Source organism: Priestia sp. YIM B13551 (assembly GCF_042787905.1).
In the GTDB taxonomy this organism is placed as follows: domain Bacteria; phylum Bacillota; class Bacilli; order Bacillales; family Bacillaceae_H; genus Priestia.
In genome coordinates, this window is sequence record NZ_JBHZOX010000001.1 from 344574 (window position 1) to 401859 (window position 57286).

Sequence of the window (57286 nt, forward strand, 5' to 3'; positions counted from 1 at the left end):
CTGGTCAGTGCTGAATCAATGAGTGCTTACATGTGCTATGAACCTAGCAAAGGCAAAAAAGAGTCTGATCGTATGGTTATTTCTAATATTCATAAAAGAGGGACGCCTCCTATTGAGGCAGCCGCACATATCGGTACCATGATTGACAAAATGATTAAGCAGCAAACAAGCGGTGTACATCTTATTGTTTAAACATCAAAAGGAGGAGAACGTATGGCGTTACAAAAACAATTAAAACCTATTCATTTATGGGCTATTTCAGTGGGCATGGTTATTTCAGGACAATACTTTGGGTGGAATTACGGGTTTGAACAAGGCGGGATTATTGGGCTTGCAATCGCAACCTTAATTGTAACCGTGTTTTACACAACGTTTATGTTCAGTTATGCAGAGCTTTCAACATCTATCCCACAAGCCGGCGGACCTTCAGCTTATGCAAGAAGAGCACTTGGACCTTTTGGGGGATATATTGCAGGAATTGCCTGCTTGCTTGAATTTATTTTTGCTCCCCCTGCTATTGCAGTGTCAACAGGAGCATACCTACACTTCCTTATTCCAGCCGTTAACCCTGTATACGCAACGGTAGGTGCCTTTATTTTCTTTGTTTTATTAAATTTAATCGGGGTAAAAGAAGTAGCGGTGATTGAGCTTACAGCTACCATTGTTGCACTAATTGGTTTATCTATTTTTTATGTAGCTGGTTTGCCTCATGTACAAACATCGAATATTTTTAATGATCATTCATTTATTAACGGGCCAACAGGGGTACTAGCAGCTATTCCATTCGCTGTTTGGTTTTATCTGGCAATAGAAGGAGGAGCAATGGCAGCGGAAGAAGTGGAAAATCCTAAGAAAAACATTCCTAAAGGATTTATTGGAGCGATTATTACTCTAGCAACCGCAACGTTGTTTACACTATTTGTAACAGCAGGACTTGGCGAAGGAAGCGGGAAGCTAGCCGATTATCCACTTCCACAGGCACTGTCTTCTGTATACGGAAACGGCATTTCAACCGTTGTTGCTATTATCGGCCTATTCGGTTTGATTGCTAGCTTAAACGGAATCATCATGGGATTTTCAAGACAAACCTATGCGCTTGCACGAGATGGGTACTTCCCTAAATTTCTTGCTAAAACGAATAAAAAAGGAGTTCCTGTCGGCGGTTTGTTGATTCCGGGAGCAATCGGCGTGATTTGTGCAGGATCTGCAACATTTGCCAATGCACTTATTATCTTATCCGTGTTCGGAGCAATGATGATGTACTGCATCAGTTTAGTTTCTCTTTTTATTTTACGCAAAAAAGAACCTAACTTGTCTCGTCCTTTTAAAGTAAACTACCCGGTCGTGCCAAGCATTGCCTTAGTATTAGGGATTCTGTGCTTGTACAGCATCATAAAATACAGTGTTCTTACAACAAATTTAATGCTGTTTGGCGTTTCTCTACCTTTAATTTATGTGATTCTTGGAATTTTCCTTCTTTCAATTATTTACTATGTCTTTTATGGCTCTAGACAGCTCAAAAAAGAAGCAGCCAATTCATATCGAGAAGCATCCATTAAATAGGAGAAAAAACGGCTCGCTGTAAAGGCAAGCCGTTTTTCTTGTGAAATTAAAGGGTTGAGCGTTTTTTTGTAGAATGATATACTAGGTCTGTTTGTTGGAAGAATATACATACATTTATATTAGATAAAGAAGGGGCAATTATGATGAACAAACGTAATACAATCATTATCACGGTTGTTTCATCTATTCTGTTATCAGCCTGTCAGCAAGAAGAAACATTAAAAGACGGAAATACAATGATAGTAGAAAAAGATGCAAAAAAAGTACTAAACGAACCAAAAACACAGGTAGAAAGCATTCAATCAATTGATTTAAATAAAGAAGCAATGAGCGGGAAATTTATTACAGCCTGGATGACTGATTACTTTTCAGCGTTTGGAAAAGCAGTGGATCAAAACTCCTTTGATGATTTAAAAGCTTTTTTGAAAGCGGACAGTTCTTTTTATAAAGAGCAGAACCTTCTTGTTGAAAATTTCACACGCCAAGGCATCGAGCAGAAGAAGCAAACGTTTCATATTGTCAATTGGTATGAAGAACCTAACCATGTGTTCAAAATACAAACCCACGAGGAAAGCTTATTAAAGCAGCCGGGTAAAGATCCTTACACTAAAATTTGTGACCGCCTTTATACAGCCGTTTATCAAAACGATACGTTAAAGTTATCGAGTGTAGAACCATTTGACTTTTCATCTAAACCAAATGCAAGCACTGAAACTCCCACTACACAAACAACAGATTTACACGACTACGATGGAAAATGGACCACTGGCAATGATAACGGATCTCCTATCATTCAATTTCTTGCTACATCCAACTCGGAAGCAACGATTAAAATAAATTCGTACCAGCCACCTAGCAAAATCCGCGTGTCAACCGTTGAACAAAAAAATATTCGCTTTGAAAATAACCAAGCAGCCATTAAATATGAAAATGATGGACAAGGAAATAAAGGAACAATTGTCATTACGCTCAAAGAAAATTCCATCTCATTACTTGCTAAAACAGATCAAAATAAAAAGGCAAAGTGGGGAATTCCAAGCGGTGATTACGTGCTCGATACGTTTGAGAATTAAAGATCATTTTAAAAACAGACTAAATTCGGCATTGAGGAGGACACCTTATGCGTAAAAAATGGACGATTGCATTCGTTCTACTGCTGCTAATGGTTTTGACAGCCTGTGAAGAAAAAGAAACAGTTAAGTTATCCAAACCAACCGAACCTTCCTCAGATGAAGTGATCCCAAAAGATCAAGCTAAGTCATCTCTTCCGCCTGATCTTGTATCAGAAAAAAAAGCAGAAAAAACTGCGGTTAAGACGATGAACAAAATTTCAAGTACCTATAAAGAATTAGGCGAAGAGTACGAATGGGAAAATGAATCTAACCCTGCTGATTATGAAACGCTAAAAAAAGCGTTAACGCCATACGCAACTTCATCTTTAATTGCAACAAAGCTAAAAAGTATTTCTACTAATTATTACTGCAAAGAATGCAATATGAGCTTTTTTCCTGATGTAACTCATCTTATTCGATTTGAACTTATTAACAATCACGCTGGGCAATTTTCGGTCTCGGCTATTGAGCCAATTAGTAAAGAAGGAAGCGGTGGACTGACCATCTACATGAATTTTAAATACGTCAATAAGCACTGGAAGTTAAATGAATGGGATGAAGTTACCTATCATCAAAAATACCTCAACATTACGGCCGATGAATATATCGAATACGTGAAGTCAATTAATCCTTCTAGTGATATTTCATACCAAGGTGAAACAACGCGTACAAACGAAAAAGGGGAAAAGGAAGAAATCTTGGTTTTCAAAGAGAACAATACAAAGTATGCCATCAGCAAAAACAGCTCTCAGCGAATCGACGATTTTAAAGAAGATAAAAAAGAAAAAGAAGAGAAGGAAGAAAAAGATTTTAATTTAAAAAGCATCCAAAAAGTTGATCAAGAAACAGCGGATATTTTTATTGAACATTATTTGCGAGATTTAACAAAGTCCATTAACACGAATAAATTTGAACACGTACAGCCTTATATCCAGCGGGATAGTGTTTTGTGGAATGATCAAAAGCAGCTTGTGAAAATGCTGTATGAAAGAGACATTCGAGAAGAACTCGTTGATTATTCGGTATTAGACGTGGAATCTGTGAGTGAAGAAGAGGGCGAAGCGGTCTATACAATCCAAACGAAAGAAGTCATTTCAATTACAACGAACGGTCAAAGTCAGGAAAAAGAGTATTATCGAACCTATACCGTTTCCTACAGCAATAAACAGCTGCACCTGACTAAAATTGAATCACTTTAAAAAACATCACGCTCTGCGTGATGTTTTTTATTTACAAATAAGTTCGCAGGATATTAAGATAATTCTTTCCGATCATCTGCTCTTGGCAGTTTTTCGATCCATCCTTTTTTGATCATTATTCGCCCAAAAGAAGAGATGGTTTTTAAATCCCTTAAAATAGAAGCATCACAATGTCCGGCTACGTCTATTCTCATACTAGTTATCATAGCCGCAGCATAATATGTAGTAGCTAAATGAAACAAAAATCCCGCATGAAATACCATTAGTTTATCAGAAAAAGGGGCTACGTCAGAATTTGTAATTTCAGCATCCATCAAGCGTGGAGACTGCAGGTTTTCTTGTTGAAGTAAGGAAGAAAAAATGTTTATATTCTTACTGGCTGTGTGCGAACATTCCTCCATAAAGCTATGGATATCTTTATCTTTCGTTACCTGTTTGAAGCCATTCACAAGCGCTTTAGCTGCGATACTCTTTTTTAAGTTAAAATAAATATTTCCAGCTTCCATTGAGTTCAGCTGTCTTTTGTCTCCAAATAGGTCCATGACATATCCCCATTCTGTAATCGAGTGACCTCTTTCTGTTTTAGAAAAGTAGGGAGATCGTTGATAAATCCCTTTTGATATAAGAATTTCAATAGATTTATTATAAAGGTCCATCGCATCAATATTGCATTGATAATAATGGTCACGTATATCTTTGCGTGCTGAAACACTAAAAGATATACTATATCCAGCTAATCCATGCATAGTCATTTCGTGTATATATACTAACCAAAAGGTGTCCGTAAACAAAGGAGGAGCATCTAGATTTACATCTTTATCAGTAAAGCCAATCGGCAAATCTAATTTTTCAGCTTTAAAAATATCTCTAAGCACGTGCAAATGTTTTTCAGCCAGTTCTAAAGTAAATTCAAAAAGAGAATAAACCTCAAGGTCTTTGACCTTTGCTAACACATATTTACTAATACAAACAGACATGGTGTCTTGGATGTATTGTGTCCATAAACTTGTAATTTCTGATGACGTCAATCTACTTTTCTGATTTTCCAAAGTCGGTACCTCCAATTATTACCTAAACTCCTACTAGTGTTCCCAAAACATCACTGTTTAACACAGGGTAAAATACTTTAGTTAACTAACGCAAGATAACTCTTCCTTATCAAGCGTTCATATGATAAAGTAGAGAAATAAGCAGAAAACAGAATTTATTTTACATATAATGGATTTTTTGTATTAAAATCTTTAAAAACTGACTTTCTAAATTGAGTTTTGAGAGGTTTTTAAAAACTTTTAATGGTATTTGTTGCAAATTTATAAAAAATCGTTATATCGAATCCTAGATCATTTAAAAGGGATATCGTTGTTTTTAATCATTAGGAGGGGTAAAATGGAAGAATTTGAATTGTCGCCTGCGAAAAATTCGTTTCGCCAACTAAAAGAGCAGTGGGAAGAGGCAGAGCTGTTAGATGAAGATAACAACTTGAATTTAAAGCACGTTTCAGATGAAGAATTTATTCAGCTCTTTTTTTCAATGCGTATTATCAAAAAATCACTTTCTCCTCATACAATCAGATCTTACAATCAAGACATGAAAACGATTCTGTCTTTTTTCTATGAACGAGAGATTACATTAAAATCGATTGGATTTATGGAAGTCAAATTATTTAATGAAGAAATGATGAATCAATATGCCAATCGCACCGCTGCAAGAAAACTAGAATTTTTTAGAAGAATGCTAGAGTTTGGACACGCTACTCATTTTTATCCTTCGCTGTATACGACGTGGATTGAAAAACCATCTATTTCTAAAGGACATTACAGCGACAAGGAAAAACAAAATCGCACCGAGTACCGAGAGCTAACCGACCGCGAAGCCCAGGTGATTGTAAATGCGTTAGAATCAGTCGTGCGCATTCGTCAGCATGAAAAGGAATTCAAAGCGCGCAATCGCTTAATGGGAATGCTTTTGTATATGAGTGGAATGCGTTCAAGTGAACTGCTGAGTTTAAATTGGGGAAGCTTCCGCGAAGACCGTCGCGGAAATTTGGTTGTAGATGTGATTGGTAAAGGAAAAAAAGAACGAACGATTCCTGTGTTTGATGATGTGAAAGAAACGCTTTTCACTTACCGTCAAGCGTTAAATGAAAGCACTGAACTAAGTCCTTTTGACACCGACCCGCTTTTTTACTCCATTAAAGAGTACTATCGTACCGGCGAAAAGAAGCGATTATCCTATACAACGTTGTATCGAACGATTAAATCAGCTGTTTATAAAGTAAAAGGAAACGCGTCTATTTCTCCTCATTGGTTTCGTCACACCTTTATTACAAACAGTTTAGCTAATGACGTTCCGCTTGCTGTTGTGAAGCAAGTAGTAGGGCATTCTTCTATTGCTACAACGAACGTTTATCTTGAAAAACTTCAAGAAGATACGGTATACGACGCGTTTCGAAAATCGGGTTATCGCTAATTACTTATAATATTTTTATGTAAACTAAAAAACATATATTTTCATTTTTACTGCTTATGCGTATGAAATAAGTTGTATAAATGAATAAGTTACTTTTCCTACAATATAATGGTAGAAAGTCGATAAAGGAGGGAGCTACCTATGACGGCTAAACATCCGCTTCACTACCATTTCGGAGAAGTAACGGAGCTTTTTCATTACATATACGAAGTTTGTGAAACAGCAGGTATTTATATTGACTGGAGCGGAACAGCCCAAACCGTTCAGCTATATCGAAGCGAAGAATCTTTTTTATCCGGAGAACGCTACATCGGAGCGATTCAGTATGAGGGAAGCAATCAGTTTCAAAAAAGATGGCCTTCTACCGTCAGTTTGAGATTTCGACGTGCGAACTTGTCGTTTATTTTAAAATATTGTTTAGAACAAATTGAAGACTACCGCAAAGACACGAACAAAGAACCCTTCATTAATCCAAATGCAGAATCCATCGCGTTTAAATTCACCTCTTTAACAGATGAAACCAAACAAGTGATTTCAAAAATCAAAGAAGTACTATGCATCGCCAACTACGTGTAAAACCCCGCAGAATGTTAGCTGTGGGGTTTTGGGGATTTAACTAAGGTCTTCTGTTTCTTGAAGCAATTGTTCCGCGCGGCATTCAAGTTTTTGTAAAGTTTCGGTATAAATTTTCACCTGCTGCTCGTTTAGCTGGGATGTTAATTCGGAAAATACCTGTTCTACAGCAGGCGTTACTTCTGCTTTTAAACGCAGGCCATCTTCTGTTATTTGAATAAAAAACGAGCGGCGATCTTCTGGATTTCTGATACGCTGAATCCAATTTTGTTTTTCTAGTAAATCTAAAATTTTAGTCAGCGTCGCTTGATCTTTATCCGCTCGTTCAGCTAATTGTTTCTGCGTACTATATTCAGCTTCTGATACGCGTTTTAAAACGGTCCACTGTTCTGGCGTAATCCCAAAAGGGCGCAAGCGTGCGGCAACTACTCTGCTTAAGCGCTTACTTGTACGAACTGTGGGAATGCCGAACATTTCTTCTAACGATTCCATATAAAACCTCCTGCATACATACATGCTGTGATTATATCAGCTGTTTTTATTTCTGTAAATTTGTTTGTAAAGAGGAAGCTTTATAAAAATAAATTTACAGAATAAATTGCAAATACACTAGACTTATTGTGTGTATCCTTGTAATCTAGTGTAAGAATAGTTAAACTTTTTCAAAAACAGTAGGGGGTACACACATCCATGATTAAAGCGGTATTTTTCGACTTAGATGACACGCTACTTTGGGACCAAAAAAGCGTAAAAGAAGCATTCGTTGCAACATGTACATATGCAAGTGAGAAATATAATTTAAAACCTGAAGAACTAGAAGAAGCGGTGCGTAAGGAAGCAAGAGAATTATATGCTTCGTATGAAACCTATGAGTTTACGCAAATGATTGGCATTAATCCATTTGAAGGATTATGGGGAAAATTTTTAGACGATCATGATGAATTCCGCAAAATGAAAGATATTGTTCCTACTTATCGCAAAGAAGCTTGGACTCGAGGTCTTCGTGCCCTAGGAATTCACGATGATGCTTTTGGAGCAGAGCTAGCTGAGCGTTTTCCATTAGAGCGCCGCAAAACACCGTTTGTATACGAAGAAACGTTTGAAGTACTTGATCAATTAAAAGGAAAGTACAAGCTGCTGCTGCTAACAAACGGTTCACCTGACTTACAAAATACCAAATTAGATATTACATCAGAACTAGTTCCATATTTTGATGAGATTGTGATTTCAGGTGCATTTGGCCGCGGTAAGCCTGATCCATCTATTTTCGACCATGCTTTATCACTTATGGATTTAAAGAAAGATGAAGCGATTATGGTTGGAGATAATTTAATGACAGATATACTGGGTTCTTCTCGCGTTGGAATGAAATCTGTATGGATTAATCGTCACGATAAAGAGCGAAATGAAGTCATTCCTACTTATGAAATTACCCATTTAAGTGAACTGCATTCAATTTTAGATGAACTAAATTCATAATACGAACAAACAAAAAAGAGGCGGAAATCGTCTCTTTTTTGTTATAAAAATAAGCACAGCAGTCTTTGCAGGTCCTATATCCGTTCCAAATCTCACTGACTTCATTCACATTGTACTAATCTTATCCTTGATTACCAGATGAATACCATATAGCATAGTATATAGACTAGTCATTGGAGGAATAACATGAAGAAAATAGTTACCAGAAGCCTTGTAGCTGCTGCTTTGTTCACAAGTCTCGCCGCTTGTGAAGACAAACAAGGCGATACGCACGTCACTTACAAAACCCCTCAACCTAAACATGCCCCGGGAACAGACACCATTTCAGCAACAGATGAAACGATGGCCCCTGTAAGTCGGGTAGCTCAAGAAGATGAAACCGATGATCGATTAGCATTTGGAGAACGATCAAAACACGGTCAATATTATGTGTCCACAACGGATGCGCAATTTTATCCTGTTAAAGGATCTAAACAAGTAAACACCCAGTACATTGTCGTATCCGTTCAGTTTCAGCGAACACCTAATGAACATTCGACTGTAGTATTAAACGACACAACGTTTACATTACAAGATACAGTAACTCATCAAACTTACGGACCGTCTGATGGAGGGAATTTGGAAATGGAAACCCCTTATATTCTATGGACAGCATTTTCATCACCATCACTATCTGACGATGAACCAATCAACCTCGATGTCGCATTTAGAATTCCCAAAAAGGCCAACCATACGTATAATCTGTTAATCACACAGCAATCCGAACGAGCGGATGTGTTTAAGCTTGAAGAAGCCAAACAAGATTATTAATTACATACAGAAAAAACGCCCGTCTTTTGTTTTATCGAAAAAGAGGGGGTTTTTTGTAACATCATCTTGTTTCTCATAGAAAGCGTTAACGATACTACAACCCCTGAATAAAAAGAAGGAATATACAAGGGAAGCGGAGTAAACGATAGACACAAAAAGAAAAAGAGAATAGACATAAAGCGCGTTAGTGTAGTCAAGTTCAAAAAGAACGTGTATCATTGTAACTGCTGGTAATAAAAGATAGACATAAAATATAAATAAAAAAGTTATGAGAAAGGAAAAGGTGCGTACATCACGTTAAAGACATATGAATCATAAACATACAAAAACAACTACTGAATTTAGTAATAAAAAAATAAACATGCATTTAAATAGAAAGCTATCAGCCGCTATTATAGCTGCGTTTCTTTTTACTTTACTTTTTTGTTTTATGCCAGGTATAAAAGAGTCAATTCCCAATTTTTCTATTAAAAAAACCAGTCCGCATTTCATTGATTTATTTCCTTTATGCCTTTTATTTTTTACACCCTTCTTTTTAATAATGGGGACGTTAGGCACGGTTATCGTTGATTTATTAGTCAGTGCTTTTGTAAAAGACCGTAGTAAAAAAATTGATTTTATCATGTCATTCATATTTCACGCCATTTTTGGGTTATTAATGTTTGAATTCGGAATGATGGGCGTCATTCTTATTTTTATTGTTGATCGCATTCTTTCAATCCGTAAAGAAAACTATTCTTATTTATCCCCACTGGGTTGCTTAGTACTGTCGGCCATTATTGGAACTCTCGTCTACTTCATTTTTACTATCGTTTAATAAAAAATAATAAAAAAGAGACCCAATTGTTAGACTATATCTAACTTTTCAGGGTCTCTTTTTTGTTTTTTCTTGAAAGTTTGATTTACTATGCTATCGTTTGATAAATCAAAAAGATATTTAAACAAATGACTAATGCAGCTATCACCCAAGCTACAGTGGTTGTTGCTTTATGATTAACCAATCCGCCCATGATTTTTTTATTACTCGTAAACATAATAAGAGGAACGAGCGCAAAGGCAATTCCGAACGATAAAATAACTTGACTGACAACTAGTGCACTTGTTGGATTTACGCCCAATCCGATAATCAAAAGCGGCGGAATAATTGTAATGAACCGGCGAAGATATAAAGGAATTCTGCGTTTAATAAATCCTTGCATGATGACATCTCCAGACATTGTTCCGACCGAAGAACTTGAAAGTCCTGAAGATAATAATCCAACTCCGAACGCAATAGCTGCAAAGGGACCAATTAAATGTTCAAATTGTGTAAAAGCCACGTCCAAATCTTGCACGTTTAGTCCGTTTTTAAAGAATAGAGCGGCTGCGACAATCAGCATGCTTGCATTAATTGCACCAGCGATAATCATGGCAATCACAATATCAATAAATTCAAAGCGGAAAATCGCTTTTTTCTCCGATTCTGTAGTTCCTACCACGCGGCGCTGCGTAAGAGCTGAGTGCAAATAAATCGCGTGTGGCATAACTGTAGCACCCAAAATCCCAGAAGCTAACAGCACGCTGTCTGTTCCGTGAAACTGAGGGACAAATAAGCCGTGGACAACACTTGCGCCGTCTGGATGCGCAAGAAACATTTGAGTCCCAAAAGCTAATACCACAATAAAAACCATCGCCGCAATAGCTGCTTCTAGCAGTCGAACACCTCGTCTTTGTAACTCTAAAATAGCAAAAGAGCCTACCGCTGCGATAAGTGCAGCTGGGAACAGAGGAATATGAAATAATAAATAAATTCCAAGAGCAGCCCCAATAAATTCTGCTAAATCCGTCGCCATAATGACCAATTCTCCTTGGATCCAAAGCCCAAAAGAAACGAAGGACGGGAAGTGTTCCTGTGCTATCTCGGGTAAATTCAAGCCCGTTGCAATCCCTAATTTAGCTGATAACGATTGAATTAAGACAGCCATTAAGTTAGAAATTAATACAACCCAAAGCAGCATGTATCCGTATTGAGAGCCTGCTGCAATATTAGTAGCAAAATTACCTGGGTCAATATAAGCAACCGCTGCGATAAAAGCAGGCCCTAAGAAAGGTAATAATCGCTTAATTCCTTTTGTTTTACCCGACAATACGTCTTGAGCACTTAGCTGCATAGCTGATAATGCTTTACTGCCGTTTTGATCTTTCATGTCTAGTGCTCCTTTCTTTGATGAACAATAAATAGCCCAAGCTAATTTTTTTATATGAAGTATAAAATGTTTCCTTAATGCAAATTATATGCTAGCAAAGGTTCTTTTGACAATAAAAAAGTTTAGCAAAAAATATAGATCATCTTCAGCTGTTTTTTTATCCCGTTTGGCACAATTCTTTAAATGCACAGCCGTGACAGGAGGCAGGCGTATCTGTTTGAGGGAAATGCTCAAACGGAAGAGGCTGATTTACCTCTGAGTCTTCCAAAAAAGTTTTCATATAATCAATGCTTGTATCAACTTGCTGAAGAACAGCTTCAATTTCGTGAAGAGTAAGCTGATACGTACGCGCACTGCCTGAAAGCAAGTATTCGTTTCGGACTTTTATCTGATCAACGGAAATATTATATTCAGCTAGCACGTAGAGGGCGTATATCGCCAGTTGAAACAAATCATCTTTTGTTTGTTTACTTATTTTCCAATCAACAATCGTAAATTCGTCTGTGACTGGATTTTTAAAAAGAGAATGAAAAGGCGCATATACTTTATGATCATACACATTTATAGAACGAAACGACTGATGAGGCTCCACTTCTAAAAAAGGTGAAGATACGATGTCGCAAAAAGATTTACTTTGTAAAAAGTGATGTACACAAATGTGTACCCGTTTTTGCATGTCTTTAAGGTCTTTTTTAGAAATATAGCCGTTTTCGTAGAATTCTAAAAGCATCTTATACTGAGCAGGCTTATGATACCAAAGCTCTCCATAGTCAGTAGAATCACGCAGTGCGTTATTTAGTAGCTGCTGCACTTTCTCCGCTAAGTTCCGTTCATTTGGGACAAGCTTTGTAGATGTATAGTCAGAAATGGCCTCTGTAATCACTTGACGCACGGCTTGTCCGGCGTACATAGATAAAGTGGAAACCTTTTTTAAACGATAAGCGCTCTGAGACTGCGCAGAAGCGCTGTCAAGCCATCCGTTATGTGAGACATAATAATGATATGCATACTTTCGGTTGCACTGTGTGACCATTTTATGTCTGGAGTACGACCATGAAAATTCAGGGAAATCAGTGATTTGAAACAAGCTATTCACATCCTTTTTCAAAAACTGCGTATAGGTTGGTCTATTAGTATATTCGTACATGAGTTAAAATAGACTGAAAATGTAGAGAGTGAATAGCTACGCATGCATATTATTTTGTGGATTCTCGCGAAATATGTATAAATAGAAAAACTATTTAAAAATTGATTGCTTTTTTCTGTGGCGGATGTTATATTAATAAAGCGATGAGCTAATTTGTGTAAGTCGAAGGACATGCTTTCGAGCTAAACGTGTGAATGTGGTCACACGGTCCCCGCCACAAACGCATCAAAGACGTCCTACGTGGACGTCTTTTTCATTTTATAAAAAAGAGAGCTTATGCTCTCTTTTTTTGTGTGAGATTATTTACTGAAGAAGTTAGGGTTTTTATTTGAATGCTTCACTATATTTTTAATACTTCTTTTTCACCGTTTTTTATTCCATACATCGTTTCCTACTTGCAACAAGAGTTTTCTTATCCGATTTTCTCGACCAAACGTAAATATATAAAAACTTACTGTATTTGCACATTTGCCGCATATTGCATTGTTCCTCTTGTAGAGTTAATCGCAATATCAACAACGTACAAACCTTGATTTTTAGGAACCTTAAATTCATTATTTTTGACAAACAGCTTGGTTTTTTCACCGTTATCTCTCCATATATGCACACTCACACTACGAATATAAGCACCGTCTAAGTTCGAAAAATGGAGCTTAACCAATTGTTGCTGCTGCAATGGGATACTTTTTTGCTGCGATATGTATGTATATAAATCATATACATTTATTTCTTTTTTTGTTGTTGAACGGCCGTTTGACCAGTTAATAGAACCTTTGTGAAGGTGATAGGTATGTTCGTTGACCGCAAGCGCAGCTTCAGGTTTGTTTTGATCGTATTCTTCCTCTAGAAAGAAAGCACTGTTCTTAAGTAAAAGTAAGAAGAACACTATAACAGCTCCTAGACCGCTTAAGACATATACACCACATTTTGCGGATTGTACTTTCATAATAATTTCCTTTCATAGACCAATAATTAAGGAGGATATGTACATAAAATTTCCACTTTTTCTATTTTAAACGATTACAAGTAAAATTACATTTATTGCTTTCTTTCTTCATGAAAAACAGGATAATAGTCATATGTTTTCTATAAAAGGTCTCCTTAGATCAAAATCAAACCCATAGAAAAGGAAGATAAATGGAAATTAAAAGAGGGAATCTAAAAAATTTACAGAAGTTGATAAGTGATTTAAAATTATACAGAGGAAAAAAGTATTTCAAAAAAGGGAGATTAGTAGGTTTTTTGTTCTACTTCCGCTTCTTAAAAAGTCGTATTTTTCGTAAGAAACTGTAAAGCTATATTTTATAAAGGTGAACCAATACATATACAAACAAAAGGGACACACAAAAAGGGGGATCAGCATGCAAATTAGAGAACTAGAATTACATGATGCTGCAAACTTTGTAGATTTGCTTAAACAGATTGAAGAAGAAAGTAAGTTTATGCTGTTTGAAAGCGGAGAGCGAAAGCTGAGCACAGATCAGCAGGAGAAAAACATCGAAATCTTTAAGCAGCAGCCAAACTCTACGATTATTGTAGCAGAAGAAAACGAGATGCTTGTGGGATATATAGCTGCAACAGGGGGGGAAGCTAACCGAAACGCTCACATCGCTTCTCTAACATTAGGTATTCGAAAGACGTTTCAAAATCAAGGGATTGGGACAGCTTTAATCGGTGCACTTGAAGAATGGGCGAGAGAACACCGTATTCATCGTCTTGAACTGACAGTCGCTATACAGCATGAAAAGGCTCTTTCTTTATATGACAAAGTAGGATTTGAAATTGAAGGAACAAAAAAACATTCACTCCGAATTGGCGGTTTGTTTATTGATGAGTACTATATGTCTAAATTGCTCAACTAAAAAAGAAACGACGTTTAAAGACGCCGTTTCTTTTTTTAGCTTCCTCTATAAATTTGGTATCCCCACGGTGACACAAGCAAAGGGACGTGATAATGTTCTTGTTCAGAAGACAATCCGACTCGAACAGAAACCTGATTTAAAAAGGGGGGATTTGTTGTTTGGACCTCTTGTTTTTTATAATATTCCCCAATATGAAACAGAAGTTCATAATCTCCTGATTCAAACGCTTCAGAAGAGAAGAGCGGAGTTACTAACCTCCCGTCTTCATTTGTAGTACCGTGTGAAATTTTTATTCGTTTACTTTCCGACTGAATATGATAAAAATCAACTTTGACAAAAGCAGCCGGACATCCGTGGGTAAGATCTAAAATATGCGTTGTGATTTTAGTCATGCTCGTTTCTTTGTCTCCTTATCTTCAGTAATTTTATCAGTTAAGCGAAAGAAAGCAATTTTATATACTTCTTCTAACGCTGTATCAAACTCTGTTTGCTCGGTATTTAGTAAACGACTTTGCATTGCCTCGTAGATATCTTCTTTTTGTTTGCCTCGTACTGCCAAAATAAAAGGAAAAGGAAACTTCTCCATATACGTTCCATTGAGAGAAGAAAACTGTTCATACTCATCTTGCGTTAAGTTTTGTAAGCCTGCTTTGGTTTGTTCTTCAGTAGAAGCAGATGTCATGGCAATATTTTCACCTAGATTTGGATGAGCTTGCAGCAGCTGCAGCTGTTTTTCTACAGATGCTTGCGCTACAATTTCTTTCATCATGGCATGAAGTTGTTCAACGGAAGAGAAAGGGCCTTTAGAATAAGCCTCTTCTGCAACCCAAGGTGAATGTTCAAATAGATCACCAACTAGTGAAACAAAATGCTGCTTGCTAAGCTGATTTACATACTGTACGGATACGTTATTCATACTACACCACCTTTATTTTATTTCTGAATAATCTGTCTTCTCCAAAGAGACAGAAGGTACTTTTCGTTCAATTGATGCGTTAAAAAAGAGATTTAATAAAATGGCAGCCAAACTTCCCGTAATAACTCCATCACTTACAATTACGCGCAAAGCATTTGGGAGCTGAGCGAATAAATCAGGTACCACCGTTACACCAAGGCCGAGTGAAAGAGAGCACGCAATAATCAGCAAATTTTCTTGTTTGGACAAATCAACAGCACTTAGCATTTTGATGCCTGATGAAATAACTAAACCAAACAACACGACCATTGCTCCTCCTAAAACAGGGGTGGGAATAATGGTTGTAAAAGCAGCTATTTTCGGAACAAGCCCCAGTAATATGAGAATGAAGCCGGCTACTACCACTACATTTTTTGTTTTCACTTTCGATAATTGAACCAGTCCTACATTCTGAGCGAATGTATTGTAAGGGAAAGCATTAAATAGCCCTCCAAGAACAATGGCGATTCCTTCGGCACGGTAGCCTTTTGTAAAATCCTTTTCCGTTAATTCCCGATCACACAGCTTTCCTAACGCTAAAAATACGCCTGTAGACTCAATAATAATGACCAAGCATACGAGAATCATTGTTAAAATAGGGCCGATTTCAAAAGTAGGCATCCCAAAATAAAAAGGAGTGGGAACGTGCAGCCAAGAAGCTTCATTAAAATTAGTGAAATCAACTTTTCCCATTAATACAGCGGCTATTGTTCCGGCTACAATTCCAATCAACACAGAAAGAGAACGAAGAAAACCGCTGAAAAATCGATTTAAAATTAAAATAAGCGCTAGAACACCAAAAGAAAGAAGAAGATTAGAAAGAGAACCAAAATCTTTGCTTCCCACTCCTCCTGCCATATTTCGGACAGCGGATGGTACAAGCGATAAACCAATCATCGTCACAACCGTTCCGGTGACAACGGGAGGGAAAAATTTAATAATTTTGCCTAAAAAACTTGCTGCCAGTACGATGAAAATACCACCGGCAATAATCGCTCCGTAAACAGCGCTAATTCCATATTGAGTTCCAATTGCAATCATAGGAGTCACCGCTACAAATGAGCTTCCGAGTACAACAGGAAGACCAATACCAAACCACCTGTTCGTCCATGCCTGCAGCAGCGTAGCTAGTCCGCATGTTAGTAAATCAATAGCCACAAGATAGGATAAGTCATGGGCATTTAAATTCAATGCGCGCCCCACCATCAGCGGAACGAGAATGGCACCCGCATACATAGCAAGTACGTGCTGTAATCCCAATGAAGCTAGTCGAAACGGTCGATTTTGGTTATTCACCTAAAAACCTCCTTTAATTATATCACATGTAATGTAAATAAATATTACATTTATAATGATACATTAATAGTAAAATGTTTTTTAAGGGATGTCATTAGTTAAGTTGACTAAAAACAGAGGATTCGATATCTACTTTTTTACAATATATAGAGAAGTAGGTAAGCTATCGTGTAAAAAGATGTTACATTAATTTTTAGTATCAACTCTTAATAGTAAGTGATATAATTTTTGTATATATTTTCAAATAATAGAGGGAAGAAGAAATGTTTATGTATAATCTTGCGGCTCACACGTATGTAAATTTTTATTAAAAAGAAGAGGTAAGCTTTACATAAGGAATAAAGAGTCTTTACCAACAAACACAGGTTTTGTGATCGCTTGTTCGCATAAGGGATGGGTAGACGTTGTAGCGCTTGGTGCGGCTATTTTGCCTCACCAAATTCATTTTATGGCAAAAAAGGAGCTTTTTAATCATATACTCACTAGTAATGTGTTAAAAAAACTCAACGCATTCCCAGTAGATCGTAACAACCCGGGACCCAGCAGCATTAAAACACCTATTAAATTAGCAAAAGAAGGACATATCGTCGGGATTTTTCCTAGAGGCACGCGAACAGAGGAAGACGTTCCCTTAAAAAGAGGAGCAGTCACTATAGGGAGTATAGCAAAGGTTCCTATTGTACCCGCGGTTTACAAAGGACCCGCAAATGTAAAAGAACTATTTTCGAAGGTTCCTATTGTTATCTCCTTTGGAAAACCTATCTACCTTGGAGAAGATAAACTGACAAAAGATCGCCTTGCCGACGTGTCAAACCATTTAACAGCTTCAATTCGTGCGTTAGAGGAAACAGCAAGATAACTTCATAGCGGAGGTGCATCATGAAGGATTGGGTACAGAGAAAGTTAAACAATGTAATTAGTGATGATGTGCAGGCAAAAATGAAAGAAAAGATGGCTGAAAGTGGCGTAACCGTTCCTATATCCGCTTCTATGCTCATGCGAATTTTTCAAAAGCAAATGACAAAGCAAGATCAAATTCAGCAATTCTCTATTTCATTTCAAGACTCCTATATTCACGTGAATGGAATTATTAAAAAATTTCTGGTGAGAATTCCATTTTCCATTGTGCTAGAACCTCTTGAGGCAAAAGAACGTACGCTTCTATTCAAAATCCATGAAATGAAACCTCTTAATCAAAATTGGATCAACTATCGAATTTTTCACAAGCCGCCTGTTACTACGTATGAAGAAAAACAAATTCATATCAATCTCAATGAAATTGATAAAGTGAAGGTCATTCCAGTAGGGAAAATCAAACAATTTTCAATACAAGATGAAAAGCTTCGAGTGAAAATTGGTTTATAAATAGTTATAAATAAAATGTAGAAATAGTTTTTTTAGAAAGAAAACCTTTTCAATTCAGCACTTAATTCGATTAGGTGCTATTTCTTTATAATTTTTATAAAATTTTTAGAATTTTTCGTCTCTAACTATTGTGACACTCTTCCCTAAAGTTGTACAATGTAACTTATATAGAGGTTTAAGCGAAAAACCCGTAAATATAAAGAGCAAGGAGAAACAACTATGACAACTTATTCAATCGATGTAACACTAAGTCAAACAAAAAAAGAAAAGCCGCAATCTGATCAATTGCAATTCGGGAAAGTCTTTACGGACCATATGTTCATTATGGATTATACAGAAGGCCAAGGATGGCACGATGCTCGTATTGTCCCTTATCAACCTATCACATTAGATCCGGCATCCATGATCTTTCATTACGGGCAGTCTGTTTTTGAAGGACTAAAAGCATATGTAACAAAAAAAGAGCAAGTATTATTATTTAGACCAGATGAGAACTTCAAACGTTTAAATAAATCAAACGATCGTCTTTGTATTCCTCATGTTGATGAAAACTTAGCGCTAGAAGCGTTAAAGCAGCTGATTAAAATTGACCGCGAATGGATTCCTACTGCTGAAGGTACATCACTATACATTCGCCCGTTTGTCATCGCAACAGAGCCTTACTTAGGAGTAGCGCCATCTGACCGCTATCAATTTATCATTATTCTTTCTCCAGTTGGTTCATATTACAAAGAAGGGATTGCTCCTGTAAAAATTGCGGTTGAAAGCGAATTTGTTCGTGCTGTAGCCGGAGGGACAGGGACAGCTAAAACAGGCGGAAACTATGCTTCAAGCTTAAAAGCTCAGCAGCTTTCTGACTCAAAAGGCTATTCACAAGTACTGTGGTTAGACGGAGTTGAACGCAAGTACATTGAAGAAGTAGGAAGCATGAATATTTTCTTCAAAATCGATGGAGAAGTAGTAACGCCATCTGTGAACGGAAGCATTTTGGAAGGAATTACGCGTAAATCTATCATTGAGCTGCTAAAACACTGGGATATGCCTGTAACTGAGCGCCGTATTTCTATGGAAGAAATTAAGCAAGCTTATTCCGAAGGCAAACTAGAAGAGGCATTTGGAACAGGTACAGCTGCAGTTATTTCTCCAATTGGCGAACTATTTTGGAATAACGAGAAAATGGTCATCAACGATGGAAACACAGGAGAAGTATCACAAAAACTGTATGACACTCTAACAGGTATTCAAAGTGGTACAGTGGAAGACCCATTCGGCTGGGCAGTGGAAGTAGAATAAATTTCGGTAGTCGAATATCTTTTTACGTAAAAGAAGCGGACAGCTCCCGCTTCTTTTTTTATTGCCGAATAGTCCAAAAGAAACAAGTTATTTTTTGAATATTTAGAACTAATTATATACTTTTGTTGTAAAATAAAATATAATTTTCCTTATAAAAGCAATACTTTGTCTTTATTGAAATTCACAGCATTACTTATTCGTTATAAGGGGGAACAAAATGCTTTTTTTATCACATGATGAAAAAATTAAACAGCTGGCTTCACACTTAGCTGAACGACTCGAAAGAGAATTAAGCCAAGAAACCTCAGATGAACAAATGCACGTGCTCATCGGCTATTTGTTTGCTTCTCATTTAATCGAGCACCGTCCTACGGGTTATTACGTAAGGTCTCAATACCCTGAGCAGCTAAAAGATTTATATGAAACTTTACACGTCCATCAATAAATTATCTCTTCCTCTTTTGTCCTATATCGTGTAGAATTTTAGAAAATATATGATTTTCTAGTTGATGGCAGAGCTAGGATATAGCGAGGTGTGGCATTTACCTTTAAATGATTAAGTAATGGCTTTAGAGGTGAATAATGTTAGCGCAGATCAAAGAAATGAGTTTAGATAAAAATCGTCGTAATCCACATTACCGCGTATTGTTGCAGTGTCCAGACGGGAGTGAACTATTCATTCACTTTAATTATACATACCGATCAAAAACATATTGGTCAAGAGATGTATATTACAACAATGTTCATAAAAAATCTCAGCTTGCTTGGTATACCCAAAGCGTAGAAGGAATGACGGCTCAGCAGTTTCTTGAAGAGCTAGGAGCCAAAGTAAATGAACATTTCGATTTTACACTGCGACGATAACTAAAAAAAGCACCCCTTATGAAGGGGTGCTTTTTTTGGTTGTTTTACACAAATAAGGACAGAATAATGTATATTCTCTTTTTTTGAAATGAAAGGCGGAATGTTCATGGCGCAAATTGTAATGTGGGTGTTTTTTATCGGTCCTTGGCTATTGCTTTTTGCAGTGGATAAAGAGCGAGTGAAGCGGTATATGGCTGTATCACTATTTGGAGTGGTATTGTTAACGATGGTTTTTCAAATTGCAGATGGCTTTAACTGGTGGGAAGTGAATAAAACTCTTTTTTTTCTTCGTTAATATGACGCCTTTTCCTTTTGGCATATTTATAATAGGCACGCTTTTTATTTTACCTATCCTGACTTTTGGATGTTTATGATTATCAATGCAGCATTTGATTTGTTTCAAGCATTTGTTATGAATCCTATTTTTGAAAAGCTAAATATTTATACACTGAAGGAAATGAATCATTTTTTATTATTTGTACTAATGATGGTTGTTGCTGTTCTACTTTTTCTTTATCAAAAGTGGCAAGATACTGCGTTTAAGTTATCTATCAAGTAATAGAGAGACGGGTTGTGTTTTATCGCTAACTTTTATATAATGAACGTATAAAACCCTCTATTTATATCGGAAATAGAGGTGTTTTTACTATGAAAAAGATACAAAATCGCAAAATATCTGCGGATGAATATCATTTTTCGCAAAAAAATTAAAATAATGTAAAAGTTTATGTTAAAATGGCAATGTTGCGTGAACGAATTAACTAAATTTACGCAAGAATGCTATTTACATACGTAAGAAGGAGAGAGATTTAAGATGGCAAAGACGTTAATTTTTGGACATAAAAATCCTGACACAGATACAATCTGTTCTGCAATTGCATACGCTGATTTAAAGAATAAATTAGGTGTAGACGCTGAACCAGTTCGATTAGGCGATATTAACGGTGAAACGCAATTTGCTCTTGAAAAGTTCAACGCTGAACTACCACGTTTCGTTGATGAAGTATCTAAAGAAACAAATGAAGTTATTTTAGTGGACCACAACGAACGCCAACAAAGTGCAAACGATATTGATCAAGTTCGTGTGCTTGAAGTAATTGATCATCACCGTATTGCTAACTTTGAAACAGCAGATCCTTTATACTATCGTGCAGAGCCAGTTGGATGTACGGCAACGATCTTAAACAAGATGTATAAAGAAAACGGCGTAGAAATCGAACCTAACATCGCAGGTCTTATGCTATCAGCTATCATTTCTGATTCTTTATTATTCAAATCACCAACTTGCACAGACCAGGACGTTGCAGCTGCTAAAGAATTAGCGGAAATTGCAGGCGTAGATGCAGAAGAGTACGGATTAGCAATGCTGAAAGCTGGAGCTGACTTAGGCGATAAAACAGCTTCACAATTAATTTCATTAGATGCTAAAGAATTCAGCATGGGTACAAGCAAAGTAGAAATTGCACAAGTGAATGCAATTGACGTAAACGACGTTTTAGTGCGCAAAGTTGAATTGGAAGAAGCTATTACTAAAACAATCGAAGAAAAAGGATTACAATTATTCCTTTTAGTTGTTACAGATATTTTAAACAGCAACTCTACTGCATTAGCATTAGGTTCTGCTGCTTCAAAAGTAGAAGAAGCATACAACGTAACGCTTGAAAACAATACAGCTGTCTTAGAAGGCGTTGTATCACGTAAAAAACAAGTAGTGCCTGTATTAACATCTGTATTTGCTTAATAAAAAAAACGGTTCGTGTCTAGACACGAACCGTTTTTTTGTCCATTTGCACGTCAAGCCAATTTAGTATATCTTCTATCACTTCATCTTTATTTAATTCATTAAGCAACTCATGACGGCACTGTGTAAAAAAGCGGTAGCTTACGTCCTGCAATCCGGCTTTTTTAAAGTCGTTATATACTTTGAGTACCCCTTTTGTATAGCTGCCTACTGGATCATGTTCTCCAGATATTAAATAAACAGGCAGGTTTGATGGTACTAGCTTTATATTAGCTAAGTTAGAGATTTGTTTGATTCCTGTTAATAAGTCATAGAAAAATCCCGCTGTGAAAACTCCTCCGCAGTAAGGGTCATTTACATATAAATCTACAGCCTCATTATCTTGACTTAACCAGTCAAAAGGTGTTCGAGCAGGATGAAAGGATTTGTTATACTGTCCAAAAGAAAGTTTATCAAGCAATGGACTAGCAGATCGTAATCCTTTTCTTTTTTTCTCTATTGTCGCAGCTAATATGCCGCCCTTCAGTGAAAGGGAAGGAATGCTGCCAGTACCTGAGAGCATCACACCATGAATGTGCTCTGTATTCAATTGAATATATCTTCTCGTTAGAAAAGAACCCATGCTGTGACCGAAAAGAAAGATTGGTAGACCGGAGTGTTCCGTTGAAATGTGCTTAGTCAGAGCAATCATGTCGTAAACTACGGTGTCAAAACCATTTTCTTCAGCAAAAAAACGCTTTTCTTCATCTTTTAAAGCTGTTTGACCGTGACCGCGGTGATCATTTCCATATACGATGTAGCCATGTTGAGTTAATACATTAGCAAAGTATTCGTAGCGTCCAATATGTTCGGCCATCCCATGGGCTATTTGAACAACGCCTTTTGCAGAATTGTTTTCAACATCCCATTTTTGTGCAAATATTTCTTTTTCCTGATGACCTCTGTAATAAAAGGATTGTTTCATGCTCAGCATCCACCTTCCGCTCCCTTGTAAAATAAGGGATATATGTATATATTATACTAATTTATGCAGGTGATTTTACTATTTTGAAATAAAAAATGATTATTTTGTCATAAACCTTTACAAACCTTTATGTGATTTGTTAAATTAGTATTTATATTAAAAATTATTAAACAATTTAAAAAGATTCAGTTTTTAATAGGTTAGATGAATACGGAGGGAATTATTGTGGCAGAATTAAGAAGTAACATGATCAAAAAAGGATTCGACAGAGCACCGCACCGCAGCCTACTGCGTGCAGCTGGTGTAAAAGAAGAGGATTTCGGCAAACCGTTTATTGCGGTTGTCAATTCATATATTGATATTGTACCAGGTCATGTTCACTTGCAAGAGTTTGGTAAAATCGTAAAAGATGCGATTCGCGAAGCTGGTGGCGTACCTTTTGAAATGAACACTATCGGTGTAGATGACGGTATTGCGATGGGACATATCGGTATGCGCTATTCATTACCAAGTCGTGAAATCATTGCTGACTCAGTTGAAACGGTAGTATCTGCTCACTGGTTTGATGGAATGGTATGTATTCCAAACTGTGATAAAATCACGCCTGGGATGTTAATGGCTTCATTACGTCTGAATATTCCGACAGTTTTTGTTAGCGGCGGACCAATGAAGGCTGGCGTAACGAGCGACGGTCGTAAGATTTCTCTTTCTTCAGTATTTGAAGGCGTAGGAGCTCATCAAGCTGGTAAACTTGATGATAAGGGATTACTTGAATTAGAACAATTCGGCTGTCCGACATGCGGATCTTGTTCAGGAATGTTTACAGCGAACTCAATGAACTGCTTAGCTGAAGCGTTAGGACTTGCTTTACCTGGAAACGGTACAATCTTAGCAGTTGCTCCTGAACGTAGAGAATTCGTTAAGAAATCAGCTAAACAGCTTATGGAATTAATTAAATTAGATTTAAAACCACGTGATATCGTAACAGAAAAAGCAATCGACAACGCGTTTGCTTTGGACATGGCGTTAGGTGGTTCTACAAATACAGTTCTTCATACGCTAGCTCTTGCGAATGAAGCTGAAATTGAGTATCCATTAGAGCGTATTAATGAAGTGGCAGAACGCGTGCCTCACTTGGCAAAACTGGCTCCGGCTTCTGATGTATTTATTGAAGACTTACATGAAGCAGGAGGCGTATCAGCTGCTTTAAACGAGCTATCTAAAAAAGAAGGGGCTCTTCATTTAGATACTATGACAGTTACTGGAAAAACGCTAGGTGAAAACATTGCCGGATGCGATGTAAAAGACTATAACGTTATCCATCCAATCGATAAGCCGTTCACCGAAAAAGGCGGACTTGCTGTATTATTTGGTAACTTAGCTCCAGACGGCGCGATTATTAAAACAGGCGGTGTTCAAGACGGCATTACTCGCCACGAAGGACCAGCAATTGTATTTGAGTCTCAAGACGAGGCGCTGCACGGTATTGCTAACGGCAAAGTAAAAGAAGGACATGTCGTAGTCATTCGTTATGAAGGACCAAAAGGCGGCCCGGGAATGCCTGAAATGCTAGCTCCAACTTCTCAAATCATGGGAATGGGACTAGGTGCAAAAGTAGCTCTATTAACGGACGGACGCTTCTCTGGCGCTTCTCGTGGATTATCAATTGGCCACGCATCTCCAGAAGCTGCTGAAGGCGGCCCGCTAGCATTTGTAGAAGATGGCGACCACATCGTGATTGACATTGAAGATCGTTCGATGAATGTTCAAGTTTCTCCAGATGTTTGGGAAGAACGAAAAGCAAACTGGAAAGGCTTTGAGCCAAAAGTGAAAAAAGGCTATCTTGCAAGATATTCTAAACTTGTAACTTCTGCAAGCACAGGCGGAATTATGAAAATCTAATAGTACAAAAAAGGCTCTCAGTAGAGAGCCTTTTTCTTTACTGAAGTAACTGTGTACAAGAAGATTTTTAAAACGTAAATTCTTTTTTCATTATAACGTGTGGAATACCGTCTTCCATAAATACATCAGAAACAGTCTTATACCCTAATTTATGATAAAATGATTCAGCTTGAACTTGACCGTGAAGCTTAGCTTGAGTTAATCCTTCTTTTTTCGCTGCTTCTTCCAAGCTGGCCACCACTTCTTTTCCGAGCCCGTATTTTCTAAATTCCTTTAATACGCATATCCGCTCTATTTTGGCGTAATCGTCTACTATGCGGAATCTACCAGAAGCTGCCGGTTCATTGTTATAGTAAATCAATATATGTTTTGCCGTTTCCTCATGTTCATCAAATTCATCTTTTAATGGCACGCCTTGTTCTTCAACAAACACTGTTTTACGTATATGAAATACTTCTTCAAGCTGCTCTTTTGTTGTAACTTGCTTAATTTTCATTAAAATCCTTCCTTTGCTGCGAATTTATGATTCTTTTTTGTATAATAAAGATATCTGATATGAAAGAGTATAAAGGAAAAACAAAATGTTGTAAATGCAACAAAAAACAAACAAGTGAAATATTACATACATGATGTTTTAATTTCTCGCTGTTTGAACTGTATCAGTAGCATTAAATTTAAATGCTGAGCGAAATATAATCAAAAAATAGCGCTTCAGCTTTTAACAAACTTTAGAAAGAATTAAAATCAACTGGAACATGTTACAAAAGGAAAGAAAATGTATTATGAAGCGCCATGGCTCTACATAACTTGTAAAAAGAGAAATATTCACAATAGTAGTAGGATGAAAAAGGGGAATGTATCATGCAAATAACCTTAGTGTATAAAGATGAGCAATCGAATAAATTTTGGAAAGTTGAAAGAAGAGACAGCAAGTTAGTCATTCACTTTGGAAAAGTTGATACAGCCGGTCGCATGCAAGTAAAAGAGTTTGCTTCCGCAGAAGCTTGTGAAGCGGAAGCTGAAAAGCTGATTCGTGCAAAATTGAAGAAAGGGTATAAGCCTTTAACTTGTTCAATGCAAGTAATGAAAGGCAGCACGATGTCAGAGGATCTCTTTTGGGAACTGATAAAAAAGGCGAAGACAAAAATAGATGTCGACGAGCAAATGGAATGGCTCCGCTCAACGCTAGCAAAGCGTTCTGAAAAAGACATTTTCCGCTTTGATCAGCTGTTAAATCAGCATTTTGATCAATCCTATACTTCTTCATTGTGGGCAGCAGCTTATATTGTAATGGGCGGTTGTTCAGATGATTATTTTGATTATTTTAGAGCGTGGCTTTTATATCAAGGAAAAGACATTTATTATAAAGCAATTGAATCTCCTGAGACGATGATTTCTGTTCTTCAACCACTAGAAGCAGAAGGATATGCTCCTCAATTAGAAGAATTACTTGCTGTAGCGTGTGAAGCTTATGAAGAAAAGACAGGTTTAGATAACGACTACTATTATGATAAATATGACCAGTTTGATCCAATGTGGTACGATGAGCAAGATTTGGATCTTGATTGGGATGAAGATGATGAGGATGGTTTACAGATGCGATTCCCTGTGCTTTGGAATCGCTATTGGAACAATCATCTCGAATATTAAAAAGAGGAGATGAAAACCTTTAAACAGATTTTCATCTCCTCTTTTCTTATTTTGATAGAGTACGTGAAGGACCGGCCGAAGACAGTTTTGTTTTTTTGTTTAGCATACTGTTCATAATCATTCCGATTACGATTACCATCATACCAGCTAAAGCTATCCCTGTTGGCACACGCCCATTTAATAAAAACACTTCTCCAAACACTGTAAAAATCATGCTGCCCGATTGAGTTGCTTCGACAGCTCCCAGCAAAGCTAAATTTTCTTTTGCCAAGTCTGTTGCGTGAAAGAACGTCATTGTCGCAATTACACCTGAACTCATCGCTAATATAAAAGCTTGCGAAAACTGAGGAGCTGTTGGCATACCAGTTGTATAAAATCCATATATCGCATAGATGATACTTAGCGGTATACTGCCGATAGCCATACCTAAAACACGTTGAAATGTATCTAATTTCCCTTTGCAAACTTCCATCATTTTTCGATTTCCAAGCGGATATAAAAAAGCAGCCATGACGACAGGGAGAAAACCCAACACAAACTGTGAAAGCGTGATGTTTTCAGCTTCTTTAACTTGCATGAGAATCACACCCGCTAAAATAAACGTTGAAATACCAAGCGTTTTGAGTGGAATGTTTCCTCTTACTTTTTTGTTTCCGTCTGCAGTTTGAATCGTTACATAGAAAAGTGGAGAAATGAGCGCACCTGCCAAGATCGTTACTTGCCACGTTCCAGCTATGAGCCATGACGGTCCAAAAAGTGAAGAAAAACTTAATAATGAATAAAATCCAATTCCTGCAAGAGTTCCCCAGCCTAACCAAGCGAAAGGATGCTTTTTCATTTCCATCCATAATGGTGTAAACTTCTTTTGTACAAGTACTAAAATGAGTAAAATAGGTAGTGCTAATAAAAAACGAAGAGATGCTGTCCAAGCCCAGCTTGTTCCAGATACATTCATGGCGCGATTCACAATAAATGTAGCAGAAAAGAACATGGACGAGAGAAGCCCCCATAAAATTGCTTTCATACTTTTTCCTCCTAATTAATAAAAATACCTAAATATATATTATAGTATACTTAGATACAAAAAAAGTGTACCATAATATACAAAAGAAAGGAAGGTAAAAATGCATTCAGAAGAAATGATGAAAAAGGTAGGCAACGAGCTTAGAAAAATAAGAACACAGCGAGAATTCACACTCGATGAATTAGCAGATAGGACGGGAGTGAGCAAACTTACGTTAGGGAAAATTGAAAGAGGGGAGACTAATCCAACCCTAGGAGTAATGTGGAAAATAACAACAGGTTTAAATATCCCTTTAACTAAATTAGTGTCAGTAGAACCTTCAGTAGCTGTATCTAAGTGCGGAGAAGGTTTTTCTCTCAAAGGACCGGACGAAGCATGGAAAGTAGAATTTATTTTTCAAAATCAAATAGATTCAACTATTGAAATGTACCGAGCCTTTCTTTCTCCTCTCGCTACATACTGTCCCGAACCTCATCATAAAGGATTAATTGAAGTAGCAACGGTAATGGAAGGAAGAATCGAAATGAAAATAGAAGAAGAGCTATACGAGCTAAAACAATTTGACTCTATAAAATTTGAAGGAAGTCATGTACACTCATACAAAAATCTTGAAGAACGTCCCGCTGTTCTGCATTTACTGCTAAAATATGAGGAGTAAAACGGCAGAGCCGCAGTAAAACGAACCATAAAAAATGATTCGTTTTACTGCGGCTCTAAGAGCTGTTTATTCATCAGCTTGTTTTGATAGCTAATATATTTTTTCACTCTAATGATAATTAATGAATATTCTTCAATCAAACGGTGGATAGATTGAACCATACACTCTGGGTAATGATGTTTTTTCTGTAAATATACTTTATACTTTCGAATTTGTCTTTCGAAATATAAAATAACTTGTTCAGGTGTTTTTACCAGTAAAGATTGCATGTATTCATCTACTTGCTTTTCGAGAAACGAATAGCGATTCGTGATAAAAAATGTCTTCATCTTATTTTCCTCCCTATATGTTAGTGGTACAAAAAAGAAACCCTTGTGCTAGGATTTCTTTTTTGCTTTTTATTTGAATCAGCTGTGCGCAACTTTTAGGCACTGATACTTGAAATCGAAGACTGTCTATATTTTTTTATTTTGCATTTTATATATGTAGGCGTTTCGCCGAAAAGATTTGCTACATGTGCAATAGCTCCATAATACGTTTTAGCATCCATCATTTCTTTATTCACAATATAGTCATACAGGGATGATTCAATATCATCAACAAAAGCTAAAATGTGACGCTTTTCGAATAGGAGTTGATAAAGTTCATTAATTAAGTATGGGCTTTGATCAAATTTGTCTTGAAGCTGCTCTACTCGGTACTTTGTCATAGGCACTTCACACAAGATAATGTATCGTAACTCTTCTAAAAATAATTTATTCATCTTTCTCACATCCCTATTCTGTTAATAATTATATAATAGCACTATGCCTTCATATTTGGAAGCGTTTTCAATGTATTAATTTTAATATTTTTTTCTTCTCATTTCCTTTCGTTTTTTCTTTTCTTACGTGAATTATCTGTAGTATAGTTCGTTTTACATAAAGACTCTAGCTAATTGTTAAACTACCTGACATACTTTTTGAAATTTTTATTATTGATGTCAAAAACTCTTACATACCTAAGCGCAAACACCTTAAAAATAACGTCCTATGAGCCGGAATCGTCTTTAATTGTGATAAAATAAAAAATGGAAAATACATCATATAGGAGAGAGGCTATGGAAAAAGATCATATTTCAGAGCTTAAGATTTTAAAAGACATTGCCGAGATTTTAAATGAAGGCACTAATTTACATACAATGCTTCACGATGCTCTTTTAAAACTGCTGCAAATAACAGATTTACAAACAGGATGGATCTTTTTTATTGACGAAAATGGAAAACATGAGATGATTGCCGCTCAGCATTTGCCGCCGGCTTTATTAAATAAAACCGCTCAGCCTATGTGTAACGGAAGCTGCTGGTGTGTTGATCGGTATATGGATGGCCGGCTTCAAAAAGCGTCTAATATTATGGAGTGCAAGAGACTTGAAGATTCCGTCATTCATGAGTGGGGGGATACACACGACATTACCCATCACGCAACGGTTCCTTTACAAGCAGGGGATGAGCGCTTTGGATTATTAAATGTAGCTGCCCCTCATAAAATTCATTTTGAACAGCGAGAGCTTGATTTATTAGGATCCGTCGCTCTTCAAATTGGCACGGCTATCAAGCGGATTAAGCTGACTCAATCTCAGCAGGAGGTAAAGCTTATTGAAGAAAGAAACAGACTGGCAAAAGATCTTCACGATTCTGTTAATCAACTGTTATTTTCAATTAATGTCACAGCCAAAGCCGGAAGCAGCTTAGCGAAAGATGTGCAGTTAAAAGAGACTTTTTCCTTAATCCAAGAAACCGCTCAGCATGCTCAAGTGGAAATGAAAGCATTAATTTGGCAGCTTCGTCCTCAAGGGTTAGAAAACGGCATCGTCAGTGCGTTAAAAAGCTATGGTCAAATGCTAGGTCTTAACGTAACAGAACAAATTAAAGGTGTGTCGGTTTTGCCTGCTGTGATTGAAGAGACACTGTGGAGAGTCGGCCAAGAAGCTTTTAATAATTGCCGAAAGCATGCGGGTACAGCAGATGTACATTTAAACGTAAATATAAGCAGAGAACAAGTGATCATGAAAGTCCAAGATAGCGGCAATGGGTTTATGTATAGTGCTTCAGCAGAATTGCCGACGCTTGGATTAAAAACCATGCAAGAGCGAATAAAAAGATTAAATGGAAAACTATCTGTTACAAGCAGCATAGGAAACGGAACGGTTGTGGAAGTATCTATTCCTCTTTCATAACAGAAAGGAGCGCATATGAAAATAAAGATTCTAATCGCAGATGATCACCACGTTGTCCGAAAAGGGCTTGTCTTTTTCTTACAGACGCAGCCAGACTTAGAAATTGTAGGAGAAGCTTCCAACGGAGAGGAAGCTTTAAAGTTAGCGACATCCCTAGAACCACACATTGTTTTAATGGATTTATCGATGCCGGTTCTCGATGGAATCGAAGCAACAAAAGAATTAAAAAAACAAGCACCGCATATACAAGTCATGATTTTAACAAGCTTTTCGGATCAAGACCATGTGATACCGGCACTAGAAGCTGGAGCTTCAGGCTATCAGCTAAAAGAAAGTGACCCAGATGAACTTGTAGCAGCTATTCGAAAGCTAATGAACGGAGAAAATCAGCTTCATCCAAAAGTCACCACACACTTGCTAACACGCTTAACTAAAAGCAGCGAAAAGAAAGTCAATTTTATTGACCACTTAACAAAACGAGAAAAAGACGTATTAAAAGAAATTGCAAAAGGAAAAAGCAACAAAGAAATCGGTGTTGCCTTACATATTACGGAAAAAACAGTAAAAACACATGTATCTAATATTTTATCGAAGCTTGGGGTTCAAGACCGCACGCAAGCTGCTCTATATGCTGTGCAGCACGGAATTTCCTAACCTACGACTTTAGTTGTAGGTTTTTCTCTGTGCTTCTCCGTCTATATTGGTAGCTTTCTTTCTATCAATAGCATGACGAAAAAAAGTTCAATCATCCCTATACTATACGTATAACCAAACGACAGAGGAGTAGATAAACATGAACATACTTATTATGAATGGAAGTCCTAGAGAAACAGGTCGAACAACACAAGTGACGAGAGAGCTTCACAAAAGCTATCAAAGTTCTTTTCTAGATTTAAGCCAATTATCGCTTCCTATATTCACAGGTGAACCTCATCAGTACGAAACAGAAGAAGTACAAGAGTTAATTGAAAAAATAGAAAAAGCAGATGGTATTTTACTTGCGACGCCCGAGTACCACGGAGCTATGAGCGGAGCGTTGAAAAACGCGTTTGACTTCTTAAACAGTGCGTATTTTGCGCATAAGCCCGTAGCACTTTTAGCAGTATCAGGAGGAGGAAAAGGAGGCATTAATGCTTTAAATAACCTTAGAACCGTTACACGCGCTTTGTATGCGAATGTTCTATCTAAGCAGTTGGTATTAGACCCTGCAGACATCTTGGAAAAAGGGACTTTACGAAAAAACGCAGCTAACGGAATTCATGAATTAGTTAATGAGCTGACTCTGTATACACAAGTGTCTAAGCAAATTTTAGAAGCTAAGCAAAATGTTTGATGAAGGCGCTCCATAAAGACCGGCGCTTTCAGGCCGTAGTAGCTGCTAATGTTTTATCCTCTATCGGCTCCGGTATTACGATGCTTGCCATTCCTTTACTGTTAGTTGCATCTCCACATGGAAATAGACTATTTGGCACGATTATGCTGATTATGACGGTGATTAGCTTTATGGCTACTCCTTATATAGGTGTTCTTATTGATCGAATGTCACGAAAGAAACTGCTGTTAACCGTAGAATTGATAGGTTTTATCACGGTCATGTTATTTGTAATCGTCGGTTTTGTTACCGATTATTCAACGATTCACTACGTAATTTTGTACGGAACCGGAAACCTTTACTACACGTTTTTTTATCCAACGATTTTTGCTTTAAATCAAGAAGTTTTTTCAAAAGATGCGTTTCAATCATTAAACAGTATCATGGAAATACAAGGTCAGCTATCGAGTATGCTTGCAGGCGCTATAGCGAGTCTAGTCATTACTCGTTGGTCGCTTCAGTGGATTTTAACAGTAGATGCATCTACGTATATAGCTGCATTTCTTTGTCTATGGAGTATTCCATATAAACAAAGCAGTGAACGAAGCGACAAGAAACACACTGCCATGAAAGAAGGTTTAACATTTATAAAAGAAAATCGCTCCGTCTCTATTTTTTTACTGCTTTCTTTTATGCCTTTCATCGCTGTGATGATGACGAACTATTTATTTCCTATTTATCTGACTCAAGAATTAAAAGCAAGTCCAGCAGCATATGGAATTGAAAGTGCGGTATATGGTTTCGGGGCATTAACGGCAGGGGTATTCATCGTATCTATTATGAAAAGAACAGGCACTGAGCTAGCCATTATGCTTAATATAAGCCTTTTTGCACTCGGCATATCTATCCTCTTCTTTATGAAACTTCTGCCGATTTATTTTTCTATTGTGTTTCTTCTTGCTTTTGCAAATGCAGGTACAAGAGTAGCTCGAAATACGTTTATGATGCAAAAAATACCGAATATCATCGTGGGAAGAGTCGACAGCTGTTTTCGCTTTATTACGTTAGGAATTCGGATTTTACTGATTTTCTTCTTTACGTACGTTACGGCTAACGATCGTATAGGACTGGCTTTTTTAGGGCTGAGTCTACTTTTATTATCATCGGCTGGAGCGGGCTGGATACTCTACAAAAGAAAAAAGCGAAAACAGTCTGCATTGCTTAAGAGTGTTTTATAATGTCTGTTGCATGTTATAATAGAGAAATTGACAAATAATGTTCAACGTTTATGACGTTGAACATTATTTGTTCTGAATAGAAATTAAACAGAAACAGCATTGACTGTTATGCGATTGGAAGATTGTGAAGCGATGATAAATAAAACATTAAACAAAGAACAATTAAAAGATTCGTACTCAAGCAGAACGTACTATAGAGGACACACGTATTACAAGCAGGGACGTGTGCTCGACTTGGAATACAATGAACAGACCACTACGTGGACAGCAGCCGTTCGAGGGGCGGAAATGTATACGGTAATGGTTGAACAAAAAGGAAATTCTTTTTATTCATTCTGCGATTGTCCTGCTTATCACGAGTTTTCAGAATGCAAACACGAAGTAGCTGTTTTATTAACCATTTGCGATGAGCGAGCAAAGCCGCAGCCAATTAAAACGAAGCCTTTTCGCCAAAGCAAAGAATACGAGAATGTAAATCATTTTATTGACTTATTTTCAAGCTATCAGCAAACAATAAGCGACCACAGAAAATATGCAGATAAAGATCCGTTGAAAGTGGAATTTATTTGCAAGTCTTACTCAGAAGAATTTTTACGTTCAGAAGGAATGTACGTAGCGCTTGAAATGAAAGTAGGCGTCGACCGGACGTATGTAGTAAAAAACATTCAAGAATTTTTAACAGACGCTAAAGAATTCAAAACTCACGAATTTACCAAGCGCTTCGAATATGACCCGGCGGAACATTTTTTTATAGAAGAAGATAGGAAAATCATTGAGCTGCTGATGGATATTATGACAAATGAATCATTTTATAAAAATTCTTATTCCATGTATCGTTCGTCTGCAAATAACAGAGAACTAATCATTCCCTCTATCATAGCCAAAGAGTTATTTCAATTGCTCAAAGATCGGAGCTTTATATTTATTCATGACGGGCACTCATATGAAAATATTATCTTTGCTGAAAGCTCAACTCCTTTTTCGTTTCAATTAAATAAGCACCCGACAGCTGGATTTGAGTTAGACTTTACTGAACTTCATCAAGCTTCATTTTTTGATCGATACGGGTGGCTATTTTTAAACGGGACGTTTTATGAGCTATCTCAAGATCAGCGTATGCTTCTTGAAGGGCTTCGAAAAACGGCGCCTTTGAAGCCAGTCGTACCTATAGCAGAAGAGCAGATGGGCAATTTTTTATCACACGTCGTTCCAGGACTAAAAAAAGTGGGAAAAGTGGATATCGCAAAAGAAGTATCCCATCAGATTATTGCACCTGAACTAAAAGCAAAAGTATTTATTGACCAGGAAGATGAACAGCTGTTTGTGACGCTTCGGTACCACTACGGAGAGATTTCAATTAATCCATTTTTACCTCAACCTGAAAAGTACGATAAAATCTTAATACGAGATTTAGAAAAAGAAGACCGCGTGATGGATTTAATTGAAACAGCTCCTTTAAACATTTATAAAAACCAGCTGTATTTAAATCAAGATGAATCATCTTTATATGAATTTTTGTTTCATATTGTTCCAAAGCTTGATGAAATAGCGGATGTGTATATTACGGATGAGATGAAAGATTATGCTTATACGGATTTTTCTGCGCCAGTAACAACGGTTGACATCAAAAACAGCAATGGATTATTAGAAATTAATTTTGATTTAGGAGACATTAATCATCAGACCGTTCAAGCTGTTTTAAAATCTGTTTTAGAAAAGAAAAGCTATCATCGTCTAGATAACGGTGCGTTTATTCCTCTTGAAAATGAAGGCTTTGAGCATATTCAAAATCTGTTTCGTGAGCTGAACGTAACCGAGAAAGACTTAAAGGATAACTCATTGCAAGTACCTTTATACAGAGGGATGCAAGTGGAAGAGATTATGAGTGCGGGTGATAAATCAGCTGCTAAGTTTGGCTCAGCATTTAAAAGGTTACTTACACAGCTCAAATCCCCAGAGGAAATGGATTGGGAAGTACCGGAATCCTTGCAGGCATCACTGCGTGATTATCAGTACAATGGGTTTAAGTGGTTTAAATCTCTGGCTCACTACTCTTTAGGAGGCGTGCTGGCTGATGATATGGGGCTTGGAAAAACGCTTCAAAGCATTGCCTATATCCTATCTGAAAAAGAGCTTGATGAAGATAGCAGTGCTTTTTTAATTGTTGTGCCGGCTTCCTTGATTTATAACTGGCGCAACGAATTGGAGAAATTTGCACCGAATTTAACGGTTCAAACCATTACAGGAACGCCGAGCGAGCGTGAGGAGAAGCTAAAACGCACAGCTGACGTATGGATCACATCTTATCCAACGCTGCGTCAAGATATTGATTTGTATCAGCACCTTCATTTTCATGCTTTAATTCTAGATGAGGCTCAGAGTATTAAAAATCATACAACGAAGACAGCAGTAGCTGTTAGGACTATTTCAGCTAAAAAACGTTTTGCGCTGAGCGGTACCCCTATTGAAAACTCACTTGATGAGCTTTGGTCAATTTTCCAGACCATTCTTCCTGGTTTATTTCCAGGGCTTCGCCAGTTTAAAAACATGTCATCGGAGCAGGTCAGTCGAATTGTAAGACCATTTTTACTGCGACGAGTAAAAAAGGATGTGTTAAAAGAACTGCCTGATAAAATTGAAACAACTCATTTATCTGAGCTGACTAAAGAACAAAAAGAGTTATATGTAGGCTATTTAGAGCAATTAAAATCATCTTTAGCCGGTGAAGATTTTAATAAAAACCGAATGAAGATCTTAGCGGGATTAACAAGACTTCGCCAGATTTGCTGTCATCCGTCTTTATTCGTTGAAAATTACGAAGGGTGTTCAAGCAAATTAGAGCAGCTGCTTGAGATTACAAGAAATGCGGTTGCCAATGGAAAACGCTTGTTAATCTTTTCTCAGTTTACAAGCATGCTTCACATTATTCGAGAAGAGCTTCAAAAAGATAATCTCTCATACTTTTATTTAGACGGTCAAACGCCATCAAAAGAACGAGTGGAAATGGCGGATCGGTTTAATAATGGAGAACAAGACATTTTCTTAATTTCATTAAAAGCCGGAGGCACAGGCTTAAATTTAACGGGAGCCGATACGGTTATTTTATATGACTTATGGTGGAACCCGGCGATTGAAGAACAAGCGGCAGGCCGTGCACACCGCATTGGGCAAAAAAATGTTGTGCAGGTCATCAAGCTTATTTCTCAAGGAACCATCGAAGAAAAAATTTACGGCTTGCAGCAAAAGAAAAAAGAACTCATCGAACAGGTTATTCAGCCGGGAGAAACAATGCTTTCCAGTTTGACAGAAGAAGAGCTTCGAGAACTGCTTAGTATGTAGCAAAGGATGTGTGAGGAATGAAAAAATGGGCGTTTGTATCAGATTTTGATGGAACAATTTCAAAAAAAGATTTTTACTGGATTGTGATTGAAAAGTATTTTCCAGAAGGTGAAGAACTTTTCCACCGATGGAAAGCAGGAGAAATGAAAGATATTGATTTTTTATCTACTGTTTTTCAATCCATTCACCAGGAAGAACCGAAAATTTTAGAAGAAGTAGCGAATATTCCAATTGATGAATACGTGCCCGCTTTTATTAAAACTGTTCAGAAAAACCGCGGGGATTTTTATATTTTAAGCGCTGGAACAACGTACTATATTAAACCGATTTTAGATAAATACGGTGTTGAAAAAGTGGAAGTTTATTCGAATGAAGGATATTTCCATCAAAACAATGTTTACTTGCGTCTAGACCCTGCTCACAGATGGCATTCAGAACGCTACGGCATTGATAAATCTGCTGTTATTCAAGAACTAAAAGAGACATACGAAACGATTTATTTTGCTGGAGACAGCGAGCCGGATTCACATCCGGCAAAATATGCAGATGTCACATTTGCAAAAGATTCTTTGCAGGATTTACTGCGCGAACAAAACGTTTCATTTGTTCCAGTTGAGACATTTAAAGATATTGAGCGGTATTTAATGCAGCACAATGTGATAAGCAAGACATAAAAACAGCGGTATTATTTGATTACTTCAAATAATACCGCTGTTCCTATTCCGCCTCCGCTCCCTAAAGCAGCTATTACATATCGCACGTCACGGCGCTTGCTTTCATAAAAAAGACGCGTGGCTAAAATAGCTCCTGATGCTCCGTATGGGTGTCCCAGCGTCAACGCTCCTCCGCGAATATTTACTTTCTCTTCTGATATCCCCAGTTCTTGCATACAAGCAACAACTTTAACGGCAAAGGCTTCATTGATTTCAAATAAGTCAATGTCATCTATCGTAAGAGAATTTCGCTTCAAGATATTTTTAATCGCAGAAACGGGCGCAATAGCAGGGTATAGAGGCGACACGCCTGAAATATCAGCGTCTATAAAACGTAAAACGGGCTGAAATCCTAAGGCGCGTGCTTTTTGCTCTTCCATCACAAGTGTAACGCAGGCCCCGTCATTAATTCCACAGCTGTTGGCTGCAGTGACGGTACCGTCTTTTTTTAAAAAGACGGGGCTGGCTTTTTGAAGCAGCTTTGTTAGGTTTCGGTTTTTCATAAACGCTTCATCATGCATCACATTTGAAAGAGGAAGCGTTTCTTCTTCAAACAATCTCTTTTCAAAAGACTCCCAGCTTCTTTCATGGCTTAAAAGAGCATACCTATCCTGCTGGTCTTTAGATATATTGTATTGCTGGGCTACGTTTTCTGCTGCGATCCCCATGTCAGGGTCACCAATTTTATCAGGAGAAAAACGTGCTCTTTTTTCAAAAGGAGAAGTACTTGTACTTTCAACTCCTCCAGCTAAATAACACGTTCCAGCGCCAGCTTTTATCAAATAGCTGGCCATTCGAATAGCCTCTAAGCCCGCTCCGCACTGACGATCAATGGTCATTCCCGGGATAGAAAAAGGGAGCTCTGCTTCTAAGGCGGATAGTCTAGCTACATTTCCTCCTGGACCTACAACATTGCCTAAAATAATGTCATCAATTTCATGCTCGATTCCAGCGCTAAGCTGTTTTAATAAAGGAGCCGCTAGCTCTTGAACACGAAAATTTTTAAGTGCGCCGTTTTCTTTTCCAATCACTGTACGCTTCGCTTTTACAACTGCTGCTTGATACATGGTCATCACTTCCTTACATAGAAGCCGTTTTAGAACGGTCAGGTACCGCTACTGCTTTTCGAACTTTTGTAATTAAATACGCCGCGACCGCTGCTTTTATGAAGTCACCCGGAAGATAAACAAAGCTTAGCTGAAGGGACTTCAGAAACGGAATGTGAAGCTGCATTGCCTGTACAGGAATGCCGCATGCGTATACTAACACAATGCCAAATAACACATTTACGGCAAATGCCTTTGCAACCGTTACATTTTTTAACTGTGATAGCGTCCAGCCAATAAAGAAAGCTGCAAACACATAGCCAATGATATACCCAGCACTCGGACTCAAGAATACCCCGATTCCTCCGCGCCCTCCAGCAAGTAAAGGAACGCCAGCTGCTAGCAAACATAAAAAAAGAAATTGACTTAAAGCTCCTAGTCTAGCTCCAAGAATTCCTCCCGATAGCATAACACCCATAGGCTGAAGGGTAATTGGAACGGGTGTAAAGGATAAAAAAATAGGAGGGACGAGGCCTAGAGCTCCCATTATAGCCGTGAATAATGCAACGTACGTCATATCTTTTGTTTTCATCGTAAACCTCCGCTATGTATGATAAAACATGACTATCGTATCTTATAAAACTCAAATTAGTCAACTTAATTTTTATATAAGTTTACATTTTTGTTTTCTCAAACGTACATTTACGATACACTAAAAGTAAAAGAAAAAGGGAGTTTAAGCAGTAATGAAACGAATTGAAGAACTAATTTTTTATCAGTGTCAACAAACGCCTGGCAACCTGGCACTATCGGATTCTATTAATAAGCTAAGCTACGGTCAAATGTGGGATCATGTATGCAAAGCCGAAAATCAGCTGCAGGAAAAAGGGATGGAAAAAGGGGAGCTCGTTGCGTTAAGTATGCCAAACAATGTAGAAGCTGTTGTGTCATTTTTAGCGATTTTAAAAGCTGGTGGAATTGTGATGCTTTTACATAATGAGTTAACAGAGGCGGAAGTGGATACCTATTTTTCTATTCAATCCCCAAATTGGCTATGGAACACATCTTCTTTAACTAACACAACAAAAGAAAAACCAATCCTGCCCGTACGGCGAGTGAATGCACTGTCCGATTTATTTTTATTTGGATTTACCTCTGGGTCAACAGGGAGACCAAAAGGATTTGTAAAATCGCATTATTCTTGGTCTTCATCATTTCAAGAGTGGTCCGATATATTTTCTTTAGAGCAACACGACAAAGTGCTTGTTCCTTTACATATCTCGTATTCTGCCCAGCTTTACCCAGTCTTGCATGCGCTTTGCAGCGGCATGCACGCTATCATGCTAGAATCGTTTACACCTTCGGCTGTTTTTAACAAGGAAGCTAGCTGTATGTCTATTACACCCGCATTAATTTCTCCGTTGCTTCGTTATGTACAAAGCAGACCAAAAGAAAAACGACTTCTGCCAAAAACCGTAATTTCAGTAGGCAATAAATTATCTCCTTCCGTTCGAAAGAAATTTTCACAAGCGTTTCCTAATGCCTATCTGTATGAATATTACGGATCTTCTGAAATGGGATTTGTTACGGTGCTTTCACCACATACAGCTGAAACGCTGCCTCATACAGTAGGCTATCCTGTTGACAGCGTAGACGTTTTAATCCTGAACGAGCGTGGAAAAGAAGTAGAAAAAGGAGATAAAGGAACACTATTTGTGAAAACAACTCAAGCATTTGAAGGGTTTGTTAAGGACAGCGAAGAAACGAACCGCTCATTTTTTAACGGATATGTTACGTCGCATGATATTGCGGTTCAGCTTCAAGACGGAAGCATTACCATCGTAGGAAGAGACAAAAACGTGATTAAAAGCAGCGGAAGCTTAGTGTATGCTGAAGAAATCGAAGAGTTGCTTTTGCAAATACCCGGCGTTAGCGAAGCAGCCGTTTTTAGCGTAGTAGATGCTGAACGTTCAGAAGTAGTCGGTGCAGCAATTGTCTTAGAGAACGTTTCTCTTTCTGATGTGAGACAAGCACTGACAAAACGAGTATCTGCTTATAAAATCCCGCGCGTATGGAGAGTTTTAACGTCCTTTCCGCGAATGAAAAATGGTAAAATTGACAAAGCAACGATATACAGCTACTTTGCAGAGAAAGAAGGGAAGACATATGATTTCATTTGAACCTATTACAGCTGACACGATGTATATTGTGTCAGAGATTATCAATTCAAACGAAGCTTATAACGTGTTAGAAAACGGCAAAAAAGAGCGGGGTGAAGAAGAGCTTTTTAAAGAATACATGAACGAAAAAACAGACAGTTACTTTATAAAAGCCGACGATACATACGTAGGGGTTATTGATTACATGAAACAAAACCCAAACGATGACCATCCGTGGATTGGAGCATTTATCATTCATAGCGCTTATCACAATTTCAGTTTCGGAACGCAGGCGTATCTAGCGTTTGAAGACAAGCTAAAAGAAGAGGGAGTTTCCGTTCTACGCCTTGGCGTTCTGTCTCAAAATCCTAGAGCCAAGCTGTTTTGGGAGCGCCTTGGTTTTACGCATTATGCCACTAAGCCGCTTCATCATAATCAAGTTAACTGCTTGGGAAAAGAGATATAAAAGAAATCCGTGGGTTCATCCACGGATTTCTTTTATATTATTTTATTAAAACCGTCGCATTCGCCGGAATCACAAGCTGATTTTTGACTTTCTTAGCACCTTTTTCACTAGCAAAAATCAATTTACCTTTCGCTGCTACAGATACTCTTACAGGTTGATTTGAAATATTATGATACACGCTAATCGAGTTGCCTTTATACGTACGGCTATAAGCAACAACTTCTTTACTGTCTACTGAAATAGATTGAAGCGTTCCTTTTACTAACTCTTCGTGCTGTTGACGCACACGAATCATTTCACGGTAATGATTTAACAAAGAATCCTTTTGTTTTGTTTGTGCTTCTACTGACACACCGTTTCCGCCTTTGTTATATACAGGCGTTTCCCAGCTAGTTTGTCCAAGTCCGTTTCCTTCGTACCAGCGGAACGGTTCACGGATTAACTCATCAGGCTTTTCACCGGTCATGCCGATTTCTTCACCGTAATAAATATACGGGTTGCCAGGAAGCGTAAGTAAGATAGAAGCAGCTGATTTTGCTTTGTTCACATCGCCGCTCAGCTCACTCATGACGCGGTTTTGGTCATGGTTGGTTAAGAAAATGCCGTCAATTTTATTTGGATTGTATGATTTGAACAGCTCATCAGTTGCCGCTGCTGCAGTAGCGATTCCTTGATCATTTCCCGCTTTTACAGAGCTGACAATTTTTCCTGCTAAATCAAAGTTAAATAAAGAATCAAGCGATTGATAGTAAGGGGCTACCACTTCCGGTTGATCCCATACTTCACCCGTTAGATATACGTTAGGGTTTTCTTTTTTCATCGCATCTCTAAACTCATTCCACCAAAGGATATTTTTCTTAGCGCCTTCAGGTGTTTGACCTTTAAAGATATGAAGGGCAGCATCTAAGCGGAAGCCATCAACGCCTTGCTTTAGCCAAAACTTTCCGACGTTAATCATTTCTTTTCTTACTTCAGGGTTATCGTAATTTAAGTCAGGCATTCCTTCCCAGAACGTTCCGTAAAAATACTCTCCGTTTGGAGCTTTATGCCATACTTGCTGTCCCCAAGATCCTTTTTCATTCAGGTCGGTATTTTTATCAGCCCAAATATAGTAATCTCTGTACTTGCTGTTTTTATCTTTTAACGCAGCTTGAAACCAAGGGTGTTCACTGCTCGTATGATTCACAACGAGGTCCATAATAACTTTTACGTCTCGTTTGTCTGCTTCTTTCATCAGTTTGCGAAAATCTTGCAGACTTCCATACTGTGGATCAATATTATAATAGTCCGTTACATCATATTTATGATAGCTAGGAGAAGGGTTTACGGGCATCATCCAAATCCCGTTTACTTGAAGATCATTCTTTGTATGAGAATTGCCGTCATTTAAATAATCCAACTTTTGTGTCAGACCTTTTAAATCACCATGTCCATCTTTATTTGCATCGTAAAAAGAGTTTACATACACCTCATAAAAGACACCGTTTTTATCTGCTGCTTCAGACTTACCTTTATGTACGGTTTCGGCGTGAACGCCTGTTGATAAGCTAGCAGCCAGCGGCAGTGTTAGTGCTAAAGCTGTCCATTTTTTTCCTTTCATCGTTTCATCCCCTTTTTTTGCAATCGTTTGCATAAATTGACTACAATTGAAATATAGCACCTATTTGAAAACGATTACAACGAAAATTTCATTTTGATTATTTTGAACTAGTAATTTTTCTGACAACCTGTTTGTTTACTGCGTCTAATGACATTGAGCGGCTGCGTTATATTAAGGCTATAGATAGAAGATAGCAATAAAATAAGGGATTATTATCCAAGTGAAAATAATGACTATGTCAAATATTCTGACAATGTTGTTGTTCAATTCATCATCTCGTGCTAAAATCCAAATATAACTGAAAAATGGTACTTTGATTCCGAAAAACGGAACTTAAAGTATTGATGCAGATAATAAAGCTTGAATTTTATTTACTATCTGCAAATGATTACGCTTACATTAAAGGGGTTAAGGGGGAAGAATGCATTGAGTAAAGTAGATTTAAACTGTGATTTAGGTGAAAGCTTTGGTGCTTATCGTATTGGCAATGATGAAGCCATTTTAGAGCACGTGACGTCTGTGAACGTAGCCTGTGGATTTCATGCAGGGGATCCGAGCGTCATGAGAAAAACGGTAAAATTGGCCGCTGAAAAAAAAGTGCAAATTGGGGCTCATCCTGGTCTGCAGGACCTTATCGGTTTTGGACGCAGAAACATGAATATTTCACCTCAGGAAGCCTACGATATCGTGGTCTATCAAATTGGGGCATTAAACGGTTTTTTGCAAGCGGAAGGGTTATCGATGCAGCATGTAAAACCTCACGGTGCACTATATAACATGGCTGCTAAAAACAAAGCGTTGTCTGAAGCAATAGCAAAAGCTGTTTACAACGTAAATCCTGAGCTGATTTTGTTTGGATTATCTGGAAGTGAGCTGATTCAAGCAGGTAACAGAATTGGTTTAAAAACGGCTAACGAAGTATTTGCAGACCGTACCTATCAGTTAGACGGTTCTCTCACTGCTCGCACAGAACCAAATGCTTTAATTGAAAATGATGACGAAGCTGTTTCTCAAGTTATTACAATGGTGAAAGAAGGGAAGGTAAAATCTCAACAAGGTAAGGATGTAGAATTGCAGGCAGATACGATTTGCATCCATGGAGACGGAGCTCACGCACTTGAATTTGCCCGTCATGTCAACCGTTCTTTACGAGCATCAGAAGTGGTAGTTAAGGCTATTTCAAAATAAAAACTACATACAATCAGGAGGAAGATGATATTGGAGCCAATTAAAAAATCAACACCTCAGCAAAAACTTTCGGCTGCGCCTAAAGTAAACTGGACGTTAATGCTTGGAGCCGCTTTTTTAATGGCCACATCGGCTATTGGACCAGGCTTTTTAACTCAAACTACTGTATTTACACAAAATTTAGCTGCAAGCTTCGGATTCGTTATTTTAATTTCAATTATTCTTGATATCTTTGCTCAAACCAACGTATGGAGAATTATTGCTGTTTCTGAAAAACGCGGACAAGAAATCGCCAACATGGTATTTCCTGGATTAGGATACGTGCTCGCTATTTTAATTGTTATTGGAGGACTTGCTTTCAATATTGGAAATATTGCCGGTGCCGGGCTTGGATTAAATGCGATTACGGGTATTTCTCCAACAGCCGGCGCTGCGATTAGTGCAGTTATTGCCGTGCTAATCTTCGTTGTAAAAGAAGCTGGAAAAGCAATGGATCGCTTCACGCAAATTGCAGGTTTTATCATGATTGGACTAATGCTATACGTAGCTGCTACCACTTCACCTCCCGTTGGAGAAGCTGTAGTGAAAACTTTTGCTCCTGACAAAATTGACATTATTGCGATCGTTACGCTTGTTGGAGGAACAGTCGGTGGTTATATCACCTTTGCTGGCGGACATCGTCTTTTAGATGCCGGCGTAAAAGGCATCGATTCTTTACCTCAAGTAACAAAAAGTTCTGTAACAGGAATTCTCATCACTTCTGTTATGCGAATCGCGTTGTTTTTAGCTGTACTTGGCGTTGTGTCTAAAGGTTTACAAATTGACCCAGCCAATCCTCCAGCATCCGTGTTTCAGCTCGCAGCGGGAAACGTCGGTTATAAAATCTTTGGTATTGTTATGTGGTCTGCCGCTATTACGTCTGTGGTAGGAGCTGCTTATACATCCGTTTCGTTTATTCAAACGTTTAGTGAAAAACTTAATAAAAACTCAAACTGGATTATTATTGGATTTATTATTATTTCAACTCTGTCGTTTGTCTTAATTGGAAAACCTGTAAAAGTTCTTCTTTTAGTTGGAGCAATCAATGGATTAATTCTGCCGATCGCTCTTGGGACGTTACTGGTTGCTGCTTACAAAAAAAGCATCGTTGGCGAGTATAAACATCCTTTATGGCTTACCATTTCTGGTGTACTTGTCGTTATTGTAATGGCTTTAATGGGCGGCTATACGTTAATAGATCAACTTCCTCAATTATTTAAATAAAACAATGTGCCCGCACGTAAGTTGCGTGCGGGCAATGATGGGAGATAGAAACATGACAACCCTTTCACAACTAACTCCAGCTGAACTTCGTCAGCAAATCCGTAACAATCAGCTTATTCAACCAACAGCAGGCATGGCAAACGGCTATGCTCAAGCTAATTTAGCTATTTTACCAAAGCAACAAGCTTTTGACTTTCTATTGTTCTGTCAGCGTAACCCTAAATCGTGTCCTCTTTTAGATGTCACAGACGTTGGATCTCCGGTGCCAAAATTTGCAGCTCCATCCGGAGATATTCGTACAGACATTCCAAAGTATCGAATCTATGAAAATGGGGAACTAGTAAAAGAAGTAACCGATATCACAGATTACTGGACAGAAGATATGGTTGCTTTTCTTATCGGCTGCAGCTTTACATTTGAACACGCGCTTTTAAACAACGACATACCTGTTCGTCACATTGAAGAAAACTGTAATGTTCCTATGTATAAAACAAATATTTCATGCGCTGAAGCGGGAATATTCCACGGCTCGACGGTAGTTAGTATGCGTCCAATTCCTCAGCAAGACGTAGTGCGGGCAGCCCAAGTAACTTCACGTTTTCCAGCTGTGCACGGGGGGCCTGTTCACATTGGAGATCCGGCTGCAATAGGGATCCAAGACCTGCACTCTCCGGATTTTGGTGATGCTGTTTCGATTAAGGAAGGGGAAGTGCCCGTATTTTGGGCTTGTGGTGTAACTCCTCAAGCAGTAGCAATGGCAACAAAACCTTCTATTATGATTACACATGCTCCGGGGCATATGTTTATCACAGATATTCGAGATGAAAAACTAGGTGTTTTATAAAAGAAAGAGGTGTAGATATGAATCAAACCGTAACAAAAGCGTCAGCTGTTATTTCTCCGCTTGGCGACTCAGCGCTTGTTATAACGTTTGGAGATAGCATTCAGTACGACATTCATAAACAAATTAAAACGTGTAAAGATTCGATAGAATTAAATCCTTTCCCTGGATTTGTTGAATGCGTGCCGGCATTTACAAATCTTACAATTTTCTATAACCCTCTTGAAGTTGTAGCAGCCGTGGGAAAAAAGCAGAAGAAGGAATTTGTTTCTCCTTTTGAAGTAGTGTCTTCTATCGTTCAAAGTAAACTAGAAAACGAACAGACAGAAAAAGAATTAGACCATCGTACGGTTTCCATTCCAGTTTGCTACGGAGGCGAGTATGGACCTGACCTTGAATATGTCGCTCGTCACCATAACTTAACAACTGAAGAGGTAATTAGTATTCATTCTGAAGGTGAATACTTAGCGTACATGATTGGATTTGCTCCTGGATTTCCATTTCTAGGAGGATTATCTGAAAGAATTGCTACACCTCGCCGGCCGTCTCCTCGCACCTCTATTCCTGCCGGTTCGGTTGGTATTGCGGGAATGCAAACAGGAGTGTATCCTATTTCTACTCCCGGAGGATGGCAGTTAATTGGTCAAACGCCTATTAAACTGTTTTTACCGGAACAAAATCCCCCAAGTTTGCTGCAGGCTGGAGATATTATAAAATTCGAGCCTATCTCTAAAGAAGAGTATCAAGAAATGCAGGCAAAGGAGGGGGAGAAATGAGTATGCGAGTCAGTAAAGCCGGGTTATTAACGAGCATTCAAGATTTAGGCAGAAGAGGGTTTCAGCAGCACGGTGTGATTGTAAGCGGTGCAATGGATTCTTATTCCCTTCGAATTGCTAATTTACTAGTTGGTAACGATGAAAAAGAAGCAGGACTTGAAGTTACGCTAATGGGGCCTACCCTTGAAATAGAAAGTGATTGTTTAGTAGCAATTACCGGAGGAGATTTAGCTCCTTCGGTCAACGGAAAGCTAGTCCCGATGTGGAAACCTTTATTTATTCCAAAAGGAAGCACTTTATCATTTGGTCCTTGCAAAACTGGGTGCCGTTCCTATCTATCTGTAGCAGGAGGATTTGCTATTGATGAAGTGTTAAATAGTAAAAGTACGTATTTAAGAGGTGAAATCGGGGGCTACAAAGGAAGAGCATTACAAACAGACGATGTTTTACCTCTATCTGTTCCTGCTGTTTCAAAGCCTGCTTTTCTTTCAAATGAACTGATAAACGGAGTATATACTTCTTCATGGTCCGTAAATTATAAGGAACTTGTTCATTTTACAAAGAAACCAGGTGTCCGTGTTATTAACGGCAGTCAATACGATTTATTTACAGCTGAAAGCAAAAGTCATTTTACGAAAGAGCCTTTTAAAGTATCGAATCAATCAGATCGAATGGGCTATCGAATGGATGGACCTTCTCTTCAGCTTCAAGAAAAAAAAGAGTTATTGTCCGAAGCTGTTTCAAAAGGTTCTGTTCAAGTCCCGCCGGATGGAAATCCCATCATCCTGTTAGCAGACCGTCAAACCACGGGGGGATACCCTAAAATTGCTCAAGTCATCACAGCGGATTTACCGCTTTTAGCTCAAGTAAAGCCTGGAGAATCCATTTACTTTTCTCACATTTCGCTTCATGAAGCAGAAAAAATCTACTTAGAAAAAGAACAGATGCTTCAAGAATTGAAGATTGCTGTTAACCTTGCGTCAACTAAATAACACAAAACGGGAGTGACAAGAAATGATAAACGTACGTGAATTGCAAGAAGTTGTTTCATTAATGAATGAATCTGGTATTCAAAAGCTCCATATTGAACATGAAGGAACAAAAGTTGTCATTGATAAAGCAGGAATTCCTTTAGAGGACACAGCTGTTACAGAAGTGAAAACAGATGAAGTAAAAGCCGCTGCCACTGAGCAAGCGCCTCAAGATTCTATGTCTGTAAACGCAGCAGACAATAATGAAAAGCAAATTTTATCACCAATGGTCGGAACCTTTTACTCCAAGCCAGAAGCAGACGCCGATCCCTTTGTTCAAGTAGGACAAACCATTGAACATAAAGATGTTGTATGTGTGATTGAAGCGATGAAGCTGTTTAATGAAGTCGATGCGGGAATGGAAGGAGAAGTGCTTGAAATTCTTGTGAAAGACGGGGATGTTGTTGAGTTTGGACAGCCTTTATTTACCGTAAAATCACGCTAAAGTATACATACTGTCAGGAGGAGTCATTATGTTTAAAAAGATCTTAATCGCAAACCGCGGCGAGATTGCAGTTCGTATCATTCGGGCTTGTAAAGAGATGGGGATTGCAACCGTGGCCGTGTATTCAGAAGCAGACAAAGATGCACTTCACGTGAAGCTAGCAGATGAGTCATTTTGTATTGGCAAAACGTCTTCTAAAGAAAGCTACTTAAACATTCGTAATTTGCTTACCGTAGCGCAAGTAACCAAGGCAGACGCTATTCATCCCGGCTATGGGTTTTTAGCTGAAAATGCTGATTTTGCTGAGATGTGTGAATCCTATGATATTACCTTTATTGGTCCAAAAGCGGAAGCCATCCGTAAAATGGGGGCAAAAGCTGTAGCGCGAGATACAATGAAACAAGCCGGCGTGCCTATTGTACCTGGCACGGAAGGACTGATTGAAGATAGCAGCACTGCTATGCCAGTAGCACGAGAAATAGGCTATCCAATCATCGTAAAAGCTACAGCGGGCGGTGGCGGAAAAGGAATGCGTCTAGCTCATAGCGAAGAAGAGCTAGAAAAAGCCATTCGTCAAGCTCAGCATGAAGCAGAAACAGCCTTTGGAAACGGCGGCGTATATCTTGAAAAGTACCTAGAAGAGCCAAAACACATCGAAATTCAAATCATTGCTGATGAAGAAGGGAATGTGGTTCATTTAGGTGAACGAGATTGTTCGATTCAACGCCGTCATCAAAAATTGGTAGAAGAAGCTCCGTCTCCTGCGGTAGATGAAAACCTTCGTGCTAAAATGGGCAAAGCGGCGGTCTCGGCAGCTAAAGCAGTTGATTATACAGGTGTCGGAACAGTCGAGTTTCTGTTAGATAAGCACGGGCATTTTTACTTTATGGAAATGAATACACGAATTCAAGTTGAACACCCCGTTACAGAACTTGTAACAAACATTGACTTAATTAAAGAACAAATTTCAGTAGCAGCAGGCTACCCGCTATCATTTTCTCAGCAGGATATTCAGTTAAAGGGATGGGCAATTGAATGTCGGATCAATGCAGAAAATCCGGCTAAAAACTTTATGCCTTCCCCTGGAAAAGTCGAGATGTATTTACCTCCTGGCGGCTACGGGGTTCGTGTAGACAGCGCCGTTTACCCAGGCTATGAAATTTCCCCATTTTATGATTCAATGGTGGCGAAATTAATTGTAACGGGGAAAGATCGAAATGAAGCGATTCAACGAATGAAACGCGCGCTCGAAGAATTTATCATTATAGGTATTCATACAACCATTCCTTTTCATTTAGAATTACTGAACCATCCTTCTTTTAAGGAAGGGGATTTTACAACCAAATTTCTAGAAAGTAACCCTATTTCAATTAAAGAACTAGAAACGGTGTAAGAAAGGAAAGTGCTCTTATAAGGGAGTGCTTTCCTTTTTTTCTTCATGTATAATAAAAAGAACATATCATTAGCTAGTAAGCTATACGTCTATCAAATACATGTATTCGCACAAATAAGGGAGAAGGTTTTATGCAAGCTAACAATAAAACAGTGGTTAAATCCATGCAGATTCTCACGCTTTTTATCAAGCACCCTAAGCTGACCTTCACAGAAATGATGGAATATTCAGGCGTTCCGAAAACTTCTTTGCACCGGATGGTTGGTTCGCTTGAAAAGATGGGATTTTTAACAAAAGACGAGCAAGGATACTATTCGCTAGGACTTTTATTCTTGCAATTTGGTCAGCTAGTGGCTAATCGCTTAGATATTAGAAATATCGCAAAGCCTGTAATGGAAGCGCTCCGAGATGAAGTAGAAGAAGCGGTTAATTTAATTGTACGAGATGGGAATGAAGCTATGTATATTGAAAAAGTAGATACGCTTCATCCAGTGCGTCTTTATACATCAATTGGAAGGCGTTCACCTCTTTATGCAGGAGCTTGTTCACGCATTATCTTGGCGCATTTACCCGAAAAAGAACAAGAGGAATATATTACTCAAACGGAGCTAGCTCCAATAGGTATTGGAACCATTACAGATCAAAAGAAGCTAAGAAATGTATTAAAAGAAGCAAAAGAAAAAGGGTATACCATTAGCACCTCTGAATTAGAAAACTTTACAACATCCGTGAGCGCGCCGATTGTAAATCATCAAAATGAAGTGGTTGCAGGCATTAGCGTAGCGGGAATTGAAGCGAGATTTCAAGGAGACAGACTGCCGTTCATTATTCAAAAAGTAACAGAAGCGGCGAGCCTAATTTCTGAAAAACTCGGTTATCAAGGATCATTAAAGTAGCATACATAGAAAAATGGAGGTAGACCATTGAAACGATTAGAAGGAAAAACAGTCGCACTCGTAGGTCAGCGTAAAGTAGAAGAAATCAGCAAAATTGTTGAAAACCTTGGCGGGACCCCGCTTGTACGACCTGCACAAGGAACAATCTTTTTAGATGACACACACTTAGAAGCAGATATTAAAGAACTGGTAAAAGGAAATTATGATTGGTTTATTTTTACGACAGGCGTCGGGACGGAAATTTTGTATAAAACAGCAGATAAGCTAGGACTGGCGGATGAATTTCTGTCTTCTTTACAAGCAGCTAATATTGCTGCACGCGGGTATAAAACCGTAAATATGTTAAAAAAGCTCGGTGTTACTCCAACCGTTCGAGATGATGATGGAAGTACAGCGGGACTAGTCAGGGCACTTCATTCATTTTCTTTTGAAGGAAAGCATGTAGCGCTTCAGCTTCACGGAGATCCTGCACCAAAATTGATTGACTTTCTATCGAATCAAAAAGCCCAATTTAAAGAGATTTTACCGTATCAGCATATTCCGCCAAAAGCAGAAATCATGGAACAGCTTATAAACGAATTAATAAGCGGAAAAATTGATGCTGTTAATTTCACAAGCGCTCCGCAGGCCCGATTTTTATTTTCGTTTGCAAGAGAACACGGACAAGCTGATCACATTCGAGAACTCTTTAAAAGCTCTGTAGTAGCTGTATCCGTAGGAAAAGTAACCGCTGCTGCTTTAAAAGAAGAAGGAGTAGATCGTATTGTTATTCCTGATCAAGAAAGAATGGGAAGTGCAATTGTAGCTTTAGAACATTATTATCAGCAGCGTGATTAACAAAAGGCCTTCTCGCCTCACAGTGAGAAGGTCTTTTGTATGACTTCATCCAAGCGTTGTCGAATATTGTTTGATAATTACCTATCACTCTCTTTTTAAACACGTGCAAACGACAGATAAACATAGATTTGTTACTATTTCAGAAAATCATTTTCAAATATTGTAAAAATAGTAGAAAAAGGTAAAAAAACAGACGTAGATGTTAAAAAATTGTTACGTTCTCTTTAGCAATAACTTATATCCAACCAGCTTAAAAAATCTTGATCGCCTATTTTATCATGTTAAAAACAGTGCTGTGTAAAGCCCGGTAGATTATTTATTTTAACAGGGATATAAAGGTGTATTTTTGCAGGTGAAAGATGAATGTATACACAAGCGTTAATTGTTACACTACTGAAATACAATTGTAATATTGTTATTCTTTTTTTCAACGTTTATCGTGGTATAATTTTCGTAGATTTTCATTAGCATATTTAGCTATTTATCGACAAATACAGTGAACTTTACATAAATTGTCAGACTTTTATACATATTGATACATAATTAGAAATTACTAGTTTAACAGAGCAAGAAAGCGGAGGAATTCATATTGAAAAAGAAAATGCTTTTACTTAACACAACGGTTTTATTAGGCCTGGGAGGAGTTTTATCAACTCCAACGTATGCCTCTACCATTCAAGATATGGAATCGCAAAAATCTCAAATTCAAAATCAGCGTCAAGATGTGCAATCTAACATCAAAGCAGCTTCTGATGAATTGACACGCCTTCAAGCAGAACAAGATCAAATGAAAGCACAGCTTGAGCGATTAACAATAGCAGAAGAAGAAAATAATAAAAAAGCCCAAAAAACAGAAGCCGATATTAAAGAAACGTCTAAACAAGTAGAGCAGCTTGAAAAAGAAATTAAGCTGCTTCAAGAAAAACTTGAAAAGCGAAACGATATTTTAAAAGATCGTGCACGTTCCCTGCAAGAAAGCGGCGGTAACGTAGAGTATTTACAAGTTTTACTTGGTTCTTCAAGTTTTGGTGATTTTGTAGACCGCGCGCTAGCTGTTTCGACTATTGTAGATGCAGACCGTGGTATTTTAAAAGAAACTAAAAATATGCAAGACGAATTAAAAACAAAACAAGCGGATGTTAAATCTAAGCTTGCTAGCTTAGAAGACATGAAGGCGGAACTGGATGAAATGACTGTCCAGCTAGCAGCTCAAAAGAAACAAAAAGATGCACTGGCAAAAGAACTAAAAGATAAAGAAGCAAAAAATGAAGAACTAAAAGCTTCTCTACAAGCAAAAGACAGCTCTCTTGCAAATGAACAATCTACGCTTGAACAAAATATTAAAGATCAAAAAGCTGCAGAAGAAGCAGCAAGAAAAGCAGCTGAACAAGCGGCTAAAGAGGCAGCTAAGAAAGCAGCTGAGCAAGCTCAAAAAGCAGCGGCTGCACCAGCTGAAAAAGCCGATTCATCGTCTGCTAAGGCAGAAGCACCAAAAGCAAGCAGCAATGATGTGGCACCTACAAGCGCTCCGGCTCCAAAAGCTAGCAATGTTGTAACAGTAGGAAATCGCTGGATTGGAAACTCTGCTTACGTATTTGGCGGAGGACGTAGCCAGTCTGATATTAGCCACGGTTTATTTGACTGCTCGTCATTTGTACACTGGGCATATTCTCAAGTAGGCGTTAACCTTGGACCTCTTGGATCTGTAAGTACAGAGACGTTAAAGCATGCTGGAACACAAGTGTCTTCTAGTCAAATGCAACCTGGCGATCTTGTTTTCTTCGATACATATAAAAAAGACGGCCACGTTGGCATTTATGTAGGAGGCGGCAAGTTCATCGGTGCTCAAAGCTCAACAGGTGTTGCAATTGCAAACATGAGCAGCGGCTACTGGAAACAAAAATTCAACGGACGCGTAGTTCGTATTTAATAGGGTATAGTAAAAAGAAAACATCCAATTTGGGTGTTTTCTTTTTACATTGTAAGGAGCGTATGACTATGAATTCTATTTTTGATCACATACAACCCAACTTAGATATTTTATTTGTCGGTTTTAATCCAAGCATCCGTTCCGGGGAAACGGGGCATCATTTTGCGAATCCAACCAATCGTTTCTGGACGATTCTTCATAAAACAGGTTTGACAGATCGTAAATATCATCCGGAGGAAGATCACTCGCTGCTCCAGCTAGGATACGGTTTAACCAATATTGTAGAGCGTCCTACAAAGGCAGCTGATGAGATTACAAAAGAAGAATATGCAGAAGGCAGAGAAATCTTAAAGAAAAAAATAGCTACATATACGCCTAAAATCGTTTGTTTTGTTGGAAAAGGTGTCTATCAGCAGTACAGCGGGCGCAAGCAAGTAAAGTGGGGTAAACAAGAGAAATCGATGGTATCAGGAATAATGGACTTTGTTGCCCCGTCTTCAAGCGGGCTCGTTCGAATGAAAGTAGATGAAGTAGTCGCCATTTATGCAGAGCTTCCGAAGCTGCTGCGTACATTAAAATAGAGAAAGCCTCAAGGCTTTCTCTATTTTGTAAACGAAATATCAATTTGAATAATTTCTGATCGGCTCCCGATTCGAAGCGGAGGACCCCAAAAGCCAAATCCTGAAGAGACAATGGTATGCAGTTGATTAGTTTGCTTGTAGCCCCAATCAATTTCAAATAACCGCTTGGTGATTAAATGATTAGGTGCCATTTGCCCTCTGTGAGTATGACCGCATAGAAGTAAATCTACGCCTGCTTGTTCCGCTTCTTTTAAAGAAAGCGGCTGATGATCCATTGCAATGACAGGTAGGGAACGATCCGTTTCACTCGCTAAATCGAAAAAGCTGTCTCGGTTTTTGTCCGTCTTGTCTTTTCTTCCTATTAAATACAAGCTATCACCTATGTTTAACACTTCATCCATTAAAATAGGAATGTTCATTTCTTTCATTCTTTCCACAAACTGAGGGATCTTTCCGCCGTAATACTCATGGTTTCCTAAAATTCCATATGTGCCTAAAGGGGCTTTTAGCTGTTTCATCATAGAATCCATTTCTTTTTTAAAGAATACGTGGGGATCATCGTCAATAATATCTCCAAGAAGTAAAATAAGATCCGGCTGTATCTTTTGTACATGAGTGATTAACCGCTGCAAATGTTTTTTGCCCGACAATGTGCCAAAGTGCATATCAGATGCTACAGCAATGCGAAGGTTTTTCCGATTCGTCTTTTTAGCAAGTGAAATCGTGTATTTTCTTACCACAGGACTGTAAGCATTATACGTACCATAAGCAAAAATGAATAAAAAAGCGGCAATCATGAAAAATCCAATTGAATCGATAGCTGTAGAAAGTGAAGCGCCTAGAAGAGTAAGAATATATACGGCTAGATTACTTATAGGAAGCAAAAGCACCGAATATTGAATAAATCCTAACCAGTACGATCCCACAATTTTAAATATGCTCACTTGTTGAAACGCACGACTGATGATAAAGGAATAAGCAAAAAAGACAACGATCACCGTAAGAATCCATTTGTTTTCCACTTCAAACATTGTGTGAAGCCACATCCAAGCGTTCCATCCGATGTACAGAACGAATAAATTATATAAAATAACAACTAAAATAGACCTTACTAACACACTTACTTTCATACGCTAACCTCTTTTCTTTCATCTGTAATTCCACTATAGCTCATTTTTATTGCTTCAACAAAATTTTATCTCTTCTTCTTATCAATAAAATTTTTGCTTGTCACACAAACGAAAAAACACACCTGTTTTAGAGGTGTGTTTTTTGTATTAATGATGGTGATGCGCGTGGTGAAGGCTGCTAATCACAAATTCAGGCTCTGGAACGTGGAAATATTGAATCCATACGCCTTCTAAAAATTTCTCGCGTTTATCTAAAATGATATCGATATCTTTATCTGTTTTTACGATTTCATCATGTTCAGTCGGCGTATCAAATTTCCAATCATAATGCGCGTGATCACCGTGGTCGATAGTTACATATACACGAATCATTTTTCCTTGACCTTCTGGGCTAGCCAACGCATTTTTTAACACTTTTGCTGCGTTTCGATTAATTTTTACTTCCATTTTGAAAACTCCATTCTGTAACTTAGTATGTAACGTATTTTCGCAAACTTAAACGAAAAAGAGAAATTTTTTGCCTGACGCTCCGTATAGAGTTGCTTCATTCCAACGTAATACGCTACACTACACCATATTGAATGAAAAAGGAGCGTATCATAAATGAAGATTGTTATTTTAGGTGACACTCATATTCCAAAAAGAGCGAAACATTTTCCGAAAAGACTCCTAACCGAACTGAAAACAGCTGATGCTATTATTCATACTGGAGACTTTCAAACGATAGATGTATACAATGACCTGCGTGTGTTTGCTCCTGTACACGGGGTAATTGGAAATGTAGACAGTGAAGAGCTTCAGCAAGTACTTCCATCTTCATTACTTCTTCCGTTTGACGACGTTACGATTGGTGTAACCCACGGTCATGGCAAAGGAAAAACGACTGAAAAACGTGCGCTTTTGGCATTTGAACATGAACAAGTTGACGCAATAATTTTCGGTCACTCTCACATTCCTGTTCATAAGCAAATTGGTGATATTACGTTGTTTAATCCAGGTTCCGCTACTGACAAGCGGCGTGAAAAGCAATTTTCGTTTGGACTGCTGTACATACAAAAAAACACGCTGCATTTTGAACATGTTTTTTATGATTCTAAGGACTAAAACAAGAGAGGGCTCTTGTTTTAACATTTTTACGTTGTATGGTCTAAATGAGCAATATATTCGTGAAGCTTATTTTCTTCGTAATCATTTAAGTCATGCATCGGAATAACCTGCTGAGTTTGAGGATCCGTTCCTCTTACTTCTGCAATTTTTACTCCTTCTTTATAGATATTAAAAATATCTTTTTCTTCCCCGCGCTGAACCTTTTCTGTTTCAAACATTGAAAAAGACTTGCTGTTTTTACTTTCTTCCATTAAAATCACCTACTTTTTTTATCGTACTCTTATCTTTTCACACCCATTGTTAATTATGTATATACTCGATGACTAAAGGAATATGAAGTCTTGCCGATAGAAAGAAAGTGCACGATCACTTTTAACTACGGAGAGAGAGGCTACATAGCATGGAGAGAGTAAGAAAAAAAAGGTCCCTTAATAACTTTAAGACAAAGCTGGTGCTAGCATTTGCAGCGATCTTATTAGTGCCATCTGTTACGATAGGTGTATCAGCTTACATAACGGCGAAACATGAAATTGAAAACCAAATTATTAACACAGCACAGCAAAATGTACAGTCCATTAATTCAGTGATTGACGATACCATTGGACCAAAAATTCATGATGTAGAGTTTTTTGCATCAGTGGTAAACAACGAGCGCTACAATGAAAAAGATATGGCTACTTTAAGCAAAGATTTTAACTTATATGCTTCGCTTCATCCAGAAGCCGTCAGCATTTTTACAGGAAATCAGCACGGGAAGTTTATTCAATCGCCTAAAAAAGTGATACAAGCAGGCTATGATCCCAGAAAACGAGATTGGTACAAGCTAGCCATGCAAAACAAAGGAAAAACAGTTGTCACTGAACCTTATCCATCAGCCTCTACAGGTCAGACCGTTATTACTGTAGCAAAAACAACGGCGGATGGCACAGGGGTTATTGCTTTAAATTTAGATATAAGCCGCATCAATAAAGCTGTCAGCAAAGTAAAAATCGGAGAAAAAGGATATCCATTTCTTTTGGATGGAGAAAGAAAATATATTGTTCACCCTACGGAAAAAGCAGGTACAAAAGCGACAGATTCTCTTTTTGACAAGCTTTATGCAAAGAGCTCCGGGTCTTTTGATTATACCTTTAACGGGGATGAAAAAAAGATGGTCTTTACTACAAATAAAACAACAAGCTGGAAAGTTGCAGGCACTATGTACTCATCAGAAGTTAGTGAAGCAGCACAGCCTATCTTTTACAAAACACTATTTATTATTGTAGATTGTCTGATAATCGGGAGTCTTACCATTTTTGCGGTGTTGCAATCGATTATTAAACCGCTCAAACAGCTTAAGAATCAGGCTCTGAGCGTTAGTGAAGGAGATCTAACAACAGCGATTATCGTCAATTCAAAGGATGAAATCGGCGAGTTAGGGTATGCTTTTAGTCAGATGCAAAACAATCTTCGCACATTAATTCAAAATGTTGAAATGAGTGCAGAACAAGTGGCTGCTTCTTCAGAAGAGCTAACGGCCAGCTCACAGCAAACGAGCGCTGCGACTGAACAAGTATCGGTTGCGATACAAGAAGTGGCTTCTAGCGCGGAAAAACAAACGGCTGTTATTGACCAAAATGCAGCTTCTTTAGATGAGATTGTCCAAGGAGTTTCTACCATTGCCAA

General features: G+C 38.0%; 61 protein-coding genes (2 of these 61 only partly in view). 42 read left to right on the forward strand and 19 right to left on the reverse strand.

The window, feature by feature from the left end; translation table 11 throughout:
* The 4 genes from eutC to ACFX4N_RS01820 all read left to right on the forward strand — a co-directional run.
* On the forward strand, nt 1–192 hold the 3' portion of the coding sequence (gene eutC / locus ACFX4N_RS01805) for an ethanolamine ammonia-lyase subunit EutC (protein ID WP_057273258.1). 522 nt of this gene lie to the left of the window's left edge; the window shows 192 of its 714 coding nt (coding positions 523–714); its start codon lies beyond the left edge, outside the window; it ends in the stop codon at nt 190–192.
* A 21-nt stretch (nt 193–213) separates the two neighbouring features.
* Entirely contained in the window at nt 214–1563 is a 1350-nt protein-coding gene (eat, locus tag ACFX4N_RS01810) for an ethanolamine permease (protein WP_057273257.1), read from the forward strand.
* A 143-nt stretch (nt 1564–1706) separates the two neighbouring features.
* Nucleotides 1707–2636 carry a TcaA NTF2-like domain-containing protein gene (locus tag ACFX4N_RS01815; protein WP_223268902.1) on the forward strand — a complete coding sequence of 310 codons (930 nt, stop codon included), beginning with the start codon at nt 1707–1709 and terminating at the stop codon, nt 2634–2636.
* A 47-nt stretch (nt 2637–2683) separates the two neighbouring features.
* Nucleotides 2684–3874, forward strand: a complete 1191-nt coding sequence (locus tag ACFX4N_RS01820; protein WP_057273255.1) for a TcaA NTF2-like domain-containing protein — start codon at nt 2684–2686, stop codon at nt 3872–3874.
* Between the two features lie 53 nt (nt 3875–3927).
* Here ACFX4N_RS01820 and ACFX4N_RS01825 read toward each other — a convergent pair whose 3' ends face one another.
* A complete protein-coding gene (locus ACFX4N_RS01825; RefSeq protein ID WP_041816568.1) occupies nt 3928–4923 on the reverse strand; it encodes a DUF3231 family protein in 996 nt (331 codons plus the stop codon).
* Nucleotides 4924–5260: 337 nt separating this feature from the next.
* Between ACFX4N_RS01825 and ACFX4N_RS01830 the strand changes: the two genes are divergently transcribed.
* Complete coding sequence (locus tag ACFX4N_RS01830; protein ID WP_211078969.1) at nt 5261–6343, forward strand: tyrosine-type recombinase/integrase; 1083 nt, start codon at nt 5261–5263, stop codon at nt 6341–6343.
* 141 nt (nt 6344–6484) lie between these two features.
* Nucleotides 6485–6919 carry a hypothetical protein gene (locus ACFX4N_RS01835; RefSeq protein WP_013057224.1) on the forward strand — a complete coding sequence of 145 codons (435 nt, stop codon included), beginning with the start codon at nt 6485–6487 and terminating at the stop codon, nt 6917–6919.
* Nucleotides 6920–6955: 36 nt separating this feature from the next.
* Here ACFX4N_RS01835 and ACFX4N_RS01840 read toward each other — a convergent pair whose 3' ends face one another.
* On the reverse strand, nt 6956–7408 hold the full coding sequence (locus ACFX4N_RS01840) for a MarR family winged helix-turn-helix transcriptional regulator (protein WP_301264363.1): 453 nt from the start codon (nt 7406–7408) through the stop codon (nt 6956–6958).
* Between the two features lie 198 nt (nt 7409–7606).
* On the opposite strand from ACFX4N_RS01840, the gene ACFX4N_RS01845 reads away from it, so the two are divergent.
* The 3 genes from ACFX4N_RS01845 to ACFX4N_RS01855 all read left to right on the forward strand — a co-directional run bounded on the left by ACFX4N_RS01845 (nt 7607) and on the right by ACFX4N_RS01855 (nt 10022).
* Nucleotides 7607–8395 carry an HAD family hydrolase gene (locus ACFX4N_RS01845; RefSeq protein ID WP_057273252.1) on the forward strand — a complete coding sequence of 263 codons (789 nt, stop codon included), beginning with the start codon at nt 7607–7609 and terminating at the stop codon, nt 8393–8395.
* A 186-nt stretch (nt 8396–8581) separates the two neighbouring features.
* A complete protein-coding gene (locus ACFX4N_RS01850; RefSeq protein ID WP_244659687.1) occupies nt 8582–9205 on the forward strand; it encodes a hypothetical protein in 624 nt (207 codons plus the stop codon).
* A 541-nt stretch (nt 9206–9746) separates the two neighbouring features.
* Nucleotides 9747–10022 (forward strand): hypothetical protein, encoded by a 276-nt coding sequence (locus tag ACFX4N_RS01855; RefSeq protein ID WP_225518957.1) that lies wholly within the window; start codon nt 9747–9749, stop codon nt 10020–10022.
* Between the two features lie 88 nt (nt 10023–10110).
* Here the strand turns inward: ACFX4N_RS01855 and ACFX4N_RS01860 are convergent, their stop codons facing one another.
* The 3 genes from ACFX4N_RS01860 to ACFX4N_RS01870 form a co-directional block, all read right to left on the reverse strand.
* Nucleotides 10111–11391 (reverse strand): Nramp family divalent metal transporter, encoded by a 1281-nt coding sequence (locus ACFX4N_RS01860; RefSeq protein ID WP_029321999.1) that lies wholly within the window; start codon nt 11389–11391, stop codon nt 10111–10113.
* 157 nt (nt 11392–11548) lie between these two features.
* On the reverse strand, nt 11549–12538 hold the full coding sequence (locus ACFX4N_RS01865) for a PD-(D/E)XK nuclease family protein (RefSeq protein WP_377260740.1): 990 nt from the start codon (nt 12536–12538) through the stop codon (nt 11549–11551).
* A gap of 451 nt (nt 12539–12989) precedes the next feature.
* Nucleotides 12990–13484, reverse strand: a complete 495-nt coding sequence (locus tag ACFX4N_RS01870; RefSeq protein ID WP_013057217.1) for a hypothetical protein — start codon at nt 13482–13484, stop codon at nt 12990–12992.
* Nucleotides 13485–13899: 415 nt separating this feature from the next.
* Between ACFX4N_RS01870 and ACFX4N_RS01875 the strand changes: the two genes are divergently transcribed.
* Nucleotides 13900–14400: a GNAT family N-acetyltransferase gene (locus ACFX4N_RS01875; protein WP_029321993.1), complete on the forward strand. Its 501-nt coding sequence runs from the start codon at nt 13900–13902 to the stop codon at nt 14398–14400.
* A 35-nt stretch (nt 14401–14435) separates the two neighbouring features.
* On the opposite strand, the gene uraH is transcribed toward ACFX4N_RS01875, so the two are convergent.
* The 3 genes from uraH to ACFX4N_RS01890 are packed head-to-tail and all read right to left on the reverse strand — an operon-like array spanning nt 14436 to nt 16651.
* Nucleotides 14436–14792 carry a hydroxyisourate hydrolase gene (gene uraH, locus ACFX4N_RS01880; protein WP_013057215.1) on the reverse strand — a complete coding sequence of 119 codons (357 nt, stop codon included), beginning with the start codon at nt 14790–14792 and terminating at the stop codon, nt 14436–14438.
* Nucleotides 14789–15316: a 2-oxo-4-hydroxy-4-carboxy-5-ureidoimidazoline decarboxylase gene (gene uraD, locus ACFX4N_RS01885; RefSeq protein ID WP_098548397.1), complete on the reverse strand. Its 528-nt coding sequence runs from the start codon at nt 15314–15316 to the stop codon at nt 14789–14791. Before uraD ends, uraH begins: the two co-directional genes overlap by 4 nt.
* Nucleotides 15317–15328: 12 nt before the next feature.
* A complete protein-coding gene (locus tag ACFX4N_RS01890) occupies nt 15329–16651 on the reverse strand; it encodes a nucleobase:cation symporter-2 family protein (protein WP_013057213.1) in 1323 nt (440 codons plus the stop codon).
* A 331-nt stretch (nt 16652–16982) separates the two neighbouring features.
* On the opposite strand from ACFX4N_RS01890, the gene ACFX4N_RS01895 reads away from it, so the two are divergent.
* The 8 genes from ACFX4N_RS01895 to ACFX4N_RS01930 all read left to right on the forward strand — a co-directional run bounded on the left by ACFX4N_RS01895 (nt 16983) and on the right by ACFX4N_RS01930 (nt 21914).
* Nucleotides 16983–17510: a lysophospholipid acyltransferase family protein gene (locus ACFX4N_RS01895; protein ID WP_057273250.1), complete on the forward strand. Its 528-nt coding sequence runs from the start codon at nt 16983–16985 to the stop codon at nt 17508–17510.
* Nucleotides 17511–17530: 20 nt separating this feature from the next.
* On the forward strand, nt 17531–18016 hold the full coding sequence (locus tag ACFX4N_RS01900; RefSeq protein ID WP_057273249.1) for a hypothetical protein: 486 nt from the start codon (nt 17531–17533) through the stop codon (nt 18014–18016).
* Nucleotides 18017–18235: 219 nt separating this feature from the next.
* Nucleotides 18236–19309, forward strand: a complete 1074-nt coding sequence (locus tag ACFX4N_RS01905; RefSeq protein WP_328142954.1) for a branched-chain amino acid aminotransferase — start codon at nt 18236–18238, stop codon at nt 19307–19309.
* Between the two features lie 217 nt (nt 19310–19526).
* Nucleotides 19527–19754, forward strand: coding sequence for a hypothetical protein (locus ACFX4N_RS01910; protein WP_029321985.1), 228 nt, complete (start codon nt 19527–19529; stop codon nt 19752–19754).
* A gap of 137 nt (nt 19755–19891) precedes the next feature.
* The gene (locus ACFX4N_RS01915) at nt 19892–20173 is read left to right on the forward strand and encodes a hypothetical protein (RefSeq protein WP_029321983.1); all 282 of its coding nucleotides are present in this window, start codon (nt 19892–19894) and stop codon (nt 20171–20173) included.
* A 106-nt stretch (nt 20174–20279) separates the two neighbouring features.
* The gene (locus ACFX4N_RS01920) at nt 20280–20468 is read left to right on the forward strand and encodes a hypothetical protein (RefSeq protein ID WP_244659688.1); all 189 of its coding nucleotides are present in this window, start codon (nt 20280–20282) and stop codon (nt 20466–20468) included.
* Between the two features lie 75 nt (nt 20469–20543).
* Entirely contained in the window at nt 20544–20732 is a 189-nt protein-coding gene (locus ACFX4N_RS01925) for a hypothetical protein (protein ID WP_223272358.1), read from the forward strand.
* Nucleotides 20733–20987: 255 nt separating this feature from the next.
* Complete coding sequence (locus ACFX4N_RS01930) at nt 20988–21914, forward strand: manganese-dependent inorganic pyrophosphatase (protein ID WP_013057209.1); 927 nt, start codon at nt 20988–20990, stop codon at nt 21912–21914.
* Between the two features lie 19 nt (nt 21915–21933).
* Here the strand turns inward: ACFX4N_RS01930 and ACFX4N_RS01935 are convergent, their stop codons facing one another.
* Nucleotides 21934–22878, reverse strand: coding sequence for an alpha/beta hydrolase (locus tag ACFX4N_RS01935; protein WP_029321980.1), 945 nt, complete (start codon nt 22876–22878; stop codon nt 21934–21936).
* A 225-nt stretch (nt 22879–23103) separates the two neighbouring features.
* Here ACFX4N_RS01935 and ilvD point away from each other — a divergent pair, with 225 nt between their 5' ends.
* Nucleotides 23104–24780: a dihydroxy-acid dehydratase gene (ilvD, locus tag ACFX4N_RS01940; protein WP_013057207.1), complete on the forward strand. Its 1677-nt coding sequence runs from the start codon at nt 23104–23106 to the stop codon at nt 24778–24780.
* 67 nt (nt 24781–24847) lie between these two features.
* Here the strand turns inward: ilvD and ACFX4N_RS01945 are convergent, their stop codons facing one another.
* Nucleotides 24848–25276, reverse strand: coding sequence for a GNAT family N-acetyltransferase (locus ACFX4N_RS01945; protein ID WP_274589406.1), 429 nt, complete (start codon nt 25274–25276; stop codon nt 24848–24850).
* A 365-nt stretch (nt 25277–25641) separates the two neighbouring features.
* On the opposite strand from ACFX4N_RS01945, the gene ACFX4N_RS01950 reads away from it, so the two are divergent.
* Nucleotides 25642–26430 (forward strand): DUF4240 domain-containing protein, encoded by a 789-nt coding sequence (locus ACFX4N_RS01950; protein ID WP_301264359.1) that lies wholly within the window; start codon nt 25642–25644, stop codon nt 26428–26430.
* Nucleotides 26431–26476: 46 nt separating this feature from the next.
* Here ACFX4N_RS01950 and ACFX4N_RS01955 read toward each other — a convergent pair whose 3' ends face one another.
* Nucleotides 26477–27454, reverse strand: coding sequence for a DMT family transporter (locus ACFX4N_RS01955; protein WP_013057204.1), 978 nt, complete (start codon nt 27452–27454; stop codon nt 26477–26479).
* Between the two features lie 100 nt (nt 27455–27554).
* Here ACFX4N_RS01955 and ACFX4N_RS01960 point away from each other — a divergent pair, with 100 nt between their 5' ends.
* Complete coding sequence (locus ACFX4N_RS01960) at nt 27555–28112, forward strand: helix-turn-helix domain-containing protein (protein WP_013057203.1); 558 nt, start codon at nt 27555–27557, stop codon at nt 28110–28112.
* A 44-nt stretch (nt 28113–28156) separates the two neighbouring features.
* Here the strand turns inward: ACFX4N_RS01960 and ACFX4N_RS01965 are convergent, their stop codons facing one another.
* A complete protein-coding gene (locus ACFX4N_RS01965; RefSeq protein WP_029321972.1) occupies nt 28157–28441 on the reverse strand; it encodes a hypothetical protein in 285 nt (94 codons plus the stop codon).
* Nucleotides 28442–28536: 95 nt separating this feature from the next.
* Complete coding sequence (locus ACFX4N_RS01970) at nt 28537–28875, reverse strand: hypothetical protein (protein ID WP_013057201.1); 339 nt, start codon at nt 28873–28875, stop codon at nt 28537–28539.
* A 336-nt stretch (nt 28876–29211) separates the two neighbouring features.
* On the opposite strand from ACFX4N_RS01970, the gene ACFX4N_RS01975 reads away from it, so the two are divergent.
* From ACFX4N_RS01975 to ACFX4N_RS02000, 6 genes are all read left to right on the forward strand, one after another.
* Nucleotides 29212–30330 carry a GAF domain-containing sensor histidine kinase gene (locus ACFX4N_RS01975; RefSeq protein ID WP_013057200.1) on the forward strand — a complete coding sequence of 373 codons (1119 nt, stop codon included), beginning with the start codon at nt 29212–29214 and terminating at the stop codon, nt 30328–30330.
* 15 nt (nt 30331–30345) lie between these two features.
* Nucleotides 30346–30984, forward strand: a complete 639-nt coding sequence (locus tag ACFX4N_RS01980; protein ID WP_013057199.1) for a response regulator — start codon at nt 30346–30348, stop codon at nt 30982–30984.
* Nucleotides 30985–31123: 139 nt separating this feature from the next.
* Nucleotides 31124–31663: an NADPH-dependent FMN reductase gene (locus ACFX4N_RS01985; protein WP_013057198.1), complete on the forward strand. Its 540-nt coding sequence runs from the start codon at nt 31124–31126 to the stop codon at nt 31661–31663.
* Nucleotides 31663–32880, forward strand: coding sequence for an MFS transporter (locus ACFX4N_RS01990; RefSeq protein ID WP_098548395.1), 1218 nt, complete (start codon nt 31663–31665; stop codon nt 32878–32880). The genes ACFX4N_RS01985 and ACFX4N_RS01990 overlap by 1 nt, the downstream gene beginning before the upstream one ends.
* Before the next feature lie 132 nt (nt 32881–33012).
* On the forward strand, nt 33013–36219 hold the full coding sequence (locus ACFX4N_RS01995) for an SNF2 helicase associated domain-containing protein (RefSeq protein WP_377260747.1): 3207 nt from the start codon (nt 33013–33015) through the stop codon (nt 36217–36219).
* A gap of 17 nt (nt 36220–36236) precedes the next feature.
* On the forward strand, nt 36237–36893 hold the full coding sequence (locus ACFX4N_RS02000; protein WP_377260750.1) for an MtnX-like HAD-IB family phosphatase: 657 nt from the start codon (nt 36237–36239) through the stop codon (nt 36891–36893).
* Between the two features lie 11 nt (nt 36894–36904).
* Here ACFX4N_RS02000 and ACFX4N_RS02005 read toward each other — a convergent pair whose 3' ends face one another.
* Both ACFX4N_RS02005 and ACFX4N_RS02010 read right to left on the reverse strand, forming a co-directional pair.
* A complete protein-coding gene (locus ACFX4N_RS02005) occupies nt 36905–37999 on the reverse strand; it encodes an acetyl-CoA C-acyltransferase (RefSeq protein ID WP_170959530.1) in 1095 nt (364 codons plus the stop codon).
* 13 nt (nt 38000–38012) lie between these two features.
* Entirely contained in the window at nt 38013–38570 is a 558-nt protein-coding gene (locus ACFX4N_RS02010) for a biotin transporter BioY (protein ID WP_377260754.1), read from the reverse strand.
* A 154-nt stretch (nt 38571–38724) separates the two neighbouring features.
* Between ACFX4N_RS02010 and ACFX4N_RS02015 the strand changes: the two genes are divergently transcribed.
* Together ACFX4N_RS02015 and ACFX4N_RS02020 are read left to right on the forward strand one after the other, a co-directional pair.
* Nucleotides 38725–40158 (forward strand): class I adenylate-forming enzyme family protein, encoded by a 1434-nt coding sequence (locus ACFX4N_RS02015; protein WP_057273239.1) that lies wholly within the window; start codon nt 38725–38727, stop codon nt 40156–40158.
* Nucleotides 40145–40603 carry a GNAT family N-acetyltransferase gene (locus tag ACFX4N_RS02020; RefSeq protein WP_013057191.1) on the forward strand — a complete coding sequence of 153 codons (459 nt, stop codon included), beginning with the start codon at nt 40145–40147 and terminating at the stop codon, nt 40601–40603. Before ACFX4N_RS02015 ends, ACFX4N_RS02020 begins: the two co-directional genes overlap by 14 nt.
* A 37-nt stretch (nt 40604–40640) precedes the next feature.
* On the opposite strand, the gene ACFX4N_RS02025 is transcribed toward ACFX4N_RS02020, so the two are convergent.
* The gene (locus tag ACFX4N_RS02025) at nt 40641–42236 is read right to left on the reverse strand and encodes an alpha-amylase family glycosyl hydrolase (RefSeq protein WP_057273238.1); all 1596 of its coding nucleotides are present in this window, start codon (nt 42234–42236) and stop codon (nt 40641–40643) included.
* 393 nt (nt 42237–42629) lie between these two features.
* Here ACFX4N_RS02025 and pxpA point away from each other — a divergent pair, with 393 nt between their 5' ends.
* The 11 genes from pxpA (at nt 42630) to mug (ending at nt 53384) form a co-directional block, all read left to right on the forward strand.
* Nucleotides 42630–43391: a 5-oxoprolinase subunit PxpA gene (gene pxpA, locus ACFX4N_RS02030; protein WP_029321953.1), complete on the forward strand. Its 762-nt coding sequence runs from the start codon at nt 42630–42632 to the stop codon at nt 43389–43391.
* Between the two features lie 24 nt (nt 43392–43415).
* Complete coding sequence (locus ACFX4N_RS02035; protein ID WP_057273236.1) at nt 43416–44654, forward strand: NRAMP family divalent metal transporter; 1239 nt, start codon at nt 43416–43418, stop codon at nt 44652–44654.
* A gap of 52 nt (nt 44655–44706) precedes the next feature.
* Complete coding sequence (locus ACFX4N_RS02040; protein WP_013057187.1) at nt 44707–45498, forward strand: putative hydro-lyase; 792 nt, start codon at nt 44707–44709, stop codon at nt 45496–45498.
* Between the two features lie 17 nt (nt 45499–45515).
* Nucleotides 45516–46271 carry a 5-oxoprolinase subunit PxpB gene (pxpB, locus tag ACFX4N_RS02045; RefSeq protein WP_057273235.1) on the forward strand — a complete coding sequence of 252 codons (756 nt, stop codon included), beginning with the start codon at nt 45516–45518 and terminating at the stop codon, nt 46269–46271.
* Nucleotides 46268–47263: a 5-oxoprolinase subunit C family protein gene (locus ACFX4N_RS02050; RefSeq protein WP_013057185.1), complete on the forward strand. Its 996-nt coding sequence runs from the start codon at nt 46268–46270 to the stop codon at nt 47261–47263. Before pxpB ends, ACFX4N_RS02050 begins: the two co-directional genes overlap by 4 nt.
* Before the next feature lie 22 nt (nt 47264–47285).
* Nucleotides 47286–47747 (forward strand): acetyl-CoA carboxylase biotin carboxyl carrier protein, encoded by a 462-nt coding sequence (accB, locus tag ACFX4N_RS02055; protein ID WP_057273234.1) that lies wholly within the window; start codon nt 47286–47288, stop codon nt 47745–47747.
* A gap of 28 nt (nt 47748–47775) precedes the next feature.
* A complete protein-coding gene (gene accC, locus ACFX4N_RS02060; protein ID WP_029321941.1) occupies nt 47776–49140 on the forward strand; it encodes an acetyl-CoA carboxylase biotin carboxylase subunit in 1365 nt (454 codons plus the stop codon).
* A 131-nt stretch (nt 49141–49271) separates the two neighbouring features.
* Nucleotides 49272–50036 carry an IclR family transcriptional regulator gene (locus ACFX4N_RS02065; protein ID WP_057273233.1) on the forward strand — a complete coding sequence of 255 codons (765 nt, stop codon included), beginning with the start codon at nt 49272–49274 and terminating at the stop codon, nt 50034–50036.
* 27 nt (nt 50037–50063) lie between these two features.
* Nucleotides 50064–50873, forward strand: a complete 810-nt coding sequence (locus tag ACFX4N_RS02070; protein WP_057243511.1) for a uroporphyrinogen-III synthase — start codon at nt 50064–50066, stop codon at nt 50871–50873.
* 589 nt (nt 50874–51462) lie between these two features.
* The gene (locus tag ACFX4N_RS02075; RefSeq protein WP_057273232.1) at nt 51463–52803 is read left to right on the forward strand and encodes a coiled-coil domain-containing protein; all 1341 of its coding nucleotides are present in this window, start codon (nt 51463–51465) and stop codon (nt 52801–52803) included.
* 68 nt (nt 52804–52871) lie between these two features.
* Nucleotides 52872–53384 carry a G/U mismatch-specific DNA glycosylase gene (gene mug, locus ACFX4N_RS02080; protein WP_057273231.1) on the forward strand — a complete coding sequence of 171 codons (513 nt, stop codon included), beginning with the start codon at nt 52872–52874 and terminating at the stop codon, nt 53382–53384.
* A 20-nt stretch (nt 53385–53404) separates the two neighbouring features.
* Here mug and ACFX4N_RS02085 read toward each other — a convergent pair whose 3' ends face one another.
* A complete protein-coding gene (locus tag ACFX4N_RS02085; RefSeq protein WP_057273230.1) occupies nt 53405–54514 on the reverse strand; it encodes a metallophosphoesterase in 1110 nt (369 codons plus the stop codon).
* A 147-nt stretch (nt 54515–54661) separates the two neighbouring features.
* On the reverse strand, nt 54662–54961 hold the full coding sequence (locus tag ACFX4N_RS02090) for a hypothetical protein (RefSeq protein ID WP_013057177.1): 300 nt from the start codon (nt 54959–54961) through the stop codon (nt 54662–54664).
* Between the two features lie 156 nt (nt 54962–55117).
* Between ACFX4N_RS02090 and ACFX4N_RS02095 the strand changes: the two genes are divergently transcribed.
* Nucleotides 55118–55618 carry a metallophosphoesterase family protein gene (locus tag ACFX4N_RS02095; protein WP_029321935.1) on the forward strand — a complete coding sequence of 167 codons (501 nt, stop codon included), beginning with the start codon at nt 55118–55120 and terminating at the stop codon, nt 55616–55618.
* Between the two features lie 29 nt (nt 55619–55647).
* On the opposite strand, the gene ACFX4N_RS02100 is transcribed toward ACFX4N_RS02095, so the two are convergent.
* Complete coding sequence (locus ACFX4N_RS02100) at nt 55648–55872, reverse strand: hypothetical protein (protein WP_014459961.1); 225 nt, start codon at nt 55870–55872, stop codon at nt 55648–55650.
* 149 nt (nt 55873–56021) lie between these two features.
* Between ACFX4N_RS02100 and ACFX4N_RS02105 the strand changes: the two genes are divergently transcribed.
* Nucleotides 56022–57286, forward strand: the 5' portion of a protein-coding gene (locus ACFX4N_RS02105) for a methyl-accepting chemotaxis protein (protein WP_377260760.1). The gene runs 718 nt beyond the window's last position; 1265 of the gene's 1983 nt are visible here — the first part of the coding sequence; its start codon is at nt 56022–56024; its stop codon lies off the right edge, out of view.

Bases quoted from the DNA above. Each gene is read 5' to 3' on its own strand.
- eat (WP_057273257.1), top strand. From the start codon at position 214: ATGGCGTTACAAAAACAATTAAAACCTATTCATTTATGGGCTATTTCA.
- ACFX4N_RS01815 (WP_223268902.1), top strand. From the start codon at position 1,707: ATGAACAAACGTAATACAATCATTATCACGGTTGTTTCATCTATTCTG.
- ACFX4N_RS01820 (WP_057273255.1), top strand. From the start codon at position 2,684: ATGCGTAAAAAATGGACGATTGCATTCGTTCTACTGCTGCTAATGGTT.
- ACFX4N_RS01830 (WP_211078969.1), top strand. From the start codon at position 5,261: ATGGAAGAATTTGAATTGTCGCCTGCGAAAAATTCGTTTCGCCAACTA.
- ACFX4N_RS01835 (WP_013057224.1), top strand. From the start codon at position 6,485: ATGACGGCTAAACATCCGCTTCACTACCATTTCGGAGAAGTAACGGAG.
- ACFX4N_RS01840 (WP_301264363.1), bottom strand. From the start codon at position 7,408: ATGGAATCGTTAGAAGAAATGTTCGGCATTCCCACAGTTCGTACAAGT.
- ACFX4N_RS01845 (WP_057273252.1), top strand. From the start codon at position 7,607: ATGATTAAAGCGGTATTTTTCGACTTAGATGACACGCTACTTTGGGAC.
- ACFX4N_RS01850 (WP_244659687.1), top strand. From the start codon at position 8,582: ATGAAGAAAATAGTTACCAGAAGCCTTGTAGCTGCTGCTTTGTTCACA.
- ACFX4N_RS01855 (WP_225518957.1), top strand. From the start codon at position 9,747: ATGGGGACGTTAGGCACGGTTATCGTTGATTTATTAGTCAGTGCTTTT.
- ACFX4N_RS01860 (WP_029321999.1), bottom strand. From the start codon at position 11,391: ATGAAAGATCAAAACGGCAGTAAAGCATTATCAGCTATGCAGCTAAGT.
- ACFX4N_RS01865 (WP_377260740.1), bottom strand. From the start codon at position 12,538: ATGTACGAATATACTAATAGACCAACCTATACGCAGTTTTTGAAAAAG.
- ACFX4N_RS01870 (WP_013057217.1), bottom strand. From the start codon at position 13,484: ATGAAAGTACAATCCGCAAAATGTGGTGTATATGTCTTAAGCGGTCTA.
- ACFX4N_RS01875 (WP_029321993.1), top strand. From the start codon at position 13,900: ATGCAAATTAGAGAACTAGAATTACATGATGCTGCAAACTTTGTAGAT.
- uraH (WP_013057215.1), bottom strand. From the start codon at position 14,792: ATGACTAAAATCACAACGCATATTTTAGATCTTACCCACGGATGTCCG.
- uraD (WP_098548397.1), bottom strand. From the start codon at position 15,316: ATGAATAACGTATCCGTACAGTATGTAAATCAGCTTAGCAAGCAGCAT.
- ACFX4N_RS01900 (WP_057273249.1), top strand. From the start codon at position 17,531: ATGAAGGATTGGGTACAGAGAAAGTTAAACAATGTAATTAGTGATGAT.
- ACFX4N_RS01905 (WP_328142954.1), top strand. From the start codon at position 18,236: ATGACAACTTATTCAATCGATGTAACACTAAGTCAAACAAAAAAAGAA.
- ACFX4N_RS01910 (WP_029321985.1), top strand. From the start codon at position 19,527: ATGCTTTTTTTATCACATGATGAAAAAATTAAACAGCTGGCTTCACAC.
- ACFX4N_RS01915 (WP_029321983.1), top strand. From the start codon at position 19,892: ATGTTAGCGCAGATCAAAGAAATGAGTTTAGATAAAAATCGTCGTAAT.
- ACFX4N_RS01920 (WP_244659688.1), top strand. From the start codon at position 20,280: ATGGCGCAAATTGTAATGTGGGTGTTTTTTATCGGTCCTTGGCTATTG.
- ACFX4N_RS01925 (WP_223272358.1), top strand. From the start codon at position 20,544: ATGATTATCAATGCAGCATTTGATTTGTTTCAAGCATTTGTTATGAAT.
- ACFX4N_RS01930 (WP_013057209.1), top strand. From the start codon at position 20,988: ATGGCAAAGACGTTAATTTTTGGACATAAAAATCCTGACACAGATACA.
- ACFX4N_RS01935 (WP_029321980.1), bottom strand. From the start codon at position 22,878: ATGAAACAATCCTTTTATTACAGAGGTCATCAGGAAAAAGAAATATTT.
- ACFX4N_RS01945 (WP_274589406.1), bottom strand. From the start codon at position 25,276: ATGAAAATTAAGCAAGTTACAACAAAAGAGCAGCTTGAAGAAGTATTT.
- ACFX4N_RS01950 (WP_301264359.1), top strand. From the start codon at position 25,642: ATGCAAATAACCTTAGTGTATAAAGATGAGCAATCGAATAAATTTTGG.
- ACFX4N_RS01955 (WP_013057204.1), bottom strand. From the start codon at position 27,454: ATGAAAGCAATTTTATGGGGGCTTCTCTCGTCCATGTTCTTTTCTGCT.
- ACFX4N_RS01960 (WP_013057203.1), top strand. From the start codon at position 27,555: ATGCATTCAGAAGAAATGATGAAAAAGGTAGGCAACGAGCTTAGAAAA.
- ACFX4N_RS01965 (WP_029321972.1), bottom strand. From the start codon at position 28,441: ATGAAGACATTTTTTATCACGAATCGCTATTCGTTTCTCGAAAAGCAA.
- ACFX4N_RS01970 (WP_013057201.1), bottom strand. From the start codon at position 28,875: ATGAATAAATTATTTTTAGAAGAGTTACGATACATTATCTTGTGTGAA.
- ACFX4N_RS01975 (WP_013057200.1), top strand. From the start codon at position 29,212: ATGGAAAAAGATCATATTTCAGAGCTTAAGATTTTAAAAGACATTGCC.
- ACFX4N_RS01980 (WP_013057199.1), top strand. From the start codon at position 30,346: ATGAAAATAAAGATTCTAATCGCAGATGATCACCACGTTGTCCGAAAA.
- ACFX4N_RS01985 (WP_013057198.1), top strand. From the start codon at position 31,124: ATGAACATACTTATTATGAATGGAAGTCCTAGAGAAACAGGTCGAACA.
- ACFX4N_RS01990 (WP_098548395.1), top strand. From the start codon at position 31,663: ATGAAGGCGCTCCATAAAGACCGGCGCTTTCAGGCCGTAGTAGCTGCT.
- ACFX4N_RS01995 (WP_377260747.1), top strand. From the start codon at position 33,013: ATGATAAATAAAACATTAAACAAAGAACAATTAAAAGATTCGTACTCA.
- ACFX4N_RS02000 (WP_377260750.1), top strand. From the start codon at position 36,237: ATGAAAAAATGGGCGTTTGTATCAGATTTTGATGGAACAATTTCAAAA.
- ACFX4N_RS02005 (WP_170959530.1), bottom strand. From the start codon at position 37,999: ATGTATCAAGCAGCAGTTGTAAAAGCGAAGCGTACAGTGATTGGAAAA.
- ACFX4N_RS02010 (WP_377260754.1), bottom strand. From the start codon at position 38,570: ATGAAAACAAAAGATATGACGTACGTTGCATTATTCACGGCTATAATG.
- ACFX4N_RS02015 (WP_057273239.1), top strand. From the start codon at position 38,725: ATGAAACGAATTGAAGAACTAATTTTTTATCAGTGTCAACAAACGCCT.
- ACFX4N_RS02020 (WP_013057191.1), top strand. From the start codon at position 40,145: ATGATTTCATTTGAACCTATTACAGCTGACACGATGTATATTGTGTCA.
- ACFX4N_RS02025 (WP_057273238.1), bottom strand. From the start codon at position 42,236: ATGCAAACGATTGCAAAAAAAGGGGATGAAACGATGAAAGGAAAAAAA.
- ACFX4N_RS02035 (WP_057273236.1), top strand. From the start codon at position 43,416: ATGATATTGGAGCCAATTAAAAAATCAACACCTCAGCAAAAACTTTCG.
- ACFX4N_RS02040 (WP_013057187.1), top strand. From the start codon at position 44,707: ATGACAACCCTTTCACAACTAACTCCAGCTGAACTTCGTCAGCAAATC.
- pxpB (WP_057273235.1), top strand. From the start codon at position 45,516: ATGAATCAAACCGTAACAAAAGCGTCAGCTGTTATTTCTCCGCTTGGC.
- ACFX4N_RS02050 (WP_013057185.1), top strand. From the start codon at position 46,268: ATGAGTATGCGAGTCAGTAAAGCCGGGTTATTAACGAGCATTCAAGAT.
- accB (WP_057273234.1), top strand. From the start codon at position 47,286: ATGATAAACGTACGTGAATTGCAAGAAGTTGTTTCATTAATGAATGAA.
- accC (WP_029321941.1), top strand. From the start codon at position 47,776: ATGTTTAAAAAGATCTTAATCGCAAACCGCGGCGAGATTGCAGTTCGT.
- ACFX4N_RS02065 (WP_057273233.1), top strand. From the start codon at position 49,272: ATGCAAGCTAACAATAAAACAGTGGTTAAATCCATGCAGATTCTCACG.
- mug (WP_057273231.1), top strand. From the start codon at position 52,872: ATGAATTCTATTTTTGATCACATACAACCCAACTTAGATATTTTATTT.
- ACFX4N_RS02085 (WP_057273230.1), bottom strand. From the start codon at position 54,514: ATGAAAGTAAGTGTGTTAGTAAGGTCTATTTTAGTTGTTATTTTATAT.
- ACFX4N_RS02090 (WP_013057177.1), bottom strand. From the start codon at position 54,961: ATGGAAGTAAAAATTAATCGAAACGCAGCAAAAGTGTTAAAAAATGCG.
- ACFX4N_RS02095 (WP_029321935.1), top strand. From the start codon at position 55,118: ATGAAGATTGTTATTTTAGGTGACACTCATATTCCAAAAAGAGCGAAA.
- ACFX4N_RS02100 (WP_014459961.1), bottom strand. From the start codon at position 55,872: ATGGAAGAAAGTAAAAACAGCAAGTCTTTTTCAATGTTTGAAACAGAA.